Raw genomic sequence first — 55,411 nt, 5'->3', positions numbered from 1 at the left:
CCCCTCCATGGGCGCGGTCCTGCACACCCTGAACCTCCGTCTCCCCGCCGAGCAGCTGGCGTGGATCGTGGGCCACGCGGCCGACCGGGTCGTCATCGCCAACGGCTCGCTGCTCCCCCTGCTCGCCCCGCTGCTCCCGCACCTCAAGACGGTCGAGCACGTCGTGGTCGCGGGCCCCGGCGACCGCACCGCCCTCGAAGGCACCCACGCGCGCGTGCACGAGTACGAGGACCTCCTGGCCGGCAGGCCCACCGCCTACGACTGGCCCGAGCTGGACGAACGCCAGGCCGCCGCCATGTGCTACACCTCCGGCACCACGGGCGACCCCAAGGGCGTGGTCTACAGCCACCGTTCGATCTATCTGCACTCCATGCAGGTCAACATGGCCCAGTCGATGGGCCTGACCGACCAGGACACCTCGCTCGTCGTCGTGCCCCAGTTCCACGTCAACGCCTGGGGCCTGCCGCACGCCACCTTCATGACCGGCGTCAACATGCTGATGCCGGACCGCTTCCTCCAGCCCTCGCCCCTCGCCGAGATGATCGAGCGCGAGAAGCCGACCCACGCGGCGGCCGTCCCCACCATCTGGCAGGGCCTGCTCGCCGAGCTCACCGCCCGGCCGCGGGACGTCTCCTCGCTCACGCAGGTCACCATCGGCGGCTCGGCCTGTCCGCCCTCCCTGATGGAGGCCTTCGACGCGCTGGGCATGCGGGTCTGCCACGCCTGGGGCATGACGGAGACCTCGCCGCTCGGCACCATCGCCCGTCCGCCGGCCCATGTCGTCGGCACCCCCGAGGAGTTCGCCTACCGCCTCACCCAGGGCCGCTTCCCGGCCTCCGTGGAGGCCCGTCTGACCGGCCCCGGCGGCGAGCGGCTGCCCTGGGACGGCGAGTCCGCCGGCGAGCTGGAGGTCCGCGGTCCCTGGATCGCGGGCGCCTACTACAACGGCCCGGAGGCCGAACCCCTGCGCCCCGCGGACAAGTTCAGCGAGGACGGCTGGATGAAGACCGGTGACGTCGGCACCATCTCCCCCGACGGCTTCCTCACCCTCACCGACCGCGCCAAGGACGTCATCAAGTCCGGCGGCGAGTGGATCTCCTCGGTGGACCTGGAGAACGCGCTGATGTCCCACCCGGACGTCACCGAGGCCGCCGTGGTCGCCGTCCCCGACGACAAGTGGGGCGAGCGCCCGCTGGCCACGGTCGTCCTCAAGGAGGGCTCCACCGCCGACTTCGAGTCCCTGCGGGCCTTCCTGGCCGCCGAGGGCAAGATCGCCAAGTGGCAGCTCCCGGAGCGCTGGTCGATCATCGCGGCGGTGCCGAAGACGAGCGTCGGAAAGTTCGACAAAAAGGTCCTGCGCAAGCAGTACGCCCAGGGCGAGCTGGACGTCACCAAGCTCTGAGCGCAGCGCTGAGTACAGCTCCGAGAGACCTGTAGGACGCGGCGGTCAGGGCGCCCGGACGAGAACCGGGGGCCCTGACCGCCGTACGGTCTCCCTCACCGCCGTACCGAAGTCGTCAGCCACCCCAGCCCCAGCCACACCCCCGCCACCGCGCACACGCCGCCCCAGCCCCACCAGCCGAACGCCGAGGCCGCGAGCGCGGAGGCCGTCGCGCCGCCCGCGAAACCGGCGACGACGTAGGCCGTGTTGGCGGTCGCCGGGGTGGAGGTGGTGGTCAGGGCGAGGGTCTGGTTGGCGACGTGGGAGGCGACCAGGGCCGCGTGGACGGCGACCGCGGCGACGAACAGCGCCCACAGCGCGTGCCCGCCGAGCCAGAACAGCGGCACGGACACCGCGGCGAGCAGATACGCCGACCGCACGACCGTCGCGGCGCCGAAACGGTCCACGAACCCGCCGGCCAGCGGGGCCACCACGCTCGCGGCCAGCCCGAAGAGACCGAACAGCCCGGCGGTGGCGGTCGACAGGCCGTAGGAGGGGCCGGTCAGCAGCAGCGCCAGCGAGGTCCACAGGGCGCTCCAGGCGCCGTACATCCCCGCCTGCCGCACGCACGCGCGCCACAGGTCGGGTGAGCGGCGGACGACGGACGGCAATGTGGTGAGGCCGGAGAAGAGCGGGCCGGAGCGGCGGGGCCGCTCGGCGGGCAGGGCGTAGGCCGTGGCGAGTCCGAGGACGGCCGTCAGCACGGCCGCGCCCACGAACACCACCCGCCAGCCGAACGCCTGCCCGATCAGCCCGCCGAGCACCCGGGCCGCCACGATCCCGGTGAACAGGCCGGCGATGACGGCGGCCACGTGCCGGGCCCGGCGGTCGACGGGGGCGCGCTGGGCGACCAGCGGGACCAGCAGCTGCGGAACGACGGTGGCCGCGGAGGCGACCAGGACGGCGGCCGCTAGGGCGGTGGTGCCGGTCGCGAGGGCGGCTCCGGTCAGGGCCGCGGTGGTGACGAGCGAGAGGACGGCGACCAGTCGGCGCCGGTTCACGCTGTCGCCGAGCGGGGCGAAGACCAGCAGTCCGAAGGCGTAGCCGAACTGCGCGACCGAGGCGACCCAGGCCACCGCGGAGGCGGTCGAGCCGAAGTCGTGGGCGATGAGGGGGAGCAGCGGGGCCGCGAGGTAGATGTTGGCGGCCGTGACCGCGGTGCAGACGGCGATGAGGACGAGGAGCAACGTGCCCGCACGCTCGGCGGGGGCCGTGGCGGGCCGTCCGGTGGTGACGGTTGTTGTCGGCATGACCGGGGGACTCCTTCGAGTCTGCTCTAACAACTAACTGGTTGGTTGGAACAGTGCAACAGTGTGGGAGGCCCTTCGATTCCCTGTCAACCAAATAGTTGGTTACTTGCCTCGCCCGCCCGTACCCTGCCCTCATGGCAGCAGCAAGGGACCCTGAGGCGACCAAGGCCCGGATCTTCGAGGCGGCGGTCGCGGAGTTCGCCCGGCACGGCATCGCGGGCGCCCGCATCGACCGCATCGCGACCGAGGCCAAGGCGAACAAGCAGTTGATCTACGCCTACTTCGGCAACAAGGCGGAGCTGTTCACCAAGGTCCTCGGCAAGGTCATGCTCGATCTCGCCGTCGCCGTCCCGGTCGACCCGGACGACATCGAGAACTGGATCGATCGCCTCATGGACTACCACGAGGCCCACCCCGAGGTCCTGCGCCTGCTGTTCTGGGAGGGCCTGGAGTACGGTGCCACGGCCGAACTCCCCGACGAGGCCGAACGTCAGGAGCACTACCGTGCGAAGGTCGCCACCCTGGAGGACGGCCAGGCCCGCGGAGTCGTCACCGACGCGATCCCCCCGCGCGACCTGCTGTTCCTGCTGATCGCGGTGGCGAACTGGGCGGCGGTGGTGCCGCAGATGAAGCGGATCCTGGTGGGCGGGGAGGCCGGGGACCGGGAGCGGCTGCGGGCATCCGTGAAGGAGGCGGCACGGCGGTTGGTGGCCAAGTAAGGGGAGTGCGTGCGCAGTGCGGGGCGCGCGCAGGGCTCTCAGGAGGTGCGGAGGGACTCACGCGGCCCGCAGGGGGTTCTCAGGAGGTGCGCAGGGTCTCACGCGGCCCGCAGGGGGTTCTCAGGAGGTGCGCAAGGACTCACGCGGCCCGCAGGGGCTTGCCGGGGCGCGAGGAACCGCGCGACCAGCCACGACGGAGCCGCAGCCGCCGGACGACATGAGGCGACACCTCGGACGGCGCCCGGGAAGCGCCTGCTCCCCGAGAAGCGCCGGCTCCCTCAGTTCGTCCCGATCCTGGCCAGCAGATCCACGATCCGCGCCTGGACCTCCGCACTCGTCGACCGCTCCGCGAGGAACAGCACCGTCTCCCCGGAAGCCAGCCGAGGCAGATCGGCCTGATCCACAGCCGCCGTGTAGACGACCAGCGGCGTCCTGTTGAGCTGCCCGTTCGCCCGAAGCCAGTCCACGATCCCGGCCCTGCGCCGATGCACCTGCATGAGGTCCATCACGACAAGGTTCGGCCTGAGCTGACCGGCCAGGGTCACGGCATCGGCGTCACTCGCCGCGCGAGCGACCTGCATCCCGCGCCGCTCCAGCGTCGCGGTCAGCGCCAGCGCGATCTCCGCGTGCTCCTCGATCAGCAGCACCCGCGGCGGATGCTGCTCGCTGTCCCGGGGTGCCAGCGCCTTCAGCAGTACGGCGGGATCGGCGCCGTACGCCGCCTCCCGCGAGGCCTGTCCGAGCCCGGCGGTCACCATGATCGGCACCTCGGACGCCACCGCCGCCTGCCTGAGCGACTGGAGCGCGGTGCGGGTGATCGGCCCGGTCAGCGGGTCCACGAACAGCGCGGCGGGGAAGGCCGCGATCTGCGCATCGACCTCCTCGCGCGACTGCACGATGACGGGCCGGTAGCCACGGTCGCTGAGCGCCTGCTGGGTCGTCACGTCCGGCGCGGGCCACACCAGCAGCCGCCGCGGGTTGTCCAGCGGCTCCGGGGGCAGCTCGTCGTCCATCGGCTGCGGCCGGGGGGTGTCGGGGATCTCGACGGCCCCACCGGGACCGTCCAGCGGCTCGGGCCCCTCGGCGGCGTTCTCGTCCGGTGCCCCTATGGCGTACGACCGCCCGGCCGCCTCGGTGGCGTGCGCGAGCCTCGACTGGCCGGCCAACGAGGGCTGCGGCTGGGGGGCTTGGACCGCCTGTGCCACCTGCGCCGCCTGTGCCGACGCCGGGGTCTGTTCGGCCGCCGGGTGCGGACGGGCCGCCTGCTCCGGGGCGGTGGCGACCGCGGGGTCGGGCCGGGTACCGAGCTTGCGCCGCCGCCCCGAACCGCCCGACTGGTGCGGCGGAGGCGTGGCCGCCCCCGGCTGCTGCACCTGCGCCGCCTGCCGGGTGAACGGCACACCCTGCCCGAGCGTCCGCACGCTGATCGCCCGGCCCTGGGTCGAGTTGGGGTCCACGGGGCCGGCGGCGGCCGCGGCTACGGCGGCTGAGGTTGCGGCTTCGGCGGGCAGGGGTTGGGGTTGTGCCGCTCGGGCCTGTGCCTGGGCCTGGGCTTGCAGTGCCTGGGCCTGTGCCTGGGCTTGCAGTGCTTGTGCCTGCGCCTGCTGTGCCTGTGCCTGTGCCTGTGCCGCGTCCGCGGGCAGCGCGACGCCGGGCGGCGGAGTGGCCGCCCCGGGCGCGGGGGCCTGCACAGGCTGGGGGGTCGGCTGGTTCGGGGGTACGGCGATGCCGGCGCCGGGGGTGTCCTGGGCGGCGGGCCAGGGCTGGGCAACGGGCGTGGCCTGCGCCGGTGTCTGCTGCTGGGGCGCCTCTGCGGGGAGGGGCTGCCCGGGGAGCGGCTGACCCGGCTGCGCGAGACCGGGCTGCCCGGGGACACCCTGCGGGAGGACGGGCTGCCCGGGGAGACCCTGCGGGAGGACGGGTTGGGCCGGGGCTGCCTGTGCAGGAGTGGCCTGCGGAGCAGCTGCCTGCGGTGAGGCTCCTTGCGGCGAGACTGCCTGCACGGGCGAGGCCGGGGCGGCGACGGGCTGCGGGACCAGACCGGCCTGTCCGGTGGCGTTCTGCACCGGGACACCCGGGTACTGCACCGGCTGCACGGCGGCGGGGACCTGCTGGGCAGGGGGCGTGGGAACACCCGCGGGCATGGCCTGACCCGGCGTCGCCTGACCTGGAACGGCCTGACCGGGTGCGGCTGCCTGGGCGGGGACGCCCTGTGCCGGCATTCCCTGTGCGGGCGTACCGCCCGGCTCGGGCGGCTGGGCGACGGCCCTTCGGCGTCGGCCCGTCGGCGCGGTGGTCGGGTGCGGCTGAGGGGGCGTGTGGTCGTCGGCCTGGTCGTGCGGCACGGCGTCGTGCCGACCGTCCTCACCGTGACCGTCGGACGGATCGGGATGACCGGGGACCGGAGCCGGCACCTGCGGAACCTGTGCCGGAGTCTGCACCTGCCCGGGAACCATTCCCTGAGCCGGCACCTGCCCCAGCACCTGAGCCTGCCCCGGAAGCTGACCCGGCACCAGCGGCTGACCCGGCACCACCGGCTGACCCGGCACCAGCGGCTGTCCCTGGGCCGCGACGGGTCCCGCCGCGTCGGCGTCGGCGTCGGCCCCGGCCGGGCGGTCCGCGTCGGCGGGCGGGAGGGCGAACACCGAGCGGGGGGCCGCCTCCTGTGCGGCCGCTCGCTCCGACGCGGCGGCGAGCGCACGCCGACGGCGCCCGTCCTGCTGCGGAGTGCCGTCACCCGGCGCGGGCTGCCCGGCGATCTGGAGCTGCCCCTGGGGCTGCTGGCCCGGTCCGGCGGAGCCGCCCGCGGGCAGTGCAGCCGGCAGCGCGTGCTGCTCGCCGCCGTCGCGTCGGGCCCGGCGTCCGGCCGGAGCGGGTACGCCCTGCGGCGGCACGGTCCCGCCGAGACCGCTCCCGACCGCCGCGGAGCCCGCGGCATGCTCGGCGGCGGTCATCACGGCACCCTCGGACACGCCGACGTCGCCCGCGTCGCCTCCGTCAGCACCGTCGGCGCCCTCGGCGGACCGTCCGCGGCGCCGGCCGGTGCCCCCGGAGCCGCCGTCCGCGTCCTCGCCGGAGGCCTGTGCGGGCAGGGCCAGGGCCGCCTGTTCCTGTTCGGCCGCCGCACGCCGCCTGCGCCGCCCGGTGGGCGCGGAGGACTCGTCGGCGTCGGCCGGGACGTCACCGTCGAGGAAGGAGTCGGTGGAGGCCCGCCGGGCCCGCCGCCGCCCGCCTCCCTCGGCAGGGGAGTTCTCCCCCGGATCGGTCCCCGAAGGGACCTCCGGAGACCCGGCGTCCATCGGCGCGGCCTGGACGGGTGCGGCCTCCAGCGCGGCCGGTCCGGGCATCGCGACGGCACCGGCCCCGCCCCCGATGGGCACTTCGAGGACGTACGCGCTGCCGCTCATGCCCGGCACCTCGTGCGTCTGGAGCACACCGCCGTGGGCGCGCACGATCCCGCGCACGATCGGCTCGTGCACCGGGTCACCCCCGGCGTACGGCCCGCGCACCTCGATACGGACGCTCTCACCGCGCAGCGCGGCCGCGACGACGACCGTGTTGTCCATGTAACCGCCCGCGGACACGGGAGCGTTCCCGGTCGCGTCGACCCCGGCGACGTCCGCGATGAGGTGCGCGAGGGCGGTCGCGAGGCGCTGGGCGTCGACCTCGGCCTCGATGGGCGGCGCGTGGACGGCGAACTGGACCCGCCCCGGCCCGATCAGCTCGACCGCGCCGTCCACACCGGCGGCGACGACGGCGTCGAGCATGACGTTCGTGCGGACGACGGAGTCGGCGCCCGCGTCGAGCCGCTGGTAGCCGAGGACGTTGTCGATGAGGTGGGTGATGCGGGAGTAGCCGGCCGAGAGGTGGTGCAGGACCTGGTTGGCCTCCGGCCACAGCTGTCCGGCGTCGTCGGCGGCGAGCGCGGACAGTTCGCGGCGCAGTTCGTCGAGGGGCCCGCGCAGGGAGCGCCCGAGCAGGGTCAGCAGCTGGTCGTGCCGGCCGGCGAGGGCCTCGTAGCGGTCCTTCTCGCGCTCCCCGAGGGCGGCGTACCGCTCCTCGCCGGCGGCGATCTCCTCGTCGTGCCGCTCCTGGAGCTCCTCCAGCTCGGTGATGTGCTTCTGGCGCAGGGCGGTCAGCTCGGAGGCGTGCTCCTCCTCGAGCCGCTCCAGCTCCTCGGCGTGGGCCTTCTCGGCGGCGGACTTCTCGTCGGCGAGGGCGTCGTAGGGCCGCCGGTCGGTGAAGGTGAGCACGGCGCCGACGAGCTGGTCGCCGTCGCGCACGGGCGCGGTCGTCAGGTCGACGGGGACCTTCTCGCCCTTCTTGGACCACAGCACCTGTCCGCGCACCCGGTGCTTGCGCCCGGAGCGCAGGGTGTCGGCGAGCGGGGACTCCTCGTACGAGAAGGGCGTGCCGTCGGCGCGGGAGTGCAGGATGAGGTCGTGGAGCTCGCGGCCGCCGAGGTCGCTGGCCCGGTAACCCAGTATCTGGGCGGCGGCCGGGTTGACGAGCACGATCCGCCCGTCGGTGTCGGTGCCGACGACTCCCTCGGCCGCGGCCCGCAGGATCATCTCGGTCTGCCGCTGCGACCGCGCCAGCTCGGCCTCGGTGTCGACGGTCCCGGTCAGGTCGCGTACGACGAGCATGAGCAGTTCGTCGCCGCTGTAGCCGTAACCGTCGTAGGCCTGCTGGCCGTTCTCCAGGTTGGCGCTGGTGACCTCGACGGGGAACTCGGTTCCGTCGGTCCTCCTGGCCACCATCCGGGTCGGCTTGGTGCGCCCGCGGGGGTCCATGTGGTCGGGCCGGCGCATGGAGCCAGGGATGAGCCGCGAGTCGAACTCGGGGAGCAGATCGAGGAGCCCCCGCCCCACCAGTGCCGTCCCCGGCGCCTCGAACGCCTCCAGGGCGATGGTGTTGGCGTTGACGACGGTCCCATTGGCGTTGACCAGCACCAACGCGTCGGGAAGCGCGTCGAGTATGGCTGCGAGGCGAGCAGCGCCTCGGGATGGCCTGCTGCTCACGAGACGCTTCCTCCCTGTTACCGCACCTTGCCGACCGCTCGGGCCATCTTGCCAAGGGGCCCGCGACGTGTCACGCGAGGGAGTCTAAGCGCAGCGGTTGTGCGGGGGAGCCGGATGAGAGGGAGGTCGCACGACGAAGTGAAGTAGAACGTGTGACCGCATCCTGGGAGGCCGTCTTGGAGGCTAGGCGCCGGAGTGGGTGCCCATGTCGGGGAGCAGCGGCACGAAGCGGTCCCAGCGCGCTGTCTCGCACCCGTTGCTCCGGTCGAACCGCGCGTCCACGGGGCGCCCGGCCCAGGTGCCCGTGACGTGGGCGGTCGCGGGGCCGCCGTAGAGCATGGTGCAGACGCTGCCCTCGGGGACGGGCGCGAAGGTGTCGCGCCCCCACCGGGTGTTGCGCTCGAGGGCGGCGCAGGCGCCGGGGAGGTCGGGGTGGGTGCCGGGCCCGGAGGCGGTGCCCGGGGGGCAGCTCACTTCATAGGTGGCACTTTTTTCGCCCGCGTCCCGGACGGTGACGACGAGGTGGTCGCCGCCGGTGGCCGCCGAGGCGGTCGCGGGGGCGAGGGCGGCGAGGAAGAGGGGGAGCGGACCCAGCCGGGCCAGCCGGCGGAACCGGGTGACGTGCGAGGTGCGCTGACTGACGTGTGACATGCCCTGACTAACGCCGGGCGGGGCCGTACGTTGCGCGGAAGCACTTTGCCCTGGGCGCCGCCCGCCTAGTACCGTGGGTGCCGATTGGTGGCGCGACCTTCGGCTGTGTCATCATCTGCACGCACCACTCGCGCTCGCGCGGGCGGCTGTGCGGGAGGCGTCGCCTAGTCCGGTCTATGGCGCCGCACTGCTAATGCGGTTTGGGACTTACATCCCATCGAGGGTTCAAATCCCTCCGCCTCCGCGCAAGATCACCGAAGCCCCGGTCCAGTGGACCGGGGCTTCGTCGTGGTCCCTGCCCCAGATGGGTGTTTCCGCAGCTCACAAGGGGTACGGCAAACGGATTTCACATGCGAGCGGCAGTCATGTAATGTTCTTCCTGTCGCCGCGAGCGGCCCGAAAGGGCGGGGAGCGGCGAAAAAACAGAACAAGCACTCGTAGCTTAACGGATAGAGCATCTGACTACGGATCAGAAGGTTGCAGGTTCGAATCCTGCCGAGTGCACAGCAGGTCAAAGGCCCCTCAGGATCACTCCCGAGGGGCCTTTTTCGTGCTGTACAGCAGCGGAGTACAGCAACGGGTCGAGATCAGCCGGTGTTGTCGTCAGTGCCGGTGCCGCCCATCGCGGCGGACAGCTTGCCGAGCGCGGCCCGCACCTCCTCCTCGCTCGCTTCCGCGTAGACCTCCATCGTCATGGCGATCTGCGAGTGCCGGAGGATGCGCTGAGCAACCTTCGGATGGACCTTGAGGGCGACCAGGAGCGAGCTGCACGTGTGCCGCGTGTTCCGGAGCGGGATCACCCGGAGGCCGACACGGCGGGCGCGCAGGGCGAACATGCGGGTGAGGTTGCCCGGCTCGATGGGCGTCCCGTACTTCGTGGTGAAGACCAGGCCCCGAGTGTCCTGCCAGAGCTCCCCGGCCGCCTTCCGATCCCCATCCTGCTGAGCGCGCCGCATACGCAGTGCCCTGAGGCAGAACTCCGGGAGGGGAAGGAAGTCGTCCGACTCCTCCGTCTTGGTCTCGCGATGGAGGATCTGACGGCCTGCCCGCTGGATCTGGTGATCCACGTACAACTCGCAGGTCCCGAAGTCGATCGACTTCCAAGTGAGTCCCAGAACCTCACCCCGACGCAGGCCGAGGCACAGCACGAGCACCCAGGCCGCGAACAGGGGATCTTCCCGGGAGAGGGAGTCGGCGAGGAAGCGGCCCGCTTCGACGACGGACCACGGCTTGATCCGGCGACGACGAGGCTTCGGGACCTTGACCAGAGAGGCGACGTTCTTGTGGATCTCCTCCTCGGTCACCGCGTGGGTGAGCGCGGCGCGCAGGGCATCACGGGCGGCCTGGACCACGCGCCGGGAGGGATACGCCTCACAGCACTCACCGACCGCACAGCAACGCTGCCGATCTTTCGGCCGCTTGGCGTCCTTACCCTGCGCGCAGCACTGGCAGATGCCGGCCAGCTTGGTCAGCCACTCGCGTACGTCCCTTCGTCCTGGATGGCCCGTGGTCATAGCTGGGCCCAAGCTTCTGGCTGCCGACCGGCAGAGCTCCCGCCGTTCACAAGCTCAGGGTGCGTCCAATGAGACAGATGCGCATCCGTGGGGCTACGCGCCACCGTCGGGCCATGACAGCAGGATGATCCGGTACCCCAGGAATCCGACTGAGTTACAACCTTCTCTACTAGTTCAAGGCGGCTCGCTCCGCTCCCCGCGCGCGGCCCGGCCCCGGCCGGGCCTGCGCTCCTGTCTCCGCCCCGCTCCAGCCCGGCCAGCACCCGTGCCGCGCTCAAAGCATGCAGCCACCTGACGCCAGAGAAGAGGTACGTCGTGGCTGGGGCGGTCGGCTCCACGGCTTTACGGAGCCACTTTGGCGCGAGCCAAAGATCATGGCCCCAACGTCGTGCTTTAGCGGGCAGGTCCACAGACTGCCCGACGCGCCGGAAGCTTACGGGGCCATGATCACTCGCGCCAAAGCAGCGCCACCCCAAAGCCGCTCCACCGACCTGTAATCAAGGTCCCGACGGAGATAGCGGTGGACTCTGAGCGCCCGCGATGATCCCATCAACGTACTGACTCAACTGCGCATGGAGCACTCGCGTGAGAACCTCGACGAACCTCAAATTGTAGCTGAGTTCTGGCCGAGATATGTGCATAGCTTGCGCCGTATGCGCCACCTGATGCCTGGAATCGAGGATGCTGTCGAGTTTTTGACTTTCGAATCCAGAAACCTCTTGACGACCCCAATGCTTGGTGAATTCACCATTGCAAGTCTGGAAGATCTCAGAGATTCCGACTGACTTGAACATCCGTTTAACGCAAGCCGCGTCCGGGTTGCTATTCGTCGCAGCTAGGGCCTTTGGCTCAAAGCTATCCTTGGCCAAAAGCTTCGCCGCAGTCAAGACATTAGCCAACCGCAGCTCGCGATCCATGCCCTTAGTGGAAAAGTCACCTTTGAGTGCAAGCTCGAGCGAAGCGAAGGAGGCCTCAACTTGCAGCTTCTTGGGGAGCAATCCCATCGGGATTTTTGCGGTGCGAAGTCGGTCCAATTCTTCCTCGAACAGGTCTCGCAGAAACTTCTCGAAAGATGCCACCGTAAGCACCGTGCAAGCACCTCGAAGCGCTGACACCTTGGGCAACTCTAGGCTGTCTGGAGGATCCGGATACACAGATTCGAGAGCAATCAGCGCCTGCACCGCTTGCGCCCCAGCGTGAAATGTAGCCAGCGCCCCCATCGCGACATCAACCAACCTTTTCGCTGATCATGTCCCGCATCATGTTAATTCGATCACGGAAGTAGCTGGGGGTATTAGTGGCAGCGTCGACGGCTCGACGGAATTTTGAGTTCGAGAAGAGTTCTTGAACTCCTGCAATAATCTCTACGCTGTGCTCGCGCAAGGTTTCCTCGGAGAACTGGCTGACGGCAAAAATTTCGGCGTCGTACAAAGAGGCGAGCACCTGCCGACGCCAGGACTGCTTTTCGGGAGACCACCGCTGGAAGGCATTTTCGCCAAATGCTGCTCTTGCCTTCCTGACAGCAGCACGAAAGTGGGACCTAGAATCCTCCACCTCTTCGGCAGGCATATCATGATTAGTAGCCATGAAGGTATCGAGCTTACGACCCATTCCGCCAGCGAAAGTATCCCAATTTTGCCGAAATGTGAGGTACCGCAAGACAAACTCCGCGTCCCGCATCTCACTGTAAATAGCAGACCGATTCTTGTCTCGAATTCCGAGCAGCTTATGAAAGTCGCTCGTAACTGACTCTTCCAGAATCATGTCGTTCAACTTGCCCGGCCAGGCACTGTTTCTGATCTCTTGAGGATTGAGTCGAATGCCGCCAGTATTCAAACGCTGGAAGACCTGATACTTAATATCAGGGTCGGACTGGCGAAGAATGATAACCGCTCGCAAGTTGGCACGCGTCTCGAGGATGGTTTGAAGCGTTGTGGGTAGCTCATCAAATCGCAGACCGTTGGCTTCTCCAAAAACCGTCAGACCCGTAAGCGCAAATCGCCCGAAAAGAAAGTCGCTGATTGCGGTCAGGCGCTGCTTTCCGTCGATGACCGAATAGTGGCCATAGGCGTCTTCATTCAGGAAGATATTTGGGATCGGGACGTTCATCAAGAAAGACTCAATCAATTGAGACTTCCGATCATCCTTCCACCTATTTCGGCGCTGATAATTAGGAGAAAGGTCGATTTGCTTATTCTTCACCAAGTCTGTCAGGGAGCGCAAATTGTAGTCCAGGACGCTTGTGAGTAGATCTCTCTGCTTAGCCTCCCAAAAGCCGACCGGGTCTTCTTCGTATTCAGAATCGAGTTGATCTTCAGACTCCTCGATATCCCGACTGCTGTTGGATTCAAACTCGATCTGCTCCATTGTTCCCCTGCCACCTGACGGCTCATCAAAAGTGACCAACATCGTAGAGCATCAGAGTCCGATAGTGCAGGAGAACTTGGGCGCTGCTCTGCATTACCGTTCTGCGCTCAGGACGATGAGCGACCAGCTTCGGGGTGCCACAGCGAAGCGAGGAGAGACGTTCATGCCCTGAGGGGCTTGTGGACTGATGCCTTGATCCGTTCCTACCACCGAAGTCACGCCGTGGATGACCACTCAGGAGGAGGGCGGTCCTCCGAGCCTCAAGCCCATCGATGCTCGCTTCACGCAGATCCACAAAAGTGACCTCCCGTGACCGTGAGGCGCCTACGATCCGTCATAGGCGTCGAGGGGGGGGACCATGGGAGCCAGCGACAACACCATGTCGGGGAAGACCTGGATCGGCAAAAGCCGGCACGCCTTCTGCGTCAGGACGGTCCGGCACTTCGAAGCGCAGCAGCGCAGGGCGCTCGAGAGCGGCAACATCGAGGCGGCCGAACGGTACCGGCTCTGGGGACTCGGATTCCTCCACGAGACAGAGGAAATCGACACGGAGGCCGCACGGCTACGGGCGGCCCAGGACGAGGCCCAGCAGGCAGCCGCGGACGCGGAACGCCTGACCGCGCTGAAGAAGAAGCTTGGCATCACACCTCGTGCGAACGGCTCCGCATACCACCCCTTCCGCGGCGGCCTTCCCACTCTCGGCAAGGACCGTTGACGCGCAGGTGGGTACGAGGATGTGCCGGGTCCGCTCCGAGCCAGAGATGGGGCATCGGGCGCCCAGCCAGTGAGTGTCTAACTGCGTGACAACGTCGACGAAGACCGGCGAACCGGCGCGAACGCCTACGGACCATCAGTGCAGGTGAGCGCCGCACCAGCCCAAGGCAGCTCCCCCACCCAAGTTGCTTCGGGACGAAGAAGTCCGCGCTCCATCCCCTACGGCGATGGTCAAGCCTGGCCATTCAAGAGCAGTTGCAGGACCAGGTGTAGGCGAAGAACAGGGCTGCCGCAGCGAACGTGGTGGCCGTCATGCCGGCCAGTCGTTGGCGCCGCCCTGGCTTGGCGGGACGAAATAGCTCCCAGCCGCCATAGCCGAGGAAGGCCAGCAAGGCGCTACCTATACCGCCGGTGATGAGTGGGCTGCGCTCCCATCCCCAGACGAACGCCAGAGCCACACCTGCCATGGCAAGGCAGGCGATCACCGTCAGCACCACTTCCCCAGCGATCTCACCCAAGAGTTCTTTCAAGAAAGAGCCCACGCCGCGGATCACGCGCAGGACACGGCTCCGAGCCACAGGCACAGCCACACGCCCCCAGAGCCGGTCTCCAATGACCGGACCCTACGAGATCGCGACGCCTCGGGGAAGAGTGATCAAGGCCGTCTGTTCGGCGGCGCAGCAGCGCCGCGTGCACCGGCATCAGACTTGCGGACGTGGCGCCTGGCTGTTCAGTCTCGGTGTCAGACGTGCGCTGTACGGTCCGCTCCATGGCTGAGAGACCTACGACGGTGTGGCGCGAGGGCATTGCCGAGGAAGCTGGCGAGCTCGCCGCCGGCACCCTGGATCCGGAGTGCGGATGCATGGCCGAACTGTTTCCTGAAGACTTGCTGACGGAGACAGAAGTCGTCCTCGACGCCTTCGAACAGGACCTTGTCGGCCTGGCTGCGATGGACGATACGGAGGTCTTGGGTGTTGTGGAACGCGTTGTCCTGGCCCTGAACGCCGTGGACGAGGCCCACCACGGAAGCGCCTATGAGACTGATGAGCGTGAACTGTTGTGCGACTACATTGATCAGTCGCTGATCGAGCACGGCGTCGACGTCATCGCGCTGACCTCTCGTCATGGCCTCGGCAGGTACCAGATTACGGATCGGTGGCGGAAGTGGTGATGCTGACGCTCTTCGATCTCCCCGAGCCCGAGAAGCCGGAACATGCAGTCATCGCCCAGTACCGGCTGAGTGACGATCAGTACGGCTCACGAACCGAGCGCCAAGCGATTTTCGACGCCGAGCGGGCCATGGCTGCCGCGGTCGAGGAGGTGGGGGTCGGTGAGGTCGACGGGAACGGGTTCGGTGGAGGCGAGGTTGAGCTATTCGCCTACGGAGCGGACGCCGAAGCTCTCTTCAAGGTCATGGAGCCGACCCTTCGCAGTCTGCCGTTCAGGCCGGCGTACGTCGTCCTGCGACGGGGAAGCCGCGATAGGGAGTCCCGAGTGGACCTGTGATGCGGTAAAGCAGCGAAGTACAGCAACCCCAGCAACCGGCAGCACTTCACACCGGCTCGCATGGGCCCTCGGGCAACCTATATGACCTCCACTGACCGATCTCTGTAGAGCTACGGATCAGAAGGTTGCAGGTTCGAATCCTGCCGAGTGCACAGCACGTCAGAGGCCCTGTGGAGTGATCCACAGGGCCTCTGCTTTTTGCCTTGACGGCGGTGTTTGACGGCAACCGTCTTTACCCCTCAACGCATCGCCGACACGGTCGAACGCTGAGTGCTGCGAGTCGAGCCTTGCGAACGAGGTTGACCGCCGACCCGTACGCCTCCTGGAAGCTCCTGAGCGCGGCTGTGGCCCTGACCGGTGAGCCGGTCAGGGCCACAGCCGTATCTGTGAGAGCGAGGGGCGTCCGTGGGGCTCAGTGCAGGGCCAGTCAGGACGGGCCGGCCGGAGCACGCCCTACACCCTCGCCGTCACGTCATGCCGCAGGCGAGAGAGCGGTCAGTGGTGGTGGTGGCCACCGTGGTGGTGGCGGCCGCCCCAGGAGGCGGCGTCGATGAAGCGGTCGTGGTCGTTGCGCAGGGTGGCGGTGTCGGAGTAGTTGTCCCACACGTAGTTGTGGCGGTCCATGTACAGGTCGCTGTCGGTGTCGCGGCCCTCGCCGGTGTGGATGCGGACGGTGGCGCGGCCCTCAAGGCGGTAGTGGTCGAAGGTGTAGGTGCGGCCGTCCTCGTTCGTCAGGGTCCAGCCGTCGAGGTTGACCGTGTGGCGTGTGGTGTTGGTGAGCTCCACCCACTCCTTGTTCAGCGAGCGCCGCGAGCGGTCCTCGGGGCCGGGCGAGTCGTACTGGACCGAGCTGATCTCCACCTTCGGCCGGTCGGGCCGGGCGTGGTCGGCGGCCGACGCCGGCAGCGCCACCGCCCCGACGATCGCGGCGGCCGCGAGAGCGGCGGCGGACAGACGACGGGCGGTCACCGTGGAAGAAGACACAAGGCCCCCAGGCTGTACGGGCACCCGGCCGTCCCTGGGCCTTTGCGGGCCGGGCGGGACGGGCTGGTGCGGTGTGCGGGTGGCGGCCGGCTTGGCCGCGCATCCACACCATGGCCCCGGCGTGCAGGGTGTGAACGCTTTACGGGTGCTCCGTTACCGTTCGCCCATCTTGTCGTGACTCTCGCCTGTAACGTCCATTCATGCGCCATATGCACGAAGTTGACGCCCCGCCACCCCAACTCGCCGTACGGGTCCTTGGCCGGCCGCCGCGATCGCCGGGACGCGCCACCCCAGCAGCCGCTCACCCGCCACCCGAAAGTGCGTAACAGCTCCGGCCTCTTCCCGGCGTCGGCGCCTACGAGCGGCTGGTCACGCGCGGCCGGCGTGCTGCTGTGTTGGTCGGAGAAGACGATGAGCCGCCGATGACGCCGTCGGCGTGATGTCGCCCGGCAGCCGCAACCGCCGACGGGCAGGGAGGGCTCTCCCTTCGCACATCCACCCGCTGCTGGAGGAGACCGACATGACCATCGCTCTGGACCACCACACACCGCAGACCTTCGTCGACCCCTACGCCGTCGACCCGGCGCAGACCACCTGGCCTCCGGCCGCAGCCTCAGCAGGGCAGGACATGGACTACCTGCTCCCGCCGCCCAACCCCTCCGAGCGCCTCAACACCCTCTTCGACCCCCGCGACCAGCGTCGCCTGGCCCTGCACGCCACGCTGACCACCGCCGGTATCCCCCCGCGGCCCGAGGACCGCGACGCCATCGACCAGCTCAGCGCCCTGCCCGCCAGTATCAACACCACCCTGCAACGCTGGCTGAACCACACCTCGTGAAGCGGGCAGAAGCACGCGGAGCCCGTCCCGCTGCACGCGGACAGACCCAGAACCGAGCGCCGGGCAACCCTGCACACCGCCCGTGGACCTTTGACGCACAGCTGCACTTCGCCACGAAGTACGGAGGCCAGGCCTCCGAGTGACCTGCCAGAGATCGTCCCCAGTGTCCTGTCAGAGATCCCCGGCCACTTCGGCGTGATCGCCCTGCGCCCGGACGAACCCGAGCGTGATCCCCACCCTGTGCCACCCGGCTCTTGGTCACCCGTCACCGTCGACGACGCTTACGGGTTCCTGCGCGGTGCGCGATACGGCATGCCGTCCACGCCACGTCGACAGACCTGGCGGTGAGGCGACCGGCCCTCCGGCAACGCAAACGCGCCACATTCGCCCGCATGCGCACGTCGGTCATGTACATGCCTTTCCCGTCCCAGGGTGCTCCCTTAGGCTGCTCCGCCGGACGGCAGGTGTTACCGACGGTAGGGGAGACCGGTCATGGGGCGAACGGGCAGCACGCGACGCACCTTTGTGGTGGGGGCCGCCGCCGCAGGCGGGGCGGTGGCACTGGGCACCGGCACGGCGGCTTCAGCCGCACCGCCGCAGGGACGGCAGCAGGCCGTCGCCGTGCTCGGCGGTGGCGTGGCCGGACTGACCGCGGCGCATGAACTCGCCGAGCGGGGCTTCGCGGTGACCGTCTACGAGCGCCGGGCGCTCGGCGGCAAGGCCCGCTCCATGGACGTACCGGACAGCACGAAGGGAGGCCGCAAGCCACTGCCCGCGGAGCACGGGTTCCGCTTCATCCCGGGGATCTACCACAACCTCCCCGACACGATGCGGCGCATCCCCTTTCCCGGGAACGCGGGCGGCGTCCGGGACAACCTGATCGCACCGAAGGAGATGATGTTCGCGCGGAACAACGGCCGCGAGGATCTCCGGATACCCATCCCTGGGGAGAAGGAGCCCGCCGAGCTCACCCTCGACGACATCAGACGCGCTCTCACCGGCCTCCTGGAGACGGGATTCAATCTTCCTCTGCATGAGATCGCGTACTTCGTGAACCGCGCCGTCGTCTTCCTGACCAGTTGCGACGCACGCCGCAACTCCACCTGGGAAGACACCCCTTGGTGGACTTTCGTACGCGCCGGGCAGATGTCGAAGGAGTACCAGCGCATCCTCGCGGTCGGCATCACCCGCAACATCGTCGCCACCAAGGCCGAGGTGGCCAGCACCCGTACGGTCGGCACCCTCGGCGAGGCCTTCGTGTTCAACGCGCTCGGCCGGGGTGCGGACGGCCCACCCGATCGGATCCTCAACGCACCGACCAATGAGGCCTGGATCGACCCCTGGGTGGCTCATCTCAGGTCCCTGGGAGTGGAGTTCCGTATCGGCTGGACCGTGCACGAGGTGAGGCTGGGTGGAGACGGGCTGGTCTCGGAGGCCGTCATCGAGGATGCGGGCGGCGTCCTTCGCTCCGTCACCGCCGATCACTATGTCTCCGCCATGCCGGTGGAGCACGCGCGTCGCACCTGGAGTGCCGGATTACGGGCGGCCGAACCGCAGTTGGCACGCTGCGACGAGTTGCAGACCGACTGGATGACGGGCATTCAGTTCTATCTGACCGAGACGCCGCCCCTGGTGCAGGGCCACTTCAACTGCATCGACTCGCCATGGTCGCTGACCGCGATCGCCCAGGCCCGGCACTGGCCAGGGCGGGACTTCGCCGCCGACTACGGCGACGGCGTGGCCGAGGAGTGTCTGTCGGTGGACATTTCCGAGTGGGACAAGCCCGGCGTCCTGTACGGCAAAACGGCCAAACAGTGCACCCGCGAGGAGGTCGCACGCGAGGTGTGGGCACAGCTCAAGGACGCACTCAACGACACCGGCCGGACAGTGCTGCGCGACGGCACGCTGCACTCGTGGTTCCTGGACCCCGGAGTGGACGGGATCGGCACTCCGCATCCGACCAACGAGGACGAGCTGCTGATCCACCCCGTGGGCACGCTGTACAACCGCCCTTCGGCCAGGACCACGGTCCCGAACTTCTTCCTGTCCGGGGACTACGTCGCCGTGGACATCGACCTCGCCACCATGGAGGGCGCGAACGCCTCGGCCCGTCAGGCGGTCAATGCCCTTTTGGATCAGGCAGGTTCGAGTGCGCCGCGCTGCACGGTCACCCCGCTGTTCAGGCCGCCGGAGCTCGAGAGCCTCAAGCGCCACGACCACTTCCGCTTCAAGGCCGGCCTGCCGAATGTGTTCGACCTGGGGTGATCCAGTCGGGTTCGAGACCGGCGAGCGCGGGGAGCTGTGCGACTACATCGACGAGTCGCTCGCGGAGCGCGGCCTGGACGGGTCCAGATCAGCGCGTGTCGGCGTCCGTGCTGGTGCAGCTTTCCCAGGCGCCGGGCTCCACCTCAGTGGTGGAGCCCGGCGTCTGGTGTGTCACTTCCTGACGGTGAAGTACTGCCATGCGCCCCATGTGCTGAGGTTGCCGGTGTCCTTGGTGCTGTGGACGTACTCGGCTCGCATACGCAACCTGCGGACGTCGAACTCTGTCCAGCAGCCGCGGAGCGCTGCGGATGGGCCGTACATGTAGTGCCGCCTTGCCGGCTGCATCGGACCAGGCACCCGTGCAGAGCGGAGGTCAACTCGTTTGACACGGTCGTGGGGTTGTGAGGTGATCCACGGAACTGGACTGCTGGGAGAGTTGATGTGTCGTACGTGGTCGTGACGCTTGCCGGTGCGGAGACGCCCGGGGAGCATCTTCAGCCGGCTGTCTCTTTCTCCTGCCTGCCCTGTTCAACCTCGTTGTCGCGATATGGGAGCTGATCCGATGACCAACTCCGTCGATCACGAACTCGTTCAGGCCGCCGCCGAAGTCGCCCGTACGCGCTGCCGGGGTGACAACCACACCGTGGCTGCCGCGGGGCGCGCTCGGGACGGGCGGATCGTCACCGCGGTGAACGCCTATCACTTCACCGGAGGGCCCTGCGCCGAGCTGGTCCTCATCGGGGCGGCGGCCGCGCAGGGTGTCTACGAGCTGGACACCATCGTTGCCGTGGGTGACCGCGACCGCGGGGTCATCCCTCCGTGCGGCCGGTGCCGGCAGGCCCTGCTCGACTACTTCCCCCGCATCGGGGTCGTCGTCGGTGAGGGCGACCGGATCCGGACCGTCCCCGTCACCTCTCTGCTGCCCGAGAGCTATGTCTGGGCCGACCACCAGCTCGACTCCGAGTGAATCGACGTCAACCTCGTTGATCTCCTACGGCAGTTGCCGCCAGGCCGTGGAACGCCTCTGTGGTGTGTGGGTGGGCGATCCCGTCCAGCAGGTGGCGCCAGTCGGGGTCTGGTCGCGGCGGACATCAGGGGGTTCATGGGAGGTCCTTCCCGGAGGAGTGTCGTGCTTCTACGATGCCGTCGGACCCGGCGTCAGGACATGCGGCCCGCCGCCCGATCTGCGGTGGGGACAGCTGTACCCGCCGGGGGTTGCCACCCCTTCCGGCCCCGCACCCGCCCCCTTCCGGCCAAGCTTCTCGAGCGGCATTGTCGTACCCCTCTGCGATCGTTGAGCCCATGGGCGAGCTGGTGGACCGGGTGGATGAGAACGACCTCGTCATCGGGGTGGTGGACCGGGCGGAGGCCATCGAGAAGAGGTGGCTGCACCGGGTCGCGACCACTGTCTGCCGTGATCCGCTGGGCCGGATACTCGTCCATCGGCGGTCGTACGAGATGTCCCGGTTCCCTGGGCAGTACAACTGGCTGATCGGCGGGGCCGCCGAGGCCGGGGAGTCGTACGAGCAGGCCGCCGCCCGTGAACTCGGTGAGGAGCTGGGGGTGTTCGGGGTGCCGGTGCGGCCTGTCCTCCGGTTCCTGTGCGAGGGGGAGATCAGCCCCTACTGGCTCGGTGTGCATGAGGCCGTCGTCAGCGGGGTGCTCGTGCCGGATCCGGGCGAGATCGCTTGGTACGGGTGGCTCGGGGAGGGCGAGCTGCTGGAGGCGGTCGGACGGGGGGAGTTCGTGTCCGACGGGGTGGAGGCGTTGCGGCGGTATCTGGAGCGCCGGCGCTGACGGGCCCGGACGTCGAACGCCGGGGTCCGGGCGGGCTCGGACACCCCGGCCCCGGACGGCATCCCCTCAGCAGGCCGTGCTCACCGCCGGCCGGGGCAGCAGCGGCCGGGGGAGGGCGGTGCGGTGGACCGGGGGGTGGGGAGCACGGGTGGTGGTGAAGACATACAGGCGCAGTACCAGGAAGCGACCGACGCCGGCCATCGCGGAGGCGGTGAGGTAGACCGTCTGCTCCGTGAGCAGGGTCGGGGCCGCCTGAGCCGTGTGCAGGAGGAACATCGCGGCACAGGTCATCGCGTACGCGGCGGCCGCCGAGCCGGAGGACTGGAGGTGCCTGCGCAGGCCCGCGCGGCGGCCCGTGCCGAAGGTGAACAGGGCGTGCAGCTCGGTGCACAGGAGCGTGGAGACCACCGTGATCACGGCGTTCGCGACCGCCCACGGCAGCGTCATGGCCGCCATCGGTACGGCGAAGCTGGACAGCACACCGACCCCGCCGCCGCAGACGACGAAGCGCACGAAGGAAGCGAGGGTTCCGGGAGCCGCCTGGGACGGGGACCGGGACGGGGACGGGGACGGGAGCGTAGAGAGGGACGGGGACGGGGACGGGGACGGGGACGGGAACGTAGAGAGGGACGGGGACGGGGACTTTGTGGTGTCGGCCGTCTGCGGCTCCATCGTGGGGGTCCCTCCGGTTCGTCGCGAGTCCGTCGGCCTCGTCGGCTGCTTCCGCTTCGCCGGCTTCGCGATCTGCCGACCCCGGTGGATCGGCTGAGATCAACGATGCCGTCGCGCGAGCGCCGGATCGATGGAGTGCCCTCCCCGATCGAAGGTAGGGCTGGCTCCACCCCCGTGGTGGGGGGTCCCCGCCACCCCTGGCGGTTCAGTCCCCAACACCCCTCGCGGTACCTGCGAGTTCCCGGTCGGTTCCCCGCTACTCGCCCCCGGCGTCCTTGGCACGCAGTTCCTCGATGTAAGCGAGTGCCAAGTTGGTCGTGCGGCTGAACCAGTCGTGGAGTACGGCGATTTCGTCGGCGGAGTACTCGGCGAAGACGGCGTCGAGGCGGTCGTAGTACGGCTGGTAGAGGGCGACGACCTTGGCCACGGCCTCGGGGCGCGCGGCGACCCGGACGCGGCGGCGGTCGGTGGGGTCGGGGACGCGGGTGACGTAACCGCCGCGTTCGAGGCGGTTGAGGATGCCGGTGACCGCGCCGGTCGTGACGTGGGCCTGTTCGGCGATGTCGCCCGCCGTGAGGAGGTCCTCGCCCGCCCTCAGGACGTAGGCGAAGGACAGCAGGTCGGTGACGTTCACACCCAGCCGCTGGGCCATCTCCTGCTGGCCGAGGTGGGCCGTGGCGATGAAGAAGTCCATCGCCTCCAGCGCCTGGGCCGCGGTGGCGGCGGGGCGGGGCTCGGCGGGGTGGGGCTCGGCCGGCATCGGAATCCTGATTCCCTTAGCGTGTGAGAGGTTTCTGCGTTAAATTTCTTAGGACGTGAGAGAAATGGTGGAGGAGGAGAGGATCTGTGAGCGCACATCAGTATGACGAGGGGCACACGGTCGCGGGCTGGACCGGCTTCGGCATCGCGACGGTGGGGACGGCTGTGGCAGGGCTGGGCGTGTGCCTGGTCTCCGGCGCGCTGATCGTCGGCGGTCTCGCCGTCGTCGGGGTGAGCGTCCTGGTCACCTGGGCCCTGCACCTGTCCGGCTGGGGCAAGCCGCCGGGGCGCCGGCCGCGCGAGGAGTGGGGCATGCGGGTCCGGGACTCCAGCGCGCGGGAGGGGCACGAAGAGTGTGTCGGGTGCCGGATCGCGGGGCGGAGGAGAGGGCGGCCGAGCGCCACTGCGGTCGGAGCGGGGGCGGCGCCGGGAGCGGGAGGGGAGGCGAGGGTCGCTGCGGAGCCGGTCGCTGCGGAGTCCGCCGGCTGAACCGGCCCTGATCGTGGCTCGGCCTCGCGGCTCCGATCCCGGCACGGATCGCGGCTCCGTTCGGCCCGGGCCCCACCTCCGACCAACCCCCCAGCCCCGATCGCGGCTCCGATCCCGGCCCGGGCCCCGCCTTCGCCCGCAGCCCCCTCCCAGCCCCGACCCCGACGGCACCCCCCTCCAACCGCAGGCCAGACCGCGCTCTGGGGTTGCAGAAGGGGCCAACCCCCAGCCGCCCCGCACGCCCAACCCCCGTTGTCAGTGGTCCCCCCTACCCTCGTCAGAGATGGCACAGGCATGGAAGTGCGCGGGGCTGCGATGGTCGGCCGATGGTCCCGTGCTGCGGTGGGACGGTGGGCGGCGCAGTGCGCTGACCTGGGGGAAGCGGGTGGCCTTCGGGGTCGCTGAAGGGGGTGTGCGGACATGCGTGGGAGCGCGGGGGCACGCGTGTGCGGCGCGGGTCGCGGTGTCGGGGCGGAGCACCGGGGCGCGGTGCGAGGAGTGCGCGCGGCTGGACCGGGCGCACTCGGTGGCCGCGGACACCCTCGCGGACGACCCACGGCCCTACCGGGTATACCTCGCGTGGTTCGGGCCCGGCATGGTCAAGGTCGGCATCACGGCATACGAACGTGGCTCCGCGCGGCTGCTGGAACAGGGAGCCGTCTGTTTCAGCTGGCTCGGCACCGGCCCGCTCATGGCGGCCCGGCGCACCGAGGAACTGCTGCGGGCCGCGCTCGCGGTGCCGGACCGTGTTCCCTACGGCGACAAGCGGGCCGTACGGTCGTCCCTGCCGGCCTCGGCCGCTGAACGGGCCGCCGAGATCGCCGAGTTGCACGCCCGGGCCCGCACGCTGGGCGGCTGGCCGGAGTCCCTGGAGCGGGCGCCGTACGAACCGGTCGACCATGTCCAGGTCTTCGGTCTCGCGGGTCTGCCCGCCGCCGCGGGCGAGGTGAGGGGGCTCGTGGCCGGCGGGTCGGTGGGGGGCCGGCTCCTCGCGGCAGCGGGGCCAGACCTGCATCTGGAGACGGCGGGCAAGGGGGTCGTCGTACTGGACACCCGACTGATGACGGGCTGGGACCTGGTTCCGGCCGAGGGCGCGGAAAACACCGTTCCTATAAGGGAGTTCAAGCAGGCGCAGGGTATGCAGGACGGGCTGTTCTGACCTGCGGCAGAGGCGTCTCGGCGGTCCGGGGAGACGCATCTCGGCGCTGAGGCCGACCCCCGACGCCCCGGCTCCGCGCCCCGGCTCCGCATCCCGGTTCGGGCCGGTGTGGAACAAGGGATTCCCAGGGGTTCCCTGAGAGGCGCCTGTGCGTTTCTCAGGGAAATCACAGATTGCCGCAAGGGTGCTCTCAGGGGGCACCGACATCGTGTTCCCATGACCACGACCTCGCCCCAGGGGCGCACCGAACTGCTGAGGCCGGACGGGAGCCCCGTCCGAGTGCTTGTGGTGGACGACGAGCTGTCGATCACCGAACTGCTGTCCATGGCCCTGCGCTACGAGGGCTGGCAGATCCGCAGCGCGGGAGACGGCACGGGTGCCGTGCAGACCGCACGGGACTTCCGGCCCGACGCCGTCGTCCTCGACATGATGCTGCCGGACATGGACGGGCTGGCCGTGCTCGGCCGGCTGCGTCGTGAGCTGCCGGACGTGCCGGTGCTGTTCCTGACGGCCAAGGACGCCGTCGAGGACCGTATCGCCGGGCTCACCGCGGGTGGGGACGACTACGTCACCAAGCCGTTCAGCCTCGAAGAGGTCGTGGCCCGGCTGCGCGGGCTGATCCGGCGGTCCGGTGCGGCCGACCGGCGGTCCGAGTCCGTGCTGGTCGTCGGCGACCTCACCCTCGACGAGGACAGCCACGAGGTCTCGCGGGCCGGGGACAACATCCACCTCACCGCGACCGAGTTCGAACTCCTGCGGTTCCTGATGCGCAATCCCCGGCGGGTGCTGAGCAAGGCGCAGATCCTGGACCGGGTGTGGTCGTACGACTTCGGCGGCCAGGCCAACGTCGTCGAGCTGTACATCTCGTATCTGCGCCGGAAGATCGACGCGGGACGGGAGCCGATGATCCACACCCGGCGCGGCGCCGGTTATCTGATCAAGCCCGCCGCCTCATGAGCGGACGACGACGGCCGCGGGCGCAGAAGCGGGCAGGGCGAGCAGGAAAGCCGCGCACGCTGCGGACGCGGCTCGTCGTCGCGTCCGTGGTGCTGATCGCCGTGGTCTGCTCGGTGATCGGCACGGTGACCACGCTGGCGCTGCGGTCCCATCTGTACGACCAACTGAGCGGCAAGCTGAACGAGGCCGCGTCGCGGGCGGCGCCCCGCGAACTCCCGCCGGAGCAGCCCGACAACGGCGGCAACGACAGGAACAGGCCCCTCGGGCAGGGCAACCGGCCGAAAAGCCCTGCCAATTTCGTCATCGGCCCGGGGCCGGACGGCACGATCGCGGCCAAGGTGGAGGGGGGCCGGATCACCGATGCCAAGCGCGGGGTGAAGTCCGGCTCCGACCAGAACTTCGCGATGACCGCCAAGAGCCTCACGGCCGCCCAGATCAAGGTGCTCAGCGCGGTCCCCAAGGACAACAGCCAGCACAAGGTCGAGCTCCCCGGCATCGGCGACTACCTCGTCCGGTACGCGTCCAACGACACCTCCGCCTACTACGTCGCCGTTCCCACCAAGGACATCGACGCCACCGTGGACACCCTGATCCTCGTCGAGGTCAGCGTCACCGCCGCCGGGCTCGGGGCCGCCGTCATCGCCGGATACGTGCTGGTCGGGCTCGCCACCCGCCCTCTGCGCAGGGTCGCCCACACCGCCACCCGGGTCTCCGAACTCCCGCTGCACACCGGCGAGGTGAACCTCAGCGAGCGGGTGCCGGAGGCGGAGTGCGATCCGCACACCGAGGTCGGTCAGGTCGGTTCCGCGCTGAACAGGATGCTGGACCACGTCCACGGCGCCCTGCACGCCCGGCAGCAGAGCGAGATGCGGGTACGGCAGTTCGTCGCGGACGCCAGTCATGAGCTGAGGACCCCGCTCGCCTCCATCCGCGGCTACGCCGAGCTGACCAGACGCGGCAGGGAGGCGGTCGGCCCCGACACCCGGCACGCGCTCGGCCGCATCGAGTCCGAGGCGGGCCGGATGACCCTGCTCGTGGAGGACCTGCTGCTGCTCGCGCGCCTGGACGCGGGGCGGCCGCTCCAGTTCGAGCAGACGGACCTGATCCCGCTGGTCGTGGACACCATCAGCGACGCCCGCGCGGCCGGCATGGACCACAACTGGCGCCTGGACCTGCCCGACGAACCCGCACTGGTCTCCGGCGACGCGGCGCGTCTCCAGCAGGTGCTCATCAACCTGCTCGGCAACGCCCGCAAGCACACGCCGGAGGGGACCACCGTCACGGCACGCGTGCAGCGACGCGGACCGTGGATGTGCGTGGAGGTCGAGGACAACGGCCAGGGCATCCCGCCGGACCTGCTCCCGCACGTCTTCGAACGGTTCGCGCGCGGTGACTCCTCGCGCTCCCGGGCCTCGGGCTCCACCGGGCTCGGCCTCGCCATCGTGCAGGCCGTGGCGATGGCGCACGGCGGTGCCGTGACCGTCGACAGCGTGCCCGGGCGCACGGTCTTCACCCTGCACCTGCCCGCCGTCGGTCCCGCGACCCCGCGTCCGGCGCCCGAAACGAACTGGCAATCGCACTCACAGGCACAGCACAGCGCCGCCATATGGGTGCAACAGGGGGCTTGACCAGAGTCGTTCCCATGCGAACCGACTCTTCTCCCGGCACCCTGCCGGCGCGGGAGCACCTCCCGGCCGGCGACGCCGGTACGCCTGTCCTGGACGTAGTGATCCCCGTCTACAACGAGGAGAAGGACCTCCAGCCGTGTGTGCTGAGACTGCACGAGCACCTCAGGCGCACGTTCCCGTACGCGTTCCGCATCACCATCGCGGACAACGCGTCCACGGACACCACGCCCCTGGTGTCGCGGCGGCTGGAGGCGGAGATCCCCGAGGTCAGGGCCTTCCGGCTGGAGCAGAAGGGCCGCGGCCGTGCCCTGCGGACCGTCTGGTCCGCCTCGGACGCCCCCGTCCTCGCCTACATGGACGTCGACCTGTCCACCGACCTCAACGCGCTGCTGCCGCTCGTGGCCCCGCTGATCTCGGGCCACTCCGACCTGGCGATCGGCTCCCGGCTGGCCCGCAGTTCCCGGGTCGTGCGCGGCCCCAAGCGCGAGTTCATCTCCCGCGCCTACAACCTGATCCTGCGCGGCTCGCTGCAAGCCCGTTTCTCCGACGCACAGTGCGGCTTCAAGGCCATCCGGCGGGACGTGGCCCAGGTCCTGCTGCCGCTCGTCGAGGACACCGGCTGGTTCTTCGACACCGAGATGCTGGTCATCGCCGAGCGCGCGGGCCTGCGTATCCACGAAGTGCCCGTCGACTGGGTCGACGACCCGGACTCCACCGTCCACATCGTCAGGACGGCGACCGAGGACCTCAAGGGCGTGTGGCGGGTGGGCAAGGCGCTCGCGACCGGCGCGCTGCCGCTGGACCGGATCGCCCGCCCGTTCGGCGACGACCCGCGCGACCGTGACGTCCAGGACGTGCCGAAGGGGCTGGCCCGCCAGCTCGTCGGATTCTGTGTCGTCGGCGGGCTGTCCACCCTCTTCTACCTGCTGCTGTACAGCGTCTTCCGGCAGTTCTGCGGCTCCCAGATCGCCAACGCGCTGGCCCTGCTGGTCTCGGCGGTCGCCAACACCGCCGCCAACCGGCGGCTGACCTTCGGAGTGCGCGGGCGGGGCGGCGCCGTCCGGCACCAGGCGCAGGGCCTGGTCGTCTTCGGCATCGGCCTCGCACTGACCAGCGGCTCCCTCGCCGCGCTCGACGCGGCCACCAGCGACCCGGCGCACTCCACCGAGCTGGCGGTGCTGATCGCCGCCAACCTCGCGGCGACCGTGCTGCGGTTCCTGCTCTTCCGGGCCTGGGTGTTCCCCGAGCGGGACGAGAACCCGTCACGGTCCACGGTGGTGACGACGCACACGCCCTCCACCACGCCGTCCGCCACACCGGCCTACGGCACACAGCAGCCGTACGCCCCGCTGCCCACGCGCCCGACGGCGAACCACTACGCCACCGCGCCGCACACTCCGTACACGCCGTACAACCCGCAGTCCTCGTACACCCCTCAGACCCCGTACACCCCGCAGTCCCCGTACGACGCCACCGTGCCGTCGCAGCAGGTGTGGCCCACCGACACCGACCCGAGGAACTCCTGATGACCACGCAGACCGATCATTCGACCCGGCAGGGTTCCGGATGGGGTCCGGCGGTGACCGTGACGGACGTACAGGACGTCGCTCCCCCGGCCCCGGAGTCCGGTGAACCCCAACAGCCCTTCGCCCGCAGACTGTGGCGCGGCCGTCCCGAGGACCCCCGCTGGGCACGCCCCGCGTTCTGGGGCCTGCTGCTGGCCACCGCCGCCCTCTACTTCTACAACCTGAGCGCCTCCGGCTACGCCAACTCCTTCTACTCGGCGGCCGTCCAGGCCGGCACCAAGAGCTGGAAGGCGATGTTCTTCGGCTCGCTGGACGCGGGCAACGCCATCACCGTCGACAAGCCCTCGGCGTTCCTGTGGCCGATGGAGATCGCGGCCAGGATCTTCGGTCTGAACTCCTGGACGATCCTCGGCCCCGAGGTCCTCATGGGCGTCGGCACGGTCGCCGTCGTCTACGCCTCCGTAAGGCGCCGCTTCGGTCCCGGGGCAGGTCTGATCGCGGGCGCGGTGCTCGCGCTCACCCCCGTCGCCGCGCTGATGTTCCGGTTCAACAACCCGGACGCGATGCTGGCCCTGCTGATGGCGCTGGCCTGCTACTTCGTCGTACGGGCCGTCGAGGACGGCAGGACGCGGTGGCTGGTGTGGGCGGGGGCGGCGATCGGCTTCGCGTTCCTCGCGAAGACCTTGCAGGCTTTCCTGATCCTGCCGGCGCTGGCGTTCGTGTACGCGGCGGTCGGCCCGCACAGGCTGAAGAAGCGGATCGGGCAACTGGCGCTCGCGACGGTCGCGTTGGTCGTATCCGGCGGCTGGTGGGTCGCGGTCGTCGAGCTGTGGCCCGCCTCCTCGCGCCCTTACATCGGCGGCTCCCAGAACAACTCGTTCCTTGAACTGACCTTCGGCTACAACGGACTTGGCCGCCTCAACGGCGAGGAGACCGGCAGCGTCGGCGGCGGGGGCGGTGGCGGCACCGGCCAGTGGGGCGAGACCGGCTGGAACCGGATGTTCAACTCCGAGATCGGCGGCCAGATCTCGTGGCTGCTGCCGGCCGCACTGATCCTGCTGGTCGCGGGCCTGGTGGCCACGCGCAAGCTCAAGCGGACCTCCGCCACCCGCGGTGCGTTCCTCGTCTGGGGCGGCTCGCTGCTGATCACCCTGGTGGTCTTCAGCTTCATGGCGGGCATCTTCCACCAGTACTACACGATCGCCCTCGCCCCCTACATCGCCGCCGTGGTCGGCATGGGCGCCGGAATCCTGTGGGAGAAGCGCGCCGGGACATGGGCCTCGCTCACCCTCGCGGCCGCGATGGTGGCCGCTGCGGCCTGGGGGTACGCCCTCCTCAACCGCACCCCCGACTACCTTCCCTGGCTGAAGTGGCTGGTCCTGATCGGCGGTCTGGTCGCCGCGCTCGGCCTGATCTTCGTGGCCCGGCTCGGCCGGCAACTGGCGCTCGGGGTCGCGGCCCTGGGCATCGTGGCCGCGCTGGCCGGTCCGACGGCGTACACCCTGAGCACGGTGAACTCCGCGCACACCGGCTCCATTCCGACGGCGGGCCCGGCGGGCGCGAGCATGATGGGCTTCGGTGGAGGCGGCGGCCGGGGCGGAGGCCCTGGCGGCGGTGGCGGCATGGGCGGCTTCGGCGGCCAGAACCAGCAGAACGGGAACGCGAACGGGAACGCGAACGGCAATACGCAGGGTCAGGGCCAGAGCCAGCAGGGTCAGGGCTTCCCGGGCGGCGGCATGCCGGGCCAGAACGGCACCACGCAAGGCAACGGCACCACCCGGAACCAGCTGGGCGGTCTGGGTGAGCTCGGCGGCATGCGCGGGGGTGGCGCCGGCGGACTGCTCAACGGCGCGACCGTCTCCTCCGAGGCCAAGAAGCTGCTCCAGGCCGACGCGGACGACTACACCTGGGCGGCGGCCGCGATCGGCGCCCAGAACGCGGCGAGCTACCAGCTGGCCTCCGACGAGTCCGTGATGGCGATCGGCGGCTTCAACGGCACCGACCCGTCCCCGACGCTGGCCCAGTTCAAGAAGTACGTGGAGGACGGCAAGATCCACTACTTCATCTCCAGCGGCACCGGCGGCGGTATGGGCGGCAGCAGCAGCGGTACGTCCTCGCAGATCACGAGCTGGGTCGAGGCCAACTTCAAGAAGGTGACGGTCGGTTCGGCCACCTTCTACGACCTCACCCAGAAGTCGAGCAGCTGACGGTTCTGCCAGGAGGGGGGCGGTGACATCGGTCGCCGCCCCCTTCGTCGCACGGCGGGAAAGTGTGTTGTACGCCGTATAAGAACTGTTCTACGGTGTACAACATGACCGCCCCCGCCACTGCACCCGTCCCCGTCACCCAGGGCCACCCCCAGCGCTGGCTGATCCTCGGCGTCATCTGTCTCGCCCAGCTGACCGTGCTTCTCGACAACACGATCCTGAACGTGGCGATCCCCTCGCTCACCCGCGAACTGGGCGCCGCGACCTCCGACATCCAGTGGATGATCAACGCGTACTCGCTGGTCCAGTCGGGGCTCCTGCTCACCGCCGGCAGCGCCGCCGACCGCTACGGCCGCAAGAAGATGCTGGCCGCCGGCCTGGTCCTGTTCGGTCTTGGCTCACTGGTCGCGGGCCTCGCGGACTCGACCGCCCAACTCATCGCGGCACGGGCCGGAATGGGCGTCGGCGGGGCGCTGCTGATGACCACCACGCTCGCCGTGGCGATGCAGATCTTCGCGCCCGATGAGCAGCCGAGGGCGATCGGCATCTGGGCGGCGGTGAACTCCCTGGGCTTCGCGACCGGCCCCCTCCTGGGCGGCTTCATGCTGAACCACTTCTGGTGGGGTGCGATCTTCCTGATCAACCTGCCGGTCGCCGCGCTCGCGCTGGTCGCGGTGGTGGTCCTGGTCCCCGAGTCCAAAAACCCGCAGGGCAACCACCCCGACCTGCTCGGCGCCCTGCTCTCCACGATCGGTATGACCTCCCTGGTGTTCGCGATCATCTCCGGCCCCGAGCACGGCTGGACGTCGGGCCGGGTGCTGACTCCGGCGGCCGTGGCGGTCGTGGTCCTCGCCGCGTTCGCGTGGTGGGAGAACCGGATCCCGCACCCCATGCTCGACATGCACTTCTTCCGCGACCGCCGCTTCACCGGCGCGGTGGCGGGCGCGGTGCTGATCACCTTCGGCATGGGCGGCTCGCTGTTCCTGCTCACCCAGCACATGCAGTTCGTCCTCGGCTACGGCCCCCTGGAGGCGGGCCTGCGCACGGCACCGCTCGCGCTGATGATCGTGGCCCTCAACTTCACGGGCCTGTCGGCGAAGTGGTCGGCCCGCCTCGGCACCCCGCTCTCCATCGGGCTCGGCATGGCGGTGATGGCGGCGGGCCTGGCCTCGATCGCCACACTCACCGGCCATGGGTACCCGGGCACGCTGCTCGGGCTGGTGCTGATCGGTGCGGGGGCGGCGGTCGCGAGCCCCGCGATGGCCCACGCCATCATGAGCGCGATTCCGCGGGAGAAGGCCGGCGTGGGCGCGGGGATCAACGGCACGGTGGCGGAGTTCGGGCAGGGGCTGGGCGTCGCGGTGCTGGGCGCGGTGCTGAACTCCCGGTTCGCGGCGGGGATCTCGGTGGCCGCGGTGTCCCTGCCGGGGGCGTTGGCGCAGGCGGGGTCGGGGTCGGAGAGGGCACGGATCACGGAGGCGTTCGCCTCCGGGCTGGAGAGCAGTCAGCTGGTGGGGGCGGTGGCGGTGTTGCTGGGCGGGGTGGTGGCGGGGGTGTTGTTGCGGCGGGCGGAGCGGGAGACAGTCGCCTGAGGGGGTGGGGGCGACGTTGCGTCGGAGGCTGCTGGTCCGTTGTGGTGTCTCGCGCAGTTCCCCGCGCCCCTTAAGTTGGAAGGCACCTGGCATCTTTGCCAGTCGACGGAGTTCTTGGAAGGTGCGCCATGGCTAACGCAGGCCCAAATGCCTCAGGCCGGACCAGTGTCTGGCTGGAAGGCAAGGTGCGCCGGAGCGGGCGGGGCGGGGGGCAGCCCTCGGGGCTGGACCGGGAGCGGATCACCGAGGCCACCGTACGGCTGCTCGACACCGACGGCCTGGCCAAGTTCTCCATGCGCCGGCTGGCCACCGGGCTGAACGTGACCGCGATGTCCGTCTACTGGTACGTCGACACCAAGGACGACCTGCTCGAACTCGCCCTGGACGCGGCCTTCGGCGGTCTCGATCTGCCGGACCCGGAGGCCGACGAGGACTGGCGGGAGCAGCTGCGCACGATCGCGAGGGAGTACCGGGGTCTGCTGGTCCGCCACCCCTGGGTCTCCCCGCTGGCCGGCACTTTTCTCAACATCGGCCCCAACTCCCTTGCGCTGTCCCGGATCGTGCACCGGGTCATCCGCAGGTCCGGTCTGCCCGCACACGGCATCACGGGCGCGATCTCGGCCGTCTTCCAGTTCGTCTACGGCTTCGGCACCATCGAGGGCCACTTCATCGCCCGCGCGGGCCAGGCCGGCATGACCCAGGACGCCTACTTCCGCCACGCGATGGCCTCGGCGACCCGGTCCCCCGACGCCGCCGAGATCCTCAAGGAGAACGAGGAGATCATGACGGCGAGGGGCGGCGACACGGTCGAGGACATGAGAGACAGGGACTTCACGTTCGCCTTGGACCTACTCGTGGCAGGCATCGAAACGATGGTGAGGGCAACTCCCCAGGGGCGCGGGGAACTGCGCGACCAGCCACAGTGAAACCGCACCCGCCGACGAACGAGAAGTCCCCGAGTTATCAGGCCAACCTGGCAGGGAACCCGCCGGTGGCAACCGGCCCCCACCGTTCCGGCGTGACCCGAATGATCGACTTCCCCTGCCGCACCATCGCCGAACGGTACTCGTCCCAGTCCGGGTGCTCCCCGGAGATGTTCCGGAAGTACTCCACCAGCGGCTCCACGGACTCCGGCGAGTCGATGACCTCCGCGGTCCCGTCGACCTGCACCCACGGCCCGTCCCAGTCGTCGCTCAGCACGACCACGCTCACCCGGGGATCCCGCTTCGCGTTCCGCGTCTTCGCCCGCTCGGGATACGTCGACACGACGATCCGCCCCGAGTCGTCGACCCCACAGGTCAGCGGCGAGGCCTGCGGCGACCCGTCCGCCCGCCGCGTCAGCAGAAGCGCCCGATGCCGGGGCCGCACGAAGTCCAGCAGCTCGTCCAGGGAGACAGACGTGTTGGTCGCAATGTTCGGTGCCATGAGCTCAGCCTAGTTGGAGCCCCACGGCACACCAGCGCACGGCGGTCAGCGTCCCGCGGCCGGCCCCCGATCACCCCCCCACCTCACCCCCGCGGCAACGACTCCCCCTGTACCGCCTGCACATCCAGCTCGACCTTCAGTGTCGTGCCGATTGCCGCGATTCCCGCCTGTACGACCTGGTTGTAGTTCATGGCGAAGTCCTCCCGTCGCAGCTGCGTGGTCGCCTTGAAGGCGGCCCGGGTCCCGCCCCAGGGGTCCGCGCCCGTGCCCAGGTAGGCGAGGTCCAGGTCGACCGGCCGTACGACGCCGCGCATCGCCAGCTCGCCCCGAACGGTCCAGCGGTCCGTGCCGGCCACGACAAGGTCCGTCGACCGGTAGGTGATCTCCGGGTACCGCTCCACGTCCAGGAAGTCCGCCGAGCGCAGGTGGTCGTCCCGCATCGCGTTCCCGGTGTCGATGGAGGCCGCCCGGATGACCGCCTCCACCCGGGACTTGGTCACGTCGTCCGGGGCGACCTCGATCGCCGCGGTGAAGTCGGTGAAGCGGCCGTGGACGCTGGAGATGCCCAGGTGCTGGGCGACCGCGCCCACGCTGGAGTGGGCCGGGTCCACGGTCCAGGGGCCGGGCGGCGGCAGTTCCGCGCCGCCGACCCGGGCCAGCGTGACCGTGCCGACCTCGGCCCGGCCGCTCGCGGTGACGATCGCGCTGGAGGCGGTGGGCGCGTACCCGACGGCCGTGACGATGACGGTGTACGGCCCCGGCTCCAGCGGGGTCCCGTCCCGTACCGCCCCCTCCGCGTCCGCCTCCGCGCGCAGCACCTGCGTGCCGGTCATGTCGGTCACCGTGACGACCGCGTGCGACACGGCCCATCCGTCACGGGTTCGGATCCTCGCGGTCAGTGGCATGTCTGAGAACTCCTCGAAGAAGACCGGCCCGTGGCGGGCGCGCGCCTCCGCTCGGAGCGCACGTCCCCCGCCACGGGCCGGAGTGGGTGGAACTACTCGCCGGGGTGGGCGAGTTCGATGTCGTGTCCGTCGACCGCGGGGCCGTTCACCGTCAGGGCCGTGGCCTGCGGCGGGTAGCCCGTGGCGATGACCGTGTACTCGCCGCCGTCCAGGTCGGTGAAGGCGTACGCCCCGTCCGTCCCGGTGGTGGCGGTGCCGACCACGTTGCCGGCGGCGTCCACGAGGGTGACCCGGGCGTCGGCCAGCGGGCCGTGCGGGGCCCGGACGACACCCTGGAGGCGGGCGCCCGAATCCAGGTCCACCTCGATGCGGGTGACTCCGGTGCCGCCGACCTCGACCGGCAGCGCGCGCGGCCGGAACCCGGCGGCGTTGACCGCGACGGTCACGGCACCCGGCACCAGCTCGCCGAAGGCGAACTCGCCCTGCTCACCGGTGGTCCCGGTGGCCAGCAGGTCGCCGCGCACATCGGTGACGATCACCATGGCGTCCTTGACCGGCTCCCCGCTCTGCGCGGCCCGCACGAGGCCGTTCAGCCCGCTGGTGCCGCTGAGGAGGATGTCGTAGGCGACCGGCTCGCCGCCCACCAGGACGGTGGACGCCTGCGGCTGGAACCCGTCCGCGGAGGCGATCAGGACGTACGACCCGACACCGGGCGCGTCGACCGCGTAGGACCCGTCGGCCTGGGCGACCGAGCGGCCCAGCTGCTGTCCCGCAAGGGAGATCAGCGTGACCGCGGCCTGAGGGACCGGGACGCCCTCGTTGCCGCGCACGAAGCCGCGGACCGGGATGGCGCCGGAGCCTTCACCGGAGGCCTCCGGACGGGCCAGGGTGGCCACGGCGGACAGCCGCTGGGTGCCGTCGGGGGCGGTTTCGGTGTCCGAGGTGACGGTCTCGGTGGCCGCCCAGCTCGGGGTGTGCCCGGCGGCAGCGGTCTCCACCGCAGCCTCGGAGGGCGCCGAAGCGGGAGCCTCTTCCGCGGCCTGCGCCAGCGCGCCCTTCGTCCGCAGCGGGACCTCCTTGATGAACAGCGTGATCAGGAACGCGACGGCCGCGAGGGCGCCGGCGATCAGGAACACGTCGGCGATGCCGTGGCCGTAGGAGCTCTCCATGAGCGTGCGCAGCGGAGCGGGCAGCTTGGCCAGGTCCGGGATGCTGTCGGTGGAGGAGCTCGAACCGGCCAGGGCGGCCCGGTACTTCGGGTCGAGGGCGGCGACGCCGTCCGAGACGTAGTGGGTGATCCGGTGGGACATGACCGCGCCCAGCGCCGAGACGCCGACCGCACCGCCCAGGGACCGGAAGAAGGTGACCGTGGAGCTGGCCGAGCCGAGGTCGGACGGGTCGACCTGGTTCTGGGTGCAGAGCACCAGGTTCTGCATCATCATGCCGATGCCGAGACCCAGCAGGGCCATGAAGATCGACATCTTCCAGTAGGCCGTGTCGTACCGGATGGTGCCCAGCAGGCCGAGCCCGGCCGTCACGAGGACGCCACCGCTGACCAGCCATGCCTTCCAGCGGCCGGTGCGGGTGATGAACTGCCCGGAGACGGTGGAGGAGATGAAGAGTCCGCCGATCATCGGGATGGTCATGACGCCGGACATCGTCGGGGACTTGTCGCGGGCCAGCTGGAAGTACTGGCTGAAGAAGACCGTGCCGGTGAACATCGCGACACCGACGAACAGCGAGGCCAGTGAGGCGAGGGTGATCGTGCGGTTCCTGAACAGCCGCAGCGGGATGATCGGCTCGCTCGCCTTGGACTCGATCAGCACGAACAGCAGACCGAGGACGATCGAGCCGCCGACCATCGTGTACGTCTGCCACGACAGCCAGTCGTACTTGTCACCGGCGAAGGTGACCCAGACCAGCAGCAGCGAGACGGCGGCGGCGATGGCGGTGGCGCCGCCCCAGTCGACCTTGACCTCCCGCTTGACCACGGGCAGGTGCAGGGTCTTCTGGAGCACGATCAGGGCGACGACGGCGAACGGGACGCCGACGTAGAAGCACCAGCGCCAGCCCAGCCACGAGGTGTCGGTGATGACACCGCCGAGCAGCGGGCCGCCGACGGTGGCGACGGCGAAGGTCGCGCCGAGGTAACCGGAGTACCGGCCGCGCTCACGCGGGGAGATCATCGCGGCCATGACGATCTGCGCGAGTGCGGACAGACCGCCGACGCCGATGCCCTGGACGACGCGGCAGGCGATCAGCATGCCGGCGTTCTGCGACAGACCCGCGGCCGCGGAGCCCAGCACGTAGATGACGAGCGCTATCTGGACGAGCGCCTTCTTGCTGTACAGGTCCGCGAGCTTGCCCCACAGGGGGGTGGCCGCGGTCATCGACAGCAGGGCGGCGGTGACGACCCAGGTGTAGGCGGACTGGCCGCCGCCGAGGTCGCTGATGATGTGCGGGAGCGCGTTGGTGACGATCGTGGACGACAGGATCGCCACGAACATGCCGAGCAGCAGGCCGGAGATGGCTTCCATGATCTGCCGGTGCGTCATGGGGCCGTGCTCGCCGGAGCCTCCTCCGTGCTTGGCGTGTGCCCGCACACCGGCTGGTGTGGTCGTTGCCATGGGCTTCCTTCTCTTACGTGGTGATCGCGGGTGTACGGGTGGTCTGTTCGAGTACGGGGGGTGCGGGCGGCCGGGGTTCGGGGCCGTGCACGCGGGTGTCGTCGAAGCTCGCGCGCAGCCGTGCCATCAGGGCGGTCAGCTGGGCCACCTCGTCGTCGCTCCAGTCGCCGAGCCGCTCGGAGAGCATCAGGCAGGTGCGCCGCGACAGCTGGTCCAGGAGCGCCCGGCCGGCCGGGGTCAGCCTGAGGATGCGCGAGCGGCGGTCCGCCGGGTCGGGGGAGCGCTCGATCCAGCCGCGCTCGACCACGTGGGTCACATGGCGGCTGGTCACGGACATGTCCACGGCGAGCAGCTCGGAGAGCCTGCTCATGCGCATGTCTCCGTAGCGCCCGAGCAGGGTCAGCACGGCGGCGGAACCGGCGGGGCAGTCGGACGGCATCATCCGCCCCATCTCCCGCTTCACGGCTCCGAAGGCGCTGAACTGGCGGATCAGCTCCTCGTATCGCGCCTGCTCGGCCATCACACCTCCCGTATTCGTTGCTTTGGGCAACCATAGGCTTGCTTGGTTGCTACAGGCAAATAAAACGAGGTGAGTGCGGCATAAAAACTTGGCAAAGGCAAGTATTGCGAACGTAAACCGGCACGTGAGACCCCCTGGGGCCCCCGTCGCCCCCGCACTTGGGCCCCATCGCCGGATTCGCTAGGGTCTCTGGGCATGGCTGACAACCAGGGCCCCCAGGGCAACTACGACCCCGCCGGCAGCACTCAGATGTTCCGTGCCTTCGTCGACGAGGCTCCCCAGGGCGGACGGCAGCAGGCCGCCCCCGCCGCCTCCGCAGGACCCCGCGTGGGCCTGATCATCGGCGTGATCGTCGCCGTCGCGGTCGTGGCCGCGGTGGCCTGGCTGGCGCTGAAGTAAGAGGAACTAACCCCACCGGACGGTGACGTCCCGCGTCTCCACCCGCATGCCCAACGGCACGCGCCACGCGTCGACGCACACCGTCCAGGTCTTCTCCCGTCGCGCGCCGGCATCGATCGGCACCGGGAGTCCCACCGTGGACTCCACGGTCGCCCAGTCGATACCGAGCGCGCCGATGACGTGTGTCCCGAAGGTGACGGCCCCCGAAGTCACCGGCACGCCCCCGGTGTTGCGGAAGTCCAGGGTGACGTCCTCGCACCAGCGCCGGTCGGTGGCCTGCCGGACCGGCTCCGACCAGACCAGGGCCGCGGGTTCAGGGGTCCCCTCCGCGGAGGGGGAAGCCGAGGGGCTACGGCCGTCCCCGGGGCCCTCGGTGGGCCGCGCTGGTGCGTCCGTGGCACCGCCGACGCCGGTAGGCCCATCGGTTCGCGTGGTGCCGGCCGCCGTCGAGCCTGCCGAAGTGCCGCGCGGGGCGGCCGGGTTCGCCGACGCCGGGCTGCTGCCCGGACCGGACGGGGTTCCCTGGAGCGGCACCAGGATCACGTCACCGGTCGGCCTGACGGCCGTATCGGATGACGCTGTGGGGCCGCCCGCCGCGCCCGTGGCGACGTAGCCCTCGCCGTCGCCTCCGCCGCACGACGCCAGCACCGCGCCGAGACAGACGACGGCCGCCGACGCGCCCAGCAGGGCGCACCGACGGCCATGTGTCCAGGTCGTCCGGGGTGAACGAGGCATCGCGCCATGGTGGCTGACGCCCCGTCGAATGGGAACCCTCGCGCAGGGACGGATCAGTCGGAGATGAGGCCCTCGCGCAGCTGGGCCAGCGTGCGGGTGAGCAGCCGGGAGACGTGCATCTGCGAGATGCCGACCTCCTCGCCGATCTGCGACTGGGTCATGTTGGCGAAGAAGCGGAGCATGATGATCTGCCGCTCACGGGGCGGCAGCTTCGCCAGCAGGGGCTTGAGGGACTCGCGGTACTCCACGCCCTCCAGCGCGGTGTCCTCGTAGCCGAGGCGGTCCGCGAGGGAGCCCTCGCCGCCGTCGTCCTCCGGGGCCGGGGAGTCCAGCGAGGAGGCGGTGTAGGCGTTGCCCACCGCGAGGCCGTCGACGACGTCCTCCTCGGACACACCGAGCACCGAGGCGAGTTCGGCGACCGTCGGGGAGCGGTCCAGCTTCTGGGAGAGCTCGTCGCTGGCCTTGGTGAGGGCCAGACGGAGCTCCTGGAGGCGGCGCGGGACGCGGACCGACCACGAGGTGTCGCGGAAGAACCGCTTGATCTCGCCCACGACCGTCGGCATCGCGAACGTGGGGAACTCCACTCCCCGTTCGCAGTCGAAGCGGTCGATCGCCTTGATCAGGCCGATGGTGCCGACCTGGACGATGTCCTCCATCGGCTCGTTGCGCGAGCGGAAGCGGGCCGCCGCGTAGCGCACCAGCGGGAGGTTGAGCTCGATGAGGGTGTCCCGGACGTACGCGCGCTCGGGGCTGTTCTCGTCGAGTGCGGCGAGCCGCAGGAAGAGGGAGCGGGACAGGGTGCGGGTGTCGATGGCCCCGGACGCGGCCGGCAGGGCCGGGGTCGGGGCGGCCTCGACAGCCGGGACGTCGATGAGCGCGGGCGCAGCCTCGCTCTTCGTGAGCGTGAGCACCTTCGAGCTGCCCTGGTCTGCGGACATGCCACCCCCTTTGGGTCGCGGGACGGTACGGCGAACGCTTCGTCGAGGAACGTCAGCCTTCACCTGAATACCGGAGCCGAAGCCCCGGCAAACGCGCTTCCGGCAGAATGTCACATGTCGGCAACACGCTGTAGTGACATGTCGACACGTGAGACGCGAATCCGCCCTGGATAAAGGGGGTCTGACGGTATTTCGGCACAGAAGGTCGGGAACGGCTCCGGTGAGCGATTCGCTCGCGCCGGTTACGCCTCGACAGTGCTTGCGAACTGCGGTGTTACGGGTGTGCGACCGTGCGCCCCTTATGCATCCGCCATGCGCCCACAGCTATGTGTCCGCGGCTGTGTTCCGTCGGCTGTGCGCCCACGCCTCTATGCGTCGGTCCTCTATGCGGCGATCCTCATGCGTCGGTCCTCTATGCGTCGATGCGATTGGCGGACCGCAGCCGTTGAAAGCTACGCGCGAGTAGCCTCGAAACGTGCATCTGCGAGACACCGAGTTCCGCGCTGATTTGCGACTGGGTGAGGTTGCTGTAGTAGCGCAGCAGAAGGATTCTCTGTTCGCGCTCGGGGAGTTGCACCAGCAGATGCCGGACCAGGTCGCGGTGCTCCACGCCGTCCAGCGCCGGATCCTCGTAGCCGAGCCGGTCCAGCAGGCCCGGCAGCCCGTCGCCCTCCTGGGCCGCCTCCAGGGAGGTGGCGTGGTACGACCGGCCCGCCTCGATGCAGGACAGCACCTCGTCCTCGCCGATGCGCAGCCGCTCGGCGATCTCGGCGGTCGTCGGGATGCGTCCGAAGGCGGTGGTCAGGTCCTCGGTGGCGCTGTTGACCTGCACCCACAGCTCGTGCAGCCGGCGCGGGACGTGGACCGTGCGGACGTTGTCGCGGAAGTACCGCTTGATCTCGCCGACGACGGTCGGCATCGCGAAGGTGGGGAACTGCACGCCCCGCTCCGGGTCGAAGCGGTCGATGGCGTTGATCAGCCCGATGGTGCCGACCTGGATCACGTCCTCCATCGGCTCGTTGCGGGAACGGAAGCGGGCGGCCGCGTAGCGCACGAGCGGGAGGTTGGCCTCGATGAGCGCCGCCCGCACCCGGGTGTGCTCCGGCGTGCCCGGCTGGAGCCCCTTCAACTGGTCGAAGAGCACCTGGGTGAGCGCCCGTGTGTCGGCGCCGCGGCTGCGGGGGGCCGCCTCCTGGGGAGGGGCCGCCTCCTGGGGAGGCGCGGTACTGGCCGACACGGTCAACGCCACCTCTTCGTTGGTCAACTCATCCGTCAAAAGCGGTCATAGCATCACAAGACATGTGCACTGTGTGCAAGCACCGCATAACGTTGGGTTACGCCGTGTTGAGAAGCAGGTAAGAGCGAGTTGGGGCCCAGAACGCGGAAAAGCCTCCCGTCGTTCCCGGCGGGAGGCTTCTGAGGGCTCGAGCCGAGCGTGGGCTCGGCGCGGGCTCGGCAGGTGCGGACTCAGTAGGTGCAGGCTCAGTAGGTGTAGTCCGCGACCACCCAGGTCGCGAACTCCTTCCACAGCGCCACGCCCGCCTGGTGCTCCGGGTGCTCGGCGTAGGTCCGCAGCGCCGCCACGTCCTCGAAGCCGGAGTTGATCGCGAAGTCGTAGGCGATGGGGCGGTCGCTGAAGTTCCAGCCCAGCTCCCAGAAGCGGATCTCGGGGATCTTGCCGTCGAGGGCGCGGAACGCCTCCTCGCCCGCGACGACCCGTGGATCGTCGCGCTGGACACCCTCGTTGAGCTTGAACAGGACGAGATGGCGGATCATGGGCGCTCCCTCGGTTCGGTCAGTGCGCCCCGTCGGCCAGCCAGGTGAAGAAGTCGCCTACGGCCTTGGCGGCGTCCGATATGCCCTCGAACCCTATCTCCACGTAGTCGGCGGCCTTGGCCGGGTCCGTGATGATCACGTACAGGACGAAGACCACGACCAGATAGACGGCGATCTTCTTACCGTTCACCGCCATCGCGGCCTCCCCCGCTTCTGCTGTTGCTTATGGGGCGCGAGTGTAACCGGGGTGATCAGTACGCATGAAGGGCCCCGTCTCACGACGGGACCCTTCTGAAGCGGTAGCGGAGGGATTTGAACCCTCGGTGACTTGCGCCACACTCGCTTTCGAGGCGAGCTCCTTCGGCCGCTCGGACACGCTACCGAGGGAGACCTTACAGCAAGGTGGGGCGTGGTTTGAAATCGGTATCCGGCGCCCCGGTGCCGGTCTTGGCGTCGTCCCGTCAGCGGTTCCGGAAGAACTCCGTGAGGAGGCGGGCGCATTCGTCGGCGAGGACTCCCTCGACGACCTCGGGGCGGTGGTTGAGGCGCCGGTCGCGGACGACGTCCCAGAGGGAGCCGGCCGCGCCCGCCTTCTCGTCCCGGGCGCCGTAGACCACCCGGTCCACCCGGGACTGCACGATCGCGCCCGCGCACATCGTGCAGGGCTCCAGCGTGACGACGAGCGTGCAGCCGGTCAGCCGCCACTCGCCGAGCTCCGCCGCCGCCCGCCTGATCGCGAGGATCTCCGCGTGGGCGGTCGGATCACCGCCCGCCTCGCGTTCGTTGTGGCCGGCGGCGAGCACCGTCGTACCGTCCGGGGACAGTACGACGGCACCCACCGGCACGTCCGTGCCCGCCTTGCCGGCCTCGTCCAGGGCGAGCCGCATCGCGGCCCGCCAGCGGTCGCGCACCGGGTCCGGCGCGGTGGCTCCGGTCAGCGGACGGTCTCCAGGACCTCCGAGGCTCCCAGGGCCTCGGCGATCTCGTTGACCGCGTCCTCCGACAGGGACTTCAGCTCCTTCTCGCTGACGCCCAGGTCGTCGAGGACCGTGGAGTCACCGACCGGACCGTGCGGCACGGCCTCGGCGGAGCCGCCGCCGCTCGTGGTGTCGTCGTCCTCGTCCTCGTCGTCCTCACCGTCCTCGGTGCCGTCGAGGTCGAGGGCGTCCAGGTCGGGGTCGTCGTCGCCGGGCTCCCTTCCGAGCAGTTCGTCGGTGAGCAGGATCTCGCCGTACGAGCTGCGGGCGGCGGCTGCCGCGTCCGAGACGTAGATACGGGGGTCTTCCTCACCGTCGATACGGACGACGCCGAACCAGGCGTCCTCCTGCTCGATGAGGACGAGCACCGTGTCGTCCTCGGCCGAGGCTTCCCGGGCGAGGTCGGCCAGATCCGACAGGGTCTCCACATCGTCCAGCTCTGTGTCGCTCGCTTCCCACCCGTCTTCGGTGCGCGCGAGCAGTGCGGCGAAGTACACCGTGACTCTCCCACTGGTCATAGGCGTGCCGGTTGGGGGTCCCCCCGGCGGAGGTTACGGGCGGGGAGAGCTCGGGCTCCGAGCCCCACCCACTCGGAATCGTGGCAGAAACAAGGCGTTCAGGGGACGTCTTCGGCACCCTGTGTCCGGTGGTTTTGATCGCACGCGCCTCGGCACGTCGATGTCGGACTCACCGGCGCACTCGTCGCCGCCACGAGCGGGATCGTACGCGGCTTTTCCAAACGCCTTCGCACGGGCACCTGTTCAGCGCACCGGAGGGCGTCGGTGGCGGGGTTTCGGAGCCCGCGTCGGCGTCCCTGGGCGCGTGCGGATTCTTACCAGCGGAAAGTCCGCATGCGCATCGCGTGCCGCAGTCGGGCGACCTTCGCGCGGCGTGGCTGGACCCGGTCGCGCAGTTCGCGGGCCTCGGCGAGGTCGCGCAGGAACTGGGCACGGCGGCGGCGGCGCTCGGCGTCGGTCTCGTGGGGGTTGCGGGGGGCGCGGAGGATCTGGGTGCCGGGGAGGTCTCGGGCGCCGGAGGTCCCTTGGGGGCCAGGTGGCTCTTGAGGGCCGCGGATGTTCTGGGCGCCGCGGATGTCCTGGGCGTCGTGTGAGGGCGCGTCCCGGGGCTTCCCGGAGGCTCCCGCGTCCCGGGGGCCATCGGGGTTGCCCGCGTTTCGCGTCCGTCGCGGTTTCTGCCGTGACGGTTTCTGCCGTGACGGTTTCTGGCGTGACGGCTTCCGTCCGGATTCGCGCTCCGGCAGGTCAGGCATAGGCTCACCACCCTGTTGTCCGTCCCTCCCACCTTCCCTCGGACGGGGGGTTTGACGCCAGCGCGAGTGCGGCGGTGGTGCCGGTTACTGTTGTGGACATGCGCCTCCACGTCGTCGACCACCCCCTGGTCGCCCACAAGCTCACCACCCTGCGCGACCAGCGCACCGACTCCGCGACCTTCCGCCGTCTCGCCGACGAGCTGGTCACCCTGCTCGCCTACGAGGCCACGCGTGACGTGCGCACCGAGGCGGTCGACATCAAGACGCCGGTCGCCTCGACGACCGGTGTGAAGCTGTCGTATCCGCGACCGCTGGTGGTGCCGATCCTGCGGGCCGGCCTCGGCATGCTGGACGGCATGGTCCGGCTGCTGCCGACCGCGGAGGTCGGTTTCCTCGGCATGATCCGCAACGAGGAGACGCTCCAGGCCACGACGTACGCTGCGCGGATGCCGGAGGACCTCTCGGGGCGGCAGGTCTACGTCCTCGACCCGATGCTGGCCACGGGCGGCACGCTGGTCGCGGCGATTCGCGAGCTGATCAAGCGTGGTGCGGACGATGTGACCGCGGTGGTGCTGTTGGCTGCGCCGGAGGGCGTGGAGATCATGGAACGCGAGCTGGCGGGGACGCCGGTGACGGTCGTGACGGCGGCGGTCGACGACCATCTGAACGAGCAGGGGTACATCGTGCCGGGGCTGGGGGATGCGGGGGACCGGTTGTACGGGGCTGCGGAGTAGCGGGTCTTTGTCTGCGGGTTCGGTGGGGGCGGGCGTTTTGCGCAGTTCCCCGCGCCCCTGAAATGCCTGCGGCGGCCCGCCCGGCTTCGGTGGGGGCGGGCGCGCCCGGCTGACGGTCCCGTCATGGCCTAGGTGTACTGCAACTCCCTAGGGGCGCGGGGAACTGCGCGACCAGCCGCGACGCACCCGCACCCGACGAACAACCGAACCGCACCCGACGAACAACCGAACCGCACCCGACGAACAACCGAACCGCACCCGACGAACAACCGAACCCGGCGCCCCCGTAGGCGACCTCAGCAGCTCTTCTTTGAAGAAGTGGCCGTCGGCTGCGGATGAGTCAACGCAGTCAGCGCCTTGTCCGCCGCCGCCTTGCTGTTCAGGTTCTTGAACGCCGAGCCGATGATCAGGTCGACCTCCGCCCCCTTACGCGTATCCGTCCGCGTCTCCGCCGCAGCGACCTGCGTGCCGAGCACCGGCAAGGACGTCTTCAGCGCGGACGCCGGACCGAGCAGCAGCCCCGTGCCCTTGACCTTCTTGTCGTAGGCGGCCGTCGCATTGCCCACGTCGCCGATCTTGAAGCCCCGCTTCTTCAGCTCGTCGGCCGTCTTCTTGGCCAGGCCACCCCGCTTGGTGGCGTTGAAGACGTTGACGGTGATCTGGCCCGGCTTGGGCAGCGTCGCCGTGGGTGCCGAGGGCGAGGGGCTGACCTTGCTCGCGCAGTCGGCCTTCGGGCCCGCCGCGGACGCCTGGTCCCCGCCTCCCGTGAACACGTCGATGAGCTGGAGCGTGCCCCAGCCCACCAGGCTCAGCGCTGCGACGGAGGCCACCACGCCGAACACGAGCCTGCCGCGCCGCCGGGGCCGACGCATCCGGGGGTACTTGTCTCCCGTGATCCGGTACTTACCGCCCATGCCGGGGGGCGTCAGCATGCTCATGGGCGCAGCGTAGTGCGCTCGGGCGGCGATTCCTACTAGATGATCATTGACCGCGGCGCAGGAGAACCCGAAAGGGCCAAACCTTTACAGCGCGGTCACTCAGTCCAGCTCGAGCACACGCGCGTGCAGCACCTGTCGCTGCTGGAGCGCCGCCCGCACCGCACGGTGGAGGCCGTCCTCGAGGTAGAGGTCGCCCTGCCACTTCACGACGTGCGCGAACAGGTCGCCGTAGAACGTCGAGTCCTCGGCGAGCAGGGTCTCCAGGTCGAGCTGGCCCTTGGTCGTCACGAGCTGATCGAGGCGGACCGGGCGCGGTGCGACGTCCGCCCACTGCCGGGTGCTTTCCCGGCCGTGGTCGGGGTACGGCCGGCCGTTTCCGATGCGCTTGAAGATCACACGGAAAGCCTACCGGTCAAGACCTTCCGGGCGCAGCCATGGCGGGCGAGTGCGACGCTTGAAAAAATGCCCAAAAACTGGGCAAAGCGGGAACAGGGGTCTGGTATGAGCGAGCGAAGGACCGCGTCCGGGGGCCTCACGGGGGGCCCGACGGGAACTGCCGACCGTTCCATGCCGGAGGCAAGAGCCGCTTCCGCCGCCCTTCCGCAGCCGGCCCTGGAGATCGCCTCCGGCTATGCGTTCGGCGGGCCCGCCCTCGATCTCGGGGCGCTGCTGTGGGACGGCGCCTGCCTGCCGGACGCGCAGGTCAGGATCCCGCTGCCGATGCTCAACCGGCACGGCCTCGTCGCCGGTGCCACCGGCACCGGCAAGACCAAGACGCTCCAGCTCGTCGCCGAGCAGCTCTCCGCACAGGGTGTGCCGGTCTTCCTCGCCGACATCAAGGGGGACGTGTCGGGCATTTCGGCGCCCGGTGCGCGGAACGAGAAGGTGCAGGCCAGGGCGGCTGAGGTGCATCAGGAGTGGGTCGCCACCGGGTTTCCCGCCGAGTTCTACGCCCTCGGCGGCATCGGGCACGGCATCCCCGTACGGGCCACCGTCACCAGCTTCGGGCCGGTCCTGCTGGCCAAGGTGCTCCAGCTCAACCAGACCCAGGAGCAGTCCCTCGGCCTGATCTTCCACTACGCCGACCAGAAGGGGCTCGACCTCCTCGACCTGAAGGACCTCAGGGCCGTCGTCGCCTTCCTGACCTCCGACGAGGGCAAGGCCGAGCTGAAGAACATCGGCGGCCTGTCCACCGCCACGGCCGGGGTCATCCTGCGGTCCCTCACCGCCTTCGAGGCGCAGGGCATGGCCGACTTCTTCGGGGAGCCCGAGTTCGACACCGCCGAGCTGCTGCGGACGGCGAGCGACGGGCGGGGCATGGTGTCCGTCCTGGAGCTGGCCGCCGTACAGGACCGGCCGCAGCTGTTCTCGACCTTCCTGATGTGGCTGCTCGCCGATCTCTTCCACGACCTGCCGGAGGTCGGGGACGCCGACAAGCCCAAGCTCGTCTTCTTCTTCGACGAGGCGCATCTTCTCTTCAACGGGGCCTCGAAGGCGTTCCTCGACTCCATCACGCAGACCGTCCGGCTGATTCGCTCGAAAGGGGTCGGCGTCTTCTTCGTCACGCAGACCCCGAAGGACGTACCGGCCGACGTCCTCGGGCAGCTCGGCAACCGGGTGCAGCACGCGCTGCGGGCCTTCACCCCCGACGACCAGAAGGCGCTCAAGGCGACCGTGAGGACCTTCCCCGACTCGGCGTACGACCTGGAGGAACTCCTCACCGGGCTGGGGACCGGCGAGGCCGTCGTCACGGTCCTCAGCGAGAAGGGCGCCCCCACCCCCGTCGCGGCGACCCGGCTGCGCGCCCCGGAGTCCCTGATGGGCCCGGTCGAACCCGGCACCCTCGACTCCGCGGTCAGGTCCTCGCCGCTGTACAGCCGTTACGCACAGGCTGTGGACAGGGAGTCGGCTTACGAGAAGCTGGGTTCGCGGGGTGCCAAGGGCCCGGACGAGATGGCCGACGAGGTGAAGGCACCGGCCAGGAGGCCGAAGGACGCGCCGGCCAGGAAGCCCAAGGACGACCCCTCCGTCGTCGAACAGGTCGTCGGCAGCGGGGTGTTCAAGTCCCTCGCGCGGTCGCTGGGCACGCAGATCGGGCGGGAGATCACCCGCTCGCTCTTCGGCACGGCCCGGCGGAGGCGGTAGCCGATCGGCCCCGCCTCCGCCGGTCCTCGGTGGATCAGCCGCGCTTCGGTTCCTTCACCGGCGGCTTACGGTCCTGGTGCTGCGCCTTCGGCGCACTGCGGGCGGCTTCCGCGCGCAACAGGGCGCGCAGGACCGCGTACGGGTCGGTGGGCATGACGGTGTTCCTTGCGTGAGTGCTGAACCGGCTCGGGGAAGCGGGCTCGGTCAGCAGCGCAGGACCACGGAACGCAGGGCGGGCAGCGCGTACGGCGGCCTCGGGGGCGCCGGGAGCCGGCGGCCCTCGGAGACGGCGGATGCCGTTCCCGGGCGCGGGGCCGGTCGCAGGGGTACGGCGGCTGCCGTGCGGTGGGCGGTGCGGGCCGGTGGCCGCAGGGCCGTGTCCAGGACGTCGTACTCGGCGGTCTCACCGGCCACGACATGGGCCGCGTGCGTCTGCGCGGGGGCGCCCGGAACGAGCAGCACTAGGAGCAGCACGAGCGCACGCAGCAGGCCGAGCCGGTGCTGAGGGCGTCGTACGGTGCTCACCCAAGTCGTCTCCCCCTCCGACGCGCCCGGTTCATCACTTCGGCGACGGGGTTCACCCGTTCGCAGCAACGGGGAGGCAGGCGGTTGGGGCGGGGCGTGCTGGGGCTGAGGGTGATGACCTGCTCCGGCTCCGGCTCCGGCTTCGGCTCCGGCTTCGGCTTCGGCTTCGGCTTCGGACCCTGCTCCGGCTCCGGCTCCGGCTCCGGCTTCGGCTCCGGCTTCGGCTCCGGCTTCGGCTTCGGCTCCGGGGCCGGAGCCGTCCGCCCGGCTAGGCCTTCTTCGCCGCCTTCGCCGCCGCCTTCATCTCCTGCTTGTGCGCCCGGACCTTCGTCAGCGACTCGGGGCCCGTGATGTCGGCGACGGACCGGAAGGACTTCGGTTCGCCGTACGCGCCGGCCGCCTCCCGCCACCCCTCGGGCTGCACGCCGAGCTGCTTGCCCAGCAGGGCCAGGAAGATCTGTGCCTTCTGCTTCCCGAACCCCGGCAGCTCCTGAAGGCGGCGCAGCAGTTCGCGCCCGTCCTCGACGCCCTTCCAGACCAGTTCGGCCTCACCGTCGTAGTGCTCGACGAGGTACTGGCACAGCTGCTGGATCCGCTTCGCCATCGAGCCGGGGTAGCGGTGCACGGCCGGCTTCTCGGAGAGCAGCGCGGCGAAGGCCTCCGGGTCCTGTGCGGCGATCTCGTGCGCGTCGAGGTCGTTCGCCCCGAGCCGGTCCGCGATGGTGCGGGGCCCCTTGAACGCCCACTCCATCGGAACCTGCTGGTCCAGCAGCATCCCGACCAGCGCGGCGAGCGGGGAACGGCCGAGGAGCTCGTCGGCCTCGGCGTCCTGGGCGAGGTGAAGGGTGACGTCCATGCCCCCGATCATGCCCCCGCCCGGGTCATCCCTCCATGCGAGGGCCGGTGCGAACCTCCATGTGAGAGGCGGTGCGACCGGACGACAGCCGTCCCCGTGTCAGGGCCTCCAGTACCCCAGCGCCTCCACCCGCTCCTTCGACACGCCCAGTTCCTTGCGGACGTACGACGACAGGGCCCTGGTCGTCGCCGTGTCGCAGGCGATCCAGACGTACGCGTCCGGGTGGGTCCGGAGCAGGCCGGGCAGGTCCGCGCGGGCCTGGGAGACCAGGTGGGCGCCGGAGTCGAGGCGCGGCACCCGGCGGACCTCGTGGCGGGCGGGGTCGGTGCGGAAGGGGAGGCCCTCGTCGCCGCCCTCGAACCAGACCGTCGCGGGGGAGGAGTCCAGCGCGCCGAGGAGGGAGTTGAGGGCGGGCAGCGAGGCCGGGTCGCCGAAGGCGAATACGTGGGAGGGCTCGGGGTCGGGACGGTCGAACCCGGTGCCGTGGACCGTGGCCTCGATGGTGTCGCCGGGCTTCGCCGTGCGGGCCCAGTCGCTGGCCACGCCCTCGTGCAGGGCGAACTCCAGTGTGAACGTGCCGGCCTCGGGGTCCGGGTCGACCAGGGTGAAGGCGCGCTGGTGCGGCTTGCCCGCGGCGGAGAACCACAGCCGCACCCACATCGTCGGGTGGACGCCGGTGGCGGCGAGCATCCCGCCGTCGGTGAGGTGCACCCGCCGGTACGCCTCGGTGACGTCCTCCGCGCCGGTCACGGTGAACTCGAAGTCCTTCGCGCGCAGCAGCCGCAGGACCGCCCCCTCCCAGCCGTGCCCCTGCCCCATGGTCTTCTCACCCTTCGCGTACGATCCCCACATCGGAAAACTTAGGTAAGCCTAACTTAAAGAGAGCCGGGTGTGAGGGTGAGCATCGAGATCTTCCGCGACGCCTGGGGGATCCCCCACCTCCGCGCGGACAGCGCGCGGGAACTCGCCCGCGCCCAGGGCCGGGTCACCGCCCGCGACCGCGCCTGGCAGCTGGAGGTCGAACGGCACCGCGCCCGGGGCACCTCGGCCGCCTTCCTCGGCGCCGGGGCCCTGTCCTGGGACACCCTCGCGCGACGGGCCCGCCTGGACGACACGGCGAGACGCTGCTTCGCCGCGCTGGAGAGACGGGACCCGGAGACCGCCGACTGGGTGCGGGCGTACGTCGACGGCGTCAACGAGGAACTGCCGACCACTGAGGCCCCGGAGTTCGCGCGGGCCGGCCTCGCCCCCGGGCGCTGGGAGCCCTGGACCCCGCTCGGCGTCTGGCTCGGCACACACATCCTGTTCGCGGGATTCCCGGCCAAGCTCTGGCGGGACGAGGCGATCCGGCACCTGGGCCCGGGCGCGGTCGGCCTCTTCGCCACCGACGGCCCCGGTACCGCCGGCAGCAACGGCTGGCTGGTCGCCGGCGCCCGTACCGGCACCGGCCACGCGATCCTCGCGGGCGACCCGCACCGCTACATCGAGGATCCCGGCGTCTACCAGCAGATCCGGCTGTCCTGCCCCGAGTTCGACGTCCTCGGCCTCGCCGTGCCCGGCGTCCCCGGCATCGCCCACTTCGGCCACGCCGGCACGGTCGCCTGGTCCATCACCAACGCGATGGCCGACTACCAGGACCTCTACCGCGAACGCCTGCGCCGCACGGGCGCGGGCATCGAGGCCCTCGGCCCGGACGGCGACTGGCACCGGGCCTCCCGGCACACCGAGACCGTGGAGGTGGCGGGCGAGGCACCGGTGGAGATCGAGGTGATCGAGACCGACCGGGGCCCGGTGATCGCGGGCGGCCCGGAGGGGTTGGACGGGGGAGTGGTGGAGGGGGTACCGGTCCTCTCGGATCCGACTGTCGTCCTGGATCCGCCGGTCGTCTCAGACCTGCCGGTGGCCTCGGATCCGTCGGTCGTCTCCGACCCGTCGGTTCTCCCGGGCCAGCCAACCCTCCCGGACCCTCTGGCCCTCCCGGACCCGCCCGTCGCCCTGTCCCTCCGCCACCCACCCCGAGTCACCGAGGACCTCGGCTTCAGCGCCCTCCTCCCCCTTCTCCGTGCCCGCCGCACCGCCGACGTGGACCGGGCCTTCGACCACTGGGTCGAGCCGGTGAACGTGGTGCAGGCCGCCGACACCGAGGGCGGGCTGCTGCACCGGGTCGCCGGCCGGGTCCCGGTGCGCGCGGCCGCCAACCGCCTGCGGCCCGTGCCCGCCTGGGAGCCCGGCCACGAATGGCAGGGCTGGCACGAGACCCCCCGTGCCGGTCTCGCCGACGGCATCGCGGTGATGGCCAACCAGCGCGGCCCCGCCGCCCCCCTCGGCGTCGAGTTCGCCCCACCGCACCGCGCACACCGCATCACGGCCCTGCTGGCGGAGAAGGCCCGCTGGTCCCCCGCCGACATGCCGGCTATCCACACGGACACCCATCTCGCCTCGGCGCAGCCCCTGTTGGACCGCATGGAGCGGCTGGGAGGGCTGAGCCCCGAGGCCGTGACCTTGAGGGAAACGATCCTCCGGTGGGACCGTCGCATGGCCGCGGACAGCCGTGAGGCCGCCCTCTACGCCGCCGTCCGCAGCGCGGTCGTACGACGACTGGCGGCCCATCCCGCTTTTGCCGCCCTGACCGCCCCGCCCGCCTACCCCGACGTCCTCCTCCCCTGGCTCGGCCTCCTCCCCCGGATCGCCTTCGCCCTCGAACACCTCCTGCGTGCCGAGGAGTTGTACGGCGTCGACCGGGACGGCGTCGTGCGCGGGGCCCTGGAGGAGGTGGCCGCCGAGCCGCCGCGGGGCACCTGGGGCGACACCCACCGCCTCGCCCCCTGGCGGGCACTGCCGGAGCCGGACCCGGACGCCGCCGCCCTCTCCGGGGACCACGACTGCGTCCTGTGCACCTCGGCGGTCCCCGGACTCACCGACCTCGCCGCGCGCGGCCCGGCTGCCCGTTACGTCTGGGACCTGGCCCGCCGCGAGGACAGCCTCTGGGTGGTTCCGCTGGGCGCCTCCGGAGTCCCCGGCTCACCCCATCACCGCGACCAACTCCCCTTGTGGCTCAGGGGAGATCTCGTCCCGGTCGTCACCGACTGGCAGCACCTGACGAAGGAAGACTGAGGAAACCGATGTCCGACACCCCGGCCCCCGCCCCGACCCGCGCGGCGGTCCCCGCCCCCGCCCGCGAAGCGGTCCACACCCAGACGGTCCCCGGCTTCGGCACCGTCCGCGTCCTGCGTCTCGACCCGCACGCCGACGCCCCCACCGTGCACGCCTGGGTGCGCGAGGAACGGGCCGCGTTCTGGGGCATGAACGGCCTCACCGAGGACCAGGTGGCCGAGATCTACTCCCACTTGGACACCCTCGACACCCACCACGCCTACCTCCTGGAGAAGGACGGCGAACCGGCCGGGCTCCTCCAGACCTACGAGCCGGAGGCCGACCGGGTCGGCGACTGCTACGCGGTCCGTCCCGGAGACATCGGCGTCCACCTGCTGCTCGCGCCCGCGGCCGCCGGGGCCCCCACCTCGGGGTGGTCGTCGGCGCTGCTGAGCGCTGTGGCCTCGTACGTGCTGCTCGGCCTCGACCGGCGCCGGGTCGTCGTCGATCCGGACGTGCGCAACGAGAAGGCCGTCGCCCGGTTCGTGAGGCAGGGATTCGTGGCGGGCGAGGTGGTCGTCCTCCCGGAGATCGACCTCCCCGACGTCCACCTGCCCGAGAAGCACGCCCAACTGGCCTTCCTGACAAGGGAGGTAGCCTTCCCGGGTGACGCCTGACGACCTCGTCGCCCACTACGGCCTGGAACCGATCCCCCGCGAGGGCGGTCTGTTCCGGCAGACCTGGGCGGGACCGGAGCGCGCCGACGGACGACCGCACGGCACCGCGATCGTCGCGCTCCTGACCGCGGACGACTACTCCGCCCTGCACCGCCTGCCCAGCGACGAGATCTGGCACCACTACCTCGGCGACCCCCTGGACCTCCTGCTCCTCGCCCCGGACGGCACCGCGACGACCCCCGTCCTGGGCCCCGACATACGGGCCGGCCAGCGCCCCCAGCTGACCGTGCCCGCGGGCACCTGGATGGGCGCCAGGACCCGCGGCGCGTGGACCTTCTTCGGCTGCACCATGGCCCCCGGCTTCACCTACCAGGACTACGAGCACGGTGACGCGGCCGAGCTGACGGCGCGTTATCCCGCCGAGGCGGCCAGGATCGCGGAACTGTGCCGTCCATGAGACTCCTGGAGGGCCAGGTCGCCCTGGTCACGGGCGCGAGCGGCGGCATCGGACGGGGCGTCGCGCTGCGCTTGGCCGAGCAGGGCGCCGCGGTCGCGCTCCATTGCCGTACGGCGGTGTCGGCGGCCCGTGAAGTGGCGTCCAGGATCGAGGACATGGGCGCCCGGGCCGTCGTACTGGAGGCGGAGCTGCGGGACGAGGCGGAGTGCCGACGGCTGGTGCGGGCAGCGGCGGAGTGGGCGGCCGCGGGGTGGGGCGGGTCCCTGACCGCCCTGGTCAACAACGCGGGTGTGCAGCCGACGCGGCCGCTGCCCGGTATGACGGCGGCGCAGTGGCGGGAGGTCGTGGACACCAACCTCACCGGCGTCTTCGCGTGCACGCAGGCCGCAGCGGAGGTCATGGGGCCGGGCGGATCGGTGACCCACATCGCGTCGATCGAGGCGAGCCGGCCCGCCCCGGAGCACGCCCACTACGCCGCCTCCAAGGCCGCGGTCGTGATGCACGCACGGTCCGCGGCCCTCGAGTACGGCCCGCAGGGCATCCGCGTCAACACCGTCTCGCCAGGCCTGATCGACCGGGAAGGACTGGCAAGGACCTGGCCGGAGGGCGTGGAGCGCTGGACGCGACGAGCGCCCCTGGGCCGGCTCGGACGCCCCGAGGACGTGGCCGACGCGTGCGTGTTCCTGGCCTCCCCGCTCGCGTCCTGGATCACCGGGCACGACCTGGTGGTGGACGGCGGGGTGTCAGCGGGGGCGGCATGGTGACGGCGGATTGCCGGTGGGGCAGGCGCAGTGACGGCAGGGGCCTGTGGTGACGGCGGGGACGGTGTGGTGACGGCAGGGGGTTGTGGGGGACGGTGTGGTGACGGCGGGGGGTTGTGGGGAACGGTGTGGTGACGGCGGGGGGCTGTGGTGAGCCGCACGGCGCCGCCGGTGAGCACTGTGCCGTCCGCGTCCGTACCTATCGGGAAGACCGTGAGCCCAGGTACGGAGTAGTGACGTGAGGTGTGAGCGTACGCGCAGCAGCACAGGCCGGCGAAGGCGAGGACTTCAGGGGCTGGTGCTGCTGGGCACCGCGCTGGTCCTGCTCCTCCTCGGCGGCGGAACGGCGTCGGCACACGCGGCCCTGCGCGCCACCGACCCCGAGGACGGAACCGTCCTCAAGTCCGCCCCCCGCTCCCTCACCCTGACCTTCACCGAGTCCGTGGGTCTGCTCGACGACTCCTTCCGGGTCCTGACCCCCAAGGGCGAACGCCTGAAGACCGGCGAAGCGGCACACGGGGCGGGTGGCTCGGACACGGCGAGCGTCACCCTGCCGGCCAAGCTCGCCCAGGGCACCTACACGGTGGCCTGGCGGGTGGTCTCGGCCGACAGCCACCCGGTCTCCGGCGCCTTCACCTTCTCGGTCGGCAAGCCCTCCCCGGCCACCGTCGTCGTGGACACCGGCCCGACGGAGAACCCGGCCACCGAGAGCCTCTTCAACATGGGCCGCTACCTGGCCTACCTCGCCGCGGCCCTGCTCATCGGCACCGCGGTCTTCCTCGCCGCCTGCCGTCCCCCGGAGCCGGCCCGCCTGGGCAGGCTGCTGTGGGCGGGCTGGGGCACCCTGCTCGGCTCGACCCTGTTCCTGCTGGTGCTGCGCGCGCCCTACGAGGCGGGGACGGGCCCGGCGTCCGCGTTCTCCCTGAAGGCCTTCGAACGCACGCTCAGCACCCGCCCCGGCGAGGCCCTCCTGGTGCGCGTGGCACTGCTGCTGGTCGCGTACTTCTTCGTCGTACGACTGCTGCGGCTCGGCGAGTCGAGACTGTCGCGTCCGTGGCAGGCGGCCGGGGGCGTGCTCGCCGTGGGCCTCGCGCTGACCTGGGCCGCTGCGGAGCACGCGTCGGCCGGGATCCAGGTGCCGGTGGCGATGACCTCCGCCGTGCTGCATGTGCTGTCCATGGCGGTCTGGCTGGGCGGCCTCGCCGCCCTGCTCTCGCTCCTGCACCGGGCTTCCTCCCAGCTCCCGCCCGCCGTGGTCGCCCGCTTCTCCCGGCTGGCCTTCGGCTGCGTGACCGTCCTCGTCGTCACGGGCGTCTACCAGTCCTGGCGCGGCCTGGGCTCCTGGAAAGAGATCACCGGCACGACGTACGGCCATCTCCTGGTCCTCAAACTGATCGCGGTGGCACTGCTGCTGACGGCGGCGCGGCTGTCGCGGCGGTGGACCGGACGACTGACGGCCACGGGCACGGAGGCGAAGCCGGTCGTCCAGGAGAAGGCGCGCGAGCGGGTGGGAGCGGTGGCGGCGGTTTCGTCGGCGTCGGTGGGTGCTGGTGGGGCATCGGCGGCGTCCGTCGGTACGGCTGGAGCATCTGCCGTC

The 55,411-nt window shown here is 70.4% G+C and carries 52 protein-coding genes, 3 tRNA genes and 1 pseudogene (2 of these 56 only partly in view); 27 read left to right on the top strand and 29 right to left on the bottom strand.

Annotated elements, in window-relative coordinates:
• Nucleotides 1-1,402, top strand: the 3' portion of a protein-coding gene (locus IF54_RS0116915) for a long-chain fatty acid--CoA ligase (protein ID WP_030319333.1). 275 nt of this gene lie to the left of the window's left edge; only the last 1,402 of its 1,677 coding nucleotides appear in the window; its start codon lies beyond the left edge, outside the window; it ends in the stop codon at nucleotides 1,400-1,402.
• Between the two features lie 95 nt (nucleotides 1,403-1,497).
• Here IF54_RS0116915 and IF54_RS0116910 read toward each other — a convergent pair whose 3' ends face one another.
• On the bottom strand, nucleotides 1,498-2,691 hold the full coding sequence (locus IF54_RS0116910) for an MFS transporter (protein WP_030319331.1): 1,194 nt from the start codon (nucleotides 2,689-2,691) through the stop codon (nucleotides 1,498-1,500).
• 134 nt (nucleotides 2,692-2,825) lie between these two features.
• On the opposite strand from IF54_RS0116910, the gene IF54_RS0116905 reads away from it, so the two are divergent.
• Nucleotides 2,826-3,410 (top strand): TetR family transcriptional regulator, encoded by a 585-nt coding sequence (locus IF54_RS0116905; RefSeq protein ID WP_030319329.1) that lies wholly within the window; start codon nucleotides 2,826-2,828, stop codon nucleotides 3,408-3,410.
• Between the two features lie 278 nt (nucleotides 3,411-3,688).
• Here IF54_RS0116905 and IF54_RS0116900 read toward each other — a convergent pair whose 3' ends face one another.
• On the bottom strand, nucleotides 3,689-8,431 hold the full coding sequence (locus IF54_RS0116900; RefSeq protein ID WP_234438994.1) for a PAS domain-containing protein: 4,743 nt from the start codon (nucleotides 8,429-8,431) through the stop codon (nucleotides 3,689-3,691).
• Between the two features lie 183 nt (nucleotides 8,432-8,614).
• Entirely contained in the window at nucleotides 8,615-9,082 is a 468-nt protein-coding gene (locus IF54_RS0116895; RefSeq protein ID WP_030319324.1) for an SSI family serine proteinase inhibitor, read from the bottom strand.
• Nucleotides 9,083-9,235: 153 nt separating this feature from the next.
• Between IF54_RS0116895 and IF54_RS0116890 the strand changes: the two genes are divergently transcribed.
• A tRNA-Ser gene (locus tag IF54_RS0116890) sits at nucleotides 9,236-9,326 on the top strand.
• Nucleotides 9,327-9,513: 187 nt separating this feature from the next.
• A tRNA-Arg gene (locus tag IF54_RS0116885) sits at nucleotides 9,514-9,586 on the top strand.
• Between the two features lie 83 nt (nucleotides 9,587-9,669).
• Here the strand turns inward: IF54_RS0116885 and IF54_RS0116880 are convergent.
• The 3 genes and pseudogenes from IF54_RS0116880 to IF54_RS41175 form a co-directional block, all read right to left on the bottom strand.
• A pseudogene (locus tag IF54_RS0116880) lies at nucleotides 9,670-10,572 on the bottom strand (site-specific integrase); the annotation flags it as partial.
• A gap of 521 nt (nucleotides 10,573-11,093) precedes the next feature.
• Nucleotides 11,094-11,816 (bottom strand): HEPN domain-containing protein, encoded by a 723-nt coding sequence (locus tag IF54_RS42710; protein WP_267884959.1) that lies wholly within the window; start codon nucleotides 11,814-11,816, stop codon nucleotides 11,094-11,096.
• Nucleotides 11,817-11,823: 7 nt separating this feature from the next.
• Nucleotides 11,824-12,963 (bottom strand): DUF262 domain-containing protein, encoded by a 1,140-nt coding sequence (locus IF54_RS41175; RefSeq protein WP_159002145.1) that lies wholly within the window; start codon nucleotides 12,961-12,963, stop codon nucleotides 11,824-11,826.
• A gap of 358 nt (nucleotides 12,964-13,321) precedes the next feature.
• On the opposite strand from IF54_RS41175, the gene IF54_RS0116875 reads away from it, so the two are divergent.
• On the top strand, nucleotides 13,322-13,678 hold the full coding sequence (locus IF54_RS0116875; protein ID WP_030319322.1) for a hypothetical protein: 357 nt from the start codon (nucleotides 13,322-13,324) through the stop codon (nucleotides 13,676-13,678).
• 244 nt (nucleotides 13,679-13,922) lie between these two features.
• Here the strand turns inward: IF54_RS0116875 and IF54_RS0116870 are convergent, their stop codons facing one another.
• Entirely contained in the window at nucleotides 13,923-14,231 is a 309-nt protein-coding gene (locus tag IF54_RS0116870) for a hypothetical protein (RefSeq protein ID WP_051735459.1), read from the bottom strand.
• A gap of 215 nt (nucleotides 14,232-14,446) precedes the next feature.
• Between IF54_RS0116870 and IF54_RS0116865 the strand changes: the two genes are divergently transcribed.
• Together IF54_RS0116865 and IF54_RS0116860 are read left to right on the top strand one after the other, a co-directional pair.
• The gene (locus IF54_RS0116865; RefSeq protein ID WP_030319318.1) at nucleotides 14,447-14,848 is read left to right on the top strand and encodes a hypothetical protein; all 402 of its coding nucleotides are present in this window, start codon (nucleotides 14,447-14,449) and stop codon (nucleotides 14,846-14,848) included.
• A complete protein-coding gene (locus IF54_RS0116860; RefSeq protein WP_030319313.1) occupies nucleotides 14,848-15,183 on the top strand; it encodes a hypothetical protein in 336 nt (111 codons plus the stop codon). Before IF54_RS0116865 ends, IF54_RS0116860 begins: the two co-directional genes overlap by 1 nt.
• Before the next feature lie 495 nt (nucleotides 15,184-15,678).
• Here the strand turns inward: IF54_RS0116860 and IF54_RS0116855 are convergent, their stop codons facing one another.
• Nucleotides 15,679-16,152, bottom strand: coding sequence for a lamin tail domain-containing protein (locus tag IF54_RS0116855; protein ID WP_030319312.1), 474 nt, complete (start codon nucleotides 16,150-16,152; stop codon nucleotides 15,679-15,681).
• 535 nt (nucleotides 16,153-16,687) lie between these two features.
• On the opposite strand from IF54_RS0116855, the gene IF54_RS39625 reads away from it, so the two are divergent.
• Complete coding sequence (locus IF54_RS39625; RefSeq protein WP_037820094.1) at nucleotides 16,688-17,005, top strand: hypothetical protein; 318 nt, start codon at nucleotides 16,688-16,690, stop codon at nucleotides 17,003-17,005.
• A gap of 492 nt (nucleotides 17,006-17,497) precedes the next feature.
• Nucleotides 17,498-19,270, top strand: coding sequence for a hydroxysqualene dehydroxylase (locus IF54_RS0116845; protein WP_030319308.1), 1,773 nt, complete (start codon nucleotides 17,498-17,500; stop codon nucleotides 19,268-19,270).
• Nucleotides 19,271-19,441: 171 nt separating this feature from the next.
• Here the strand turns inward: IF54_RS0116845 and IF54_RS42705 are convergent, their stop codons facing one another.
• Entirely contained in the window at nucleotides 19,442-19,591 is a 150-nt protein-coding gene (locus tag IF54_RS42705) for a hypothetical protein (RefSeq protein WP_159002143.1), read from the bottom strand.
• Between the two features lie 241 nt (nucleotides 19,592-19,832).
• Here IF54_RS42705 and IF54_RS0116835 point away from each other — a divergent pair, with 241 nt between their 5' ends.
• On the top strand, nucleotides 19,833-20,237 hold the full coding sequence (locus tag IF54_RS0116835) for a cytidine deaminase family protein (RefSeq protein ID WP_030319305.1): 405 nt from the start codon (nucleotides 19,833-19,835) through the stop codon (nucleotides 20,235-20,237).
• A gap of 335 nt (nucleotides 20,238-20,572) precedes the next feature.
• On the top strand, nucleotides 20,573-21,067 hold the full coding sequence (locus IF54_RS0116830; protein WP_030319303.1) for an NUDIX hydrolase: 495 nt from the start codon (nucleotides 20,573-20,575) through the stop codon (nucleotides 21,065-21,067).
• A gap of 66 nt (nucleotides 21,068-21,133) precedes the next feature.
• Here IF54_RS0116830 and IF54_RS0116825 read toward each other — a convergent pair whose 3' ends face one another.
• A complete protein-coding gene (locus IF54_RS0116825; RefSeq protein ID WP_078852001.1) occupies nucleotides 21,134-21,580 on the bottom strand; it encodes a hypothetical protein in 447 nt (148 codons plus the stop codon).
• A 415-nt stretch (nucleotides 21,581-21,995) separates the two neighbouring features.
• On the bottom strand, nucleotides 21,996-22,499 hold the full coding sequence (locus tag IF54_RS0116820) for a MarR family winged helix-turn-helix transcriptional regulator (RefSeq protein ID WP_030319299.1): 504 nt from the start codon (nucleotides 22,497-22,499) through the stop codon (nucleotides 21,996-21,998).
• An 86-nt stretch (nucleotides 22,500-22,585) separates the two neighbouring features.
• Here IF54_RS0116820 and IF54_RS0116815 point away from each other — a divergent pair, with 86 nt between their 5' ends.
• The 8 genes from IF54_RS0116815 (at nucleotide 22,586) to IF54_RS0116780 (ending at nucleotide 32,982) form a co-directional block, all read left to right on the top strand.
• The gene (locus IF54_RS0116815) at nucleotides 22,586-22,987 is read left to right on the top strand and encodes an HGxxPAAW family protein (RefSeq protein ID WP_030319297.1); all 402 of its coding nucleotides are present in this window, start codon (nucleotides 22,586-22,588) and stop codon (nucleotides 22,985-22,987) included.
• Nucleotides 22,988-23,270: 283 nt separating this feature from the next.
• Nucleotides 23,271-24,146 carry a DUF2797 domain-containing protein gene (locus tag IF54_RS0116810; protein WP_078852000.1) on the top strand — a complete coding sequence of 292 codons (876 nt, stop codon included), beginning with the start codon at nucleotides 23,271-23,273 and terminating at the stop codon, nucleotides 24,144-24,146.
• A gap of 216 nt (nucleotides 24,147-24,362) precedes the next feature.
• Nucleotides 24,363-25,103, top strand: coding sequence for a response regulator transcription factor (locus IF54_RS0116805; protein WP_030319293.1), 741 nt, complete (start codon nucleotides 24,363-24,365; stop codon nucleotides 25,101-25,103).
• Complete coding sequence (locus IF54_RS0116800) at nucleotides 25,100-26,731, top strand: sensor histidine kinase (RefSeq protein ID WP_030319291.1); 1,632 nt, start codon at nucleotides 25,100-25,102, stop codon at nucleotides 26,729-26,731. Before IF54_RS0116805 ends, IF54_RS0116800 begins: the two co-directional genes overlap by 4 nt.
• A 14-nt stretch (nucleotides 26,732-26,745) precedes the next feature.
• A complete protein-coding gene (locus IF54_RS0116795; RefSeq protein ID WP_030319289.1) occupies nucleotides 26,746-28,257 on the top strand; it encodes a bifunctional glycosyltransferase family 2/GtrA family protein in 1,512 nt (503 codons plus the stop codon).
• Nucleotides 28,257-30,464, top strand: a complete 2,208-nt coding sequence (locus IF54_RS0116790; protein WP_030319287.1) for a glycosyltransferase family 39 protein — start codon at nucleotides 28,257-28,259, stop codon at nucleotides 30,462-30,464. Before IF54_RS0116795 ends, IF54_RS0116790 begins: the two co-directional genes overlap by 1 nt.
• Nucleotides 30,465-30,568: 104 nt before the next feature.
• Nucleotides 30,569-32,056 carry an MFS transporter gene (locus IF54_RS0116785; RefSeq protein ID WP_107047845.1) on the top strand — a complete coding sequence of 496 codons (1,488 nt, stop codon included), beginning with the start codon at nucleotides 30,569-30,571 and terminating at the stop codon, nucleotides 32,054-32,056.
• Between the two features lie 128 nt (nucleotides 32,057-32,184).
• Nucleotides 32,185-32,982, top strand: a complete 798-nt coding sequence (locus tag IF54_RS0116780) for a TetR/AcrR family transcriptional regulator (RefSeq protein ID WP_030319283.1) — start codon at nucleotides 32,185-32,187, stop codon at nucleotides 32,980-32,982.
• A 37-nt stretch (nucleotides 32,983-33,019) separates the two neighbouring features.
• On the opposite strand, the gene IF54_RS0116775 is transcribed toward IF54_RS0116780, so the two are convergent.
• From IF54_RS0116775 to IF54_RS0116760, 4 genes are all read right to left on the bottom strand, one after another.
• Nucleotides 33,020-33,481 (bottom strand): PPOX class F420-dependent oxidoreductase, encoded by a 462-nt coding sequence (locus tag IF54_RS0116775; RefSeq protein WP_030319281.1) that lies wholly within the window; start codon nucleotides 33,479-33,481, stop codon nucleotides 33,020-33,022.
• An 83-nt stretch (nucleotides 33,482-33,564) separates the two neighbouring features.
• Complete coding sequence (locus IF54_RS0116770) at nucleotides 33,565-34,386, bottom strand: YceI family protein (protein WP_030319277.1); 822 nt, start codon at nucleotides 34,384-34,386, stop codon at nucleotides 33,565-33,567.
• A 92-nt stretch (nucleotides 34,387-34,478) separates the two neighbouring features.
• Entirely contained in the window at nucleotides 34,479-37,013 is a 2,535-nt protein-coding gene (locus tag IF54_RS0116765) for an MFS transporter (protein WP_030319271.1), read from the bottom strand.
• 13 nt (nucleotides 37,014-37,026) lie between these two features.
• Nucleotides 37,027-37,533, bottom strand: a complete 507-nt coding sequence (locus IF54_RS0116760; protein WP_030319269.1) for a MarR family winged helix-turn-helix transcriptional regulator — start codon at nucleotides 37,531-37,533, stop codon at nucleotides 37,027-37,029.
• A gap of 195 nt (nucleotides 37,534-37,728) precedes the next feature.
• Here IF54_RS0116760 and IF54_RS0116755 point away from each other — a divergent pair, with 195 nt between their 5' ends.
• Nucleotides 37,729-37,932 (top strand): hypothetical protein, encoded by a 204-nt coding sequence (locus IF54_RS0116755; protein WP_020134020.1) that lies wholly within the window; start codon nucleotides 37,729-37,731, stop codon nucleotides 37,930-37,932.
• Nucleotides 37,933-37,938: 6 nt separating this feature from the next.
• Here IF54_RS0116755 and IF54_RS39620 read toward each other — a convergent pair whose 3' ends face one another.
• The 9 genes from IF54_RS39620 to IF54_RS43910 all read right to left on the bottom strand — a co-directional run bounded on the left by IF54_RS39620 (nucleotide 37,939) and on the right by IF54_RS43910 (nucleotide 43,451).
• Nucleotides 37,939-38,667 (bottom strand): hypothetical protein, encoded by a 729-nt coding sequence (locus IF54_RS39620; RefSeq protein WP_030319266.1) that lies wholly within the window; start codon nucleotides 38,665-38,667, stop codon nucleotides 37,939-37,941.
• Nucleotides 38,668-38,720: 53 nt separating this feature from the next.
• Entirely contained in the window at nucleotides 38,721-39,605 is an 885-nt protein-coding gene (locus IF54_RS0116745; protein ID WP_020134018.1) for an RNA polymerase sigma factor SigF, read from the bottom strand.
• Between the two features lie 412 nt (nucleotides 39,606-40,017).
• Nucleotides 40,018-40,881 (bottom strand): RNA polymerase sigma factor SigF, encoded by an 864-nt coding sequence (locus IF54_RS0116740; protein ID WP_030319265.1) that lies wholly within the window; start codon nucleotides 40,879-40,881, stop codon nucleotides 40,018-40,020.
• 206 nt (nucleotides 40,882-41,087) lie between these two features.
• Entirely contained in the window at nucleotides 41,088-41,381 is a 294-nt protein-coding gene (locus IF54_RS0116735; protein WP_030319264.1) for a Dabb family protein, read from the bottom strand.
• 19 nt (nucleotides 41,382-41,400) lie between these two features.
• Nucleotides 41,401-41,577: a hypothetical protein gene (locus IF54_RS43015; RefSeq protein WP_030319263.1), complete on the bottom strand. Its 177-nt coding sequence runs from the start codon at nucleotides 41,575-41,577 to the stop codon at nucleotides 41,401-41,403.
• Nucleotides 41,578-41,678: 101 nt separating this feature from the next.
• A tRNA-Ser gene (locus IF54_RS0116725) sits at nucleotides 41,679-41,763 on the bottom strand.
• A 79-nt stretch (nucleotides 41,764-41,842) separates the two neighbouring features.
• Complete coding sequence (tadA, locus tag IF54_RS0116720; protein ID WP_030319261.1) at nucleotides 41,843-42,268, bottom strand: tRNA adenosine(34) deaminase TadA; 426 nt, start codon at nucleotides 42,266-42,268, stop codon at nucleotides 41,843-41,845.
• Nucleotides 42,269-42,315: 47 nt separating this feature from the next.
• Nucleotides 42,316-42,855: a hypothetical protein gene (locus IF54_RS0116715; protein ID WP_030319256.1), complete on the bottom strand. Its 540-nt coding sequence runs from the start codon at nucleotides 42,853-42,855 to the stop codon at nucleotides 42,316-42,318.
• Nucleotides 42,856-43,190: 335 nt separating this feature from the next.
• Nucleotides 43,191-43,451: a hypothetical protein gene (locus tag IF54_RS43910; protein WP_420790366.1), complete on the bottom strand. Its 261-nt coding sequence runs from the start codon at nucleotides 43,449-43,451 to the stop codon at nucleotides 43,191-43,193.
• A 275-nt stretch (nucleotides 43,452-43,726) separates the two neighbouring features.
• On the opposite strand from IF54_RS43910, the gene upp reads away from it, so the two are divergent.
• Nucleotides 43,727-44,362, top strand: coding sequence for a uracil phosphoribosyltransferase (upp, locus tag IF54_RS0116705; RefSeq protein ID WP_030319252.1), 636 nt, complete (start codon nucleotides 43,727-43,729; stop codon nucleotides 44,360-44,362).
• A 296-nt stretch (nucleotides 44,363-44,658) separates the two neighbouring features.
• Here upp and IF54_RS0116700 read toward each other — a convergent pair whose 3' ends face one another.
• Both IF54_RS0116700 and IF54_RS0116695 read right to left on the bottom strand, forming a co-directional pair.
• Nucleotides 44,659-45,300 (bottom strand): LytR C-terminal domain-containing protein, encoded by a 642-nt coding sequence (locus IF54_RS0116700; RefSeq protein WP_234438992.1) that lies wholly within the window; start codon nucleotides 45,298-45,300, stop codon nucleotides 44,659-44,661.
• Between the two features lie 99 nt (nucleotides 45,301-45,399).
• Nucleotides 45,400-45,696, bottom strand: coding sequence for a type II toxin-antitoxin system VapB family antitoxin (locus IF54_RS0116695; protein ID WP_003999914.1), 297 nt, complete (start codon nucleotides 45,694-45,696; stop codon nucleotides 45,400-45,402).
• A 171-nt stretch (nucleotides 45,697-45,867) separates the two neighbouring features.
• On the opposite strand from IF54_RS0116695, the gene IF54_RS0116690 reads away from it, so the two are divergent.
• Nucleotides 45,868-47,445, top strand: coding sequence for a helicase HerA-like domain-containing protein (locus IF54_RS0116690; RefSeq protein ID WP_030319247.1), 1,578 nt, complete (start codon nucleotides 45,868-45,870; stop codon nucleotides 47,443-47,445).
• A gap of 204 nt (nucleotides 47,446-47,649) precedes the next feature.
• On the opposite strand, the gene IF54_RS0116680 is transcribed toward IF54_RS0116690, so the two are convergent.
• The 3 genes from IF54_RS0116680 to IF54_RS0116670 form a co-directional block, all read right to left on the bottom strand.
• Nucleotides 47,650-47,970 (bottom strand): hypothetical protein, encoded by a 321-nt coding sequence (locus IF54_RS0116680; RefSeq protein ID WP_030319246.1) that lies wholly within the window; start codon nucleotides 47,968-47,970, stop codon nucleotides 47,650-47,652.
• A 268-nt stretch (nucleotides 47,971-48,238) separates the two neighbouring features.
• Complete coding sequence (locus IF54_RS0116675; RefSeq protein WP_030319245.1) at nucleotides 48,239-48,826, bottom strand: HhH-GPD-type base excision DNA repair protein; 588 nt, start codon at nucleotides 48,824-48,826, stop codon at nucleotides 48,239-48,241.
• Between the two features lie 99 nt (nucleotides 48,827-48,925).
• Nucleotides 48,926-49,645, bottom strand: coding sequence for a siderophore-interacting protein (locus IF54_RS0116670; protein ID WP_030319240.1), 720 nt, complete (start codon nucleotides 49,643-49,645; stop codon nucleotides 48,926-48,928).
• Between the two features lie 78 nt (nucleotides 49,646-49,723).
• On the opposite strand from IF54_RS0116670, the gene IF54_RS0116665 reads away from it, so the two are divergent.
• From IF54_RS0116665 to IF54_RS0116645, 5 genes are all read left to right on the top strand, one after another.
• Nucleotides 49,724-51,940 carry a penicillin acylase family protein gene (locus IF54_RS0116665; protein ID WP_030319238.1) on the top strand — a complete coding sequence of 739 codons (2,217 nt, stop codon included), beginning with the start codon at nucleotides 49,724-49,726 and terminating at the stop codon, nucleotides 51,938-51,940.
• 8 nt (nucleotides 51,941-51,948) lie between these two features.
• Nucleotides 51,949-52,596, top strand: a complete 648-nt coding sequence (locus IF54_RS0116660) for a GNAT family N-acetyltransferase (RefSeq protein ID WP_030319237.1) — start codon at nucleotides 51,949-51,951, stop codon at nucleotides 52,594-52,596.
• Nucleotides 52,586-53,053 carry a cupin domain-containing protein gene (locus IF54_RS0116655; protein WP_030319236.1) on the top strand — a complete coding sequence of 156 codons (468 nt, stop codon included), beginning with the start codon at nucleotides 52,586-52,588 and terminating at the stop codon, nucleotides 53,051-53,053. Before IF54_RS0116660 ends, IF54_RS0116655 begins: the two co-directional genes overlap by 11 nt.
• Entirely contained in the window at nucleotides 53,050-53,817 is a 768-nt protein-coding gene (locus IF54_RS0116650) for an SDR family NAD(P)-dependent oxidoreductase (protein ID WP_030319235.1), read from the top strand. Before IF54_RS0116655 ends, IF54_RS0116650 begins: the two co-directional genes overlap by 4 nt.
• Before the next feature lie 295 nt (nucleotides 53,818-54,112).
• On the top strand, nucleotides 54,113-55,411 hold the 5' portion of the coding sequence (locus IF54_RS0116645; protein ID WP_030319233.1) for a copper resistance CopC/CopD family protein. The gene runs 648 nt beyond the window's last position; 1,299 of the gene's 1,947 nt are visible here — the first part of the coding sequence; its start codon is at nucleotides 54,113-54,115; its stop codon lies beyond the right edge, outside the window.

The sequence above is a fragment of the Streptomyces sp. NRRL B-3229 genome (assembly GCF_000719505.1).
Classification (GTDB): domain Bacteria; phylum Actinomycetota; class Actinomycetes; order Streptomycetales; family Streptomycetaceae; genus Streptomyces; species Streptomyces griseorubiginosus.
The sequence above is the reverse complement of the archived record's forward strand: the minus strand, read 5'-3'. Positions and strand labels throughout refer to the sequence as shown.

What these genes read in the sequence shown, in the direction of transcription:
- IF54_RS0116910 (WP_030319331.1), bottom strand. Translation starts at nt 2,691, where the DNA reads ATGCCGACAACAACCGTCACCACCGGACGGCCCGCCACGGCCCCCGCC.
- IF54_RS0116905 (WP_030319329.1), top strand. Translation starts at nt 2,826, where the DNA reads ATGGCAGCAGCAAGGGACCCTGAGGCGACCAAGGCCCGGATCTTCGAG.
- IF54_RS0116895 (WP_030319324.1), bottom strand. Translation starts at nt 9,082, where the DNA reads ATGTCACACGTCAGTCAGCGCACCTCGCACGTCACCCGGTTCCGCCGG.
- IF54_RS42710 (WP_267884959.1), bottom strand. Translation starts at nt 11,816, where the DNA reads ATGGGGGCGCTGGCTACATTTCACGCTGGGGCGCAAGCGGTGCAGGCG.
- IF54_RS41175 (WP_159002145.1), bottom strand. Translation starts at nt 12,963, where the DNA reads ATGGAGCAGATCGAGTTTGAATCCAACAGCAGTCGGGATATCGAGGAG.
- IF54_RS0116875 (WP_030319322.1), top strand. Translation starts at nt 13,322, where the DNA reads ATGGGAGCCAGCGACAACACCATGTCGGGGAAGACCTGGATCGGCAAA.
- IF54_RS0116865 (WP_030319318.1), top strand. Translation starts at nt 14,447, where the DNA reads ATGGCTGAGAGACCTACGACGGTGTGGCGCGAGGGCATTGCCGAGGAA.
- IF54_RS0116860 (WP_030319313.1), top strand. Translation starts at nt 14,848, where the DNA reads ATGCTGACGCTCTTCGATCTCCCCGAGCCCGAGAAGCCGGAACATGCA.
- IF54_RS39625 (WP_037820094.1), top strand. Translation starts at nt 16,688, where the DNA reads ATGACCATCGCTCTGGACCACCACACACCGCAGACCTTCGTCGACCCC.
- IF54_RS0116845 (WP_030319308.1), top strand. Translation starts at nt 17,498, where the DNA reads ATGGGGCGAACGGGCAGCACGCGACGCACCTTTGTGGTGGGGGCCGCC.
- IF54_RS42705 (WP_159002143.1), bottom strand. Translation starts at nt 19,591, where the DNA reads ATGTACGGCCCATCCGCAGCGCTCCGCGGCTGCTGGACAGAGTTCGAC.
- IF54_RS0116835 (WP_030319305.1), top strand. Translation starts at nt 19,833, where the DNA reads ATGACCAACTCCGTCGATCACGAACTCGTTCAGGCCGCCGCCGAAGTC.
- IF54_RS0116830 (WP_030319303.1), top strand. Translation starts at nt 20,573, where the DNA reads ATGGGCGAGCTGGTGGACCGGGTGGATGAGAACGACCTCGTCATCGGG.
- IF54_RS0116820 (WP_030319299.1), bottom strand. Translation starts at nt 22,499, where the DNA reads ATGCCGGCCGAGCCCCACCCCGCCGAGCCCCGCCCCGCCGCCACCGCG.
- IF54_RS0116810 (WP_078852000.1), top strand. Translation starts at nt 23,271, where the DNA reads ATGGCACAGGCATGGAAGTGCGCGGGGCTGCGATGGTCGGCCGATGGT.
- IF54_RS0116805 (WP_030319293.1), top strand. Translation starts at nt 24,363, where the DNA reads ATGACCACGACCTCGCCCCAGGGGCGCACCGAACTGCTGAGGCCGGAC.
- IF54_RS0116800 (WP_030319291.1), top strand. Translation starts at nt 25,100, where the DNA reads ATGAGCGGACGACGACGGCCGCGGGCGCAGAAGCGGGCAGGGCGAGCA.
- IF54_RS0116795 (WP_030319289.1), top strand. Translation starts at nt 26,746, where the DNA reads ATGCGAACCGACTCTTCTCCCGGCACCCTGCCGGCGCGGGAGCACCTC.
- IF54_RS0116790 (WP_030319287.1), top strand. Translation starts at nt 28,257, where the DNA reads ATGACCACGCAGACCGATCATTCGACCCGGCAGGGTTCCGGATGGGGT.
- IF54_RS0116785 (WP_107047845.1), top strand. Translation starts at nt 30,569, where the DNA reads ATGACCGCCCCCGCCACTGCACCCGTCCCCGTCACCCAGGGCCACCCC.
- IF54_RS0116780 (WP_030319283.1), top strand. Translation starts at nt 32,185, where the DNA reads ATGGCTAACGCAGGCCCAAATGCCTCAGGCCGGACCAGTGTCTGGCTG.
- IF54_RS0116775 (WP_030319281.1), bottom strand. Translation starts at nt 33,481, where the DNA reads ATGGCACCGAACATTGCGACCAACACGTCTGTCTCCCTGGACGAGCTG.
- IF54_RS0116770 (WP_030319277.1), bottom strand. Translation starts at nt 34,386, where the DNA reads ATGCCACTGACCGCGAGGATCCGAACCCGTGACGGATGGGCCGTGTCG.
- IF54_RS0116765 (WP_030319271.1), bottom strand. Translation starts at nt 37,013, where the DNA reads ATGGCAACGACCACACCAGCCGGTGTGCGGGCACACGCCAAGCACGGA.
- IF54_RS0116760 (WP_030319269.1), bottom strand. Translation starts at nt 37,533, where the DNA reads ATGGCCGAGCAGGCGCGATACGAGGAGCTGATCCGCCAGTTCAGCGCC.
- IF54_RS0116755 (WP_020134020.1), top strand. Translation starts at nt 37,729, where the DNA reads ATGGCTGACAACCAGGGCCCCCAGGGCAACTACGACCCCGCCGGCAGC.
- IF54_RS39620 (WP_030319266.1), bottom strand. Translation starts at nt 38,667, where the DNA reads ATGCCTCGTTCACCCCGGACGACCTGGACACATGGCCGTCGGTGCGCC.
- IF54_RS0116745 (WP_020134018.1), bottom strand. Translation starts at nt 39,605, where the DNA reads ATGTCCGCAGACCAGGGCAGCTCGAAGGTGCTCACGCTCACGAAGAGC.
- IF54_RS0116735 (WP_030319264.1), bottom strand. Translation starts at nt 41,381, where the DNA reads ATGATCCGCCATCTCGTCCTGTTCAAGCTCAACGAGGGTGTCCAGCGC.
- IF54_RS43015 (WP_030319263.1), bottom strand. Translation starts at nt 41,577, where the DNA reads ATGGCGGTGAACGGTAAGAAGATCGCCGTCTATCTGGTCGTGGTCTTC.
- tadA (WP_030319261.1), bottom strand. Translation starts at nt 42,268, where the DNA reads ATGCGGCTCGCCCTGGACGAGGCCGGCAAGGCGGGCACGGACGTGCCG.
- upp (WP_030319252.1), top strand. Translation starts at nt 43,727, where the DNA reads ATGCGCCTCCACGTCGTCGACCACCCCCTGGTCGCCCACAAGCTCACC.
- IF54_RS0116700 (WP_234438992.1), bottom strand. Translation starts at nt 45,300, where the DNA reads ATGAGCATGCTGACGCCCCCCGGCATGGGCGGTAAGTACCGGATCACG.
- IF54_RS0116690 (WP_030319247.1), top strand. Translation starts at nt 45,868, where the DNA reads ATGCCGGAGGCAAGAGCCGCTTCCGCCGCCCTTCCGCAGCCGGCCCTG.
- IF54_RS0116675 (WP_030319245.1), bottom strand. Translation starts at nt 48,826, where the DNA reads ATGGACGTCACCCTTCACCTCGCCCAGGACGCCGAGGCCGACGAGCTC.
- IF54_RS0116670 (WP_030319240.1), bottom strand. Translation starts at nt 49,645, where the DNA reads ATGGGGCAGGGGCACGGCTGGGAGGGGGCGGTCCTGCGGCTGCTGCGC.
- IF54_RS0116660 (WP_030319237.1), top strand. Translation starts at nt 51,949, where the DNA reads ATGTCCGACACCCCGGCCCCCGCCCCGACCCGCGCGGCGGTCCCCGCC.
- IF54_RS0116650 (WP_030319235.1), top strand. Translation starts at nt 53,050, where the DNA reads ATGAGACTCCTGGAGGGCCAGGTCGCCCTGGTCACGGGCGCGAGCGGC.